Source organism: Flavobacterium sp. MFBS3-15, from assembly GCF_026107645.2.
GTDB lineage: Bacteria > Bacteroidota > Bacteroidia > Flavobacteriales > Flavobacteriaceae > Flavobacterium.
Genome location: NZ_JAPCHV010000006.1, coordinates 173,015 through 225,141 on the forward strand (window position 1 = coordinate 173,015; position 52,127 = coordinate 225,141).

Annotated in this window: 49 protein-coding genes (1 of these 49 cut by a window edge); 14 read left to right on the forward strand and 35 right to left on the reverse strand. The window is 44.3% G+C overall.

Annotation, left to right across the window (positions count from 1 at the left end; all coding sequences use genetic code 11):
- Together OGH69_RS07010 and OGH69_RS07015 are read left to right on the forward strand one after the other, a co-directional pair.
- Positions 1-5 carry the final stretch of a peptide MFS transporter gene (locus OGH69_RS07010; protein ID WP_265173737.1) on the forward strand. 1,696 nt of this gene lie to the left of the window's left edge, so the window shows 5 of its 1,701 coding nt (coding positions 1,697-1,701); the start codon falls outside the window, past its left edge; the stop codon is at positions 3-5.
- Between the two features lie 219 nt (positions 6-224).
- A complete protein-coding gene (locus tag OGH69_RS07015; protein WP_265173738.1) occupies positions 225-689 on the forward strand; it encodes a thioredoxin family protein in 465 nt (154 codons plus the stop codon).
- Between the two features lie 505 nt (positions 690-1,194).
- Here OGH69_RS07015 and OGH69_RS07020 read toward each other — a convergent pair.
- The 8 genes from OGH69_RS07020 to surE form a co-directional block, all read right to left on the reverse strand.
- Positions 1,195-3,219: a ComEC/Rec2 family competence protein gene (locus OGH69_RS07020; RefSeq protein WP_265173739.1), complete on the reverse strand. Its 2,025-nt coding sequence runs from the start codon at positions 3,217-3,219 to the stop codon at positions 1,195-1,197.
- 203 nt (positions 3,220-3,422) lie between these two features.
- Positions 3,423-4,166, reverse strand: a complete 744-nt coding sequence (locus OGH69_RS07025; RefSeq protein WP_265173740.1) for a C40 family peptidase — start codon at positions 4,164-4,166, stop codon at positions 3,423-3,425.
- A gap of 72 nt (positions 4,167-4,238) precedes the next feature.
- Positions 4,239-5,351 (reverse strand): lipid-A-disaccharide synthase, encoded by a 1,113-nt coding sequence (gene lpxB, locus OGH69_RS07030; protein ID WP_265173741.1) that lies wholly within the window; start codon positions 5,349-5,351, stop codon positions 4,239-4,241.
- Between the two features lie 208 nt (positions 5,352-5,559).
- A complete protein-coding gene (locus tag OGH69_RS07035; protein ID WP_265173742.1) occupies positions 5,560-6,048 on the reverse strand; it encodes a lipocalin family protein in 489 nt (162 codons plus the stop codon).
- 384 nt (positions 6,049-6,432) lie between these two features.
- Complete coding sequence (locus OGH69_RS07040; protein WP_265173743.1) at positions 6,433-6,711, reverse strand: hypothetical protein; 279 nt, start codon at positions 6,709-6,711, stop codon at positions 6,433-6,435.
- A gap of 17 nt (positions 6,712-6,728) precedes the next feature.
- A complete protein-coding gene (locus tag OGH69_RS07045; protein WP_265173744.1) occupies positions 6,729-7,226 on the reverse strand; it encodes a hypothetical protein in 498 nt (165 codons plus the stop codon).
- 210 nt (positions 7,227-7,436) lie between these two features.
- Positions 7,437-7,916, reverse strand: a complete 480-nt coding sequence (locus OGH69_RS07050) for a DUF5004 domain-containing protein (protein ID WP_265173745.1) — start codon at positions 7,914-7,916, stop codon at positions 7,437-7,439.
- A 216-nt stretch (positions 7,917-8,132) separates the two neighbouring features.
- Positions 8,133-8,924, reverse strand: coding sequence for a 5'/3'-nucleotidase SurE (gene surE / locus OGH69_RS07055; RefSeq protein WP_265173746.1), 792 nt, complete (start codon positions 8,922-8,924; stop codon positions 8,133-8,135).
- 141 nt (positions 8,925-9,065) lie between these two features.
- Here surE and OGH69_RS07060 point away from each other — a divergent pair, with 141 nt between their 5' ends.
- Positions 9,066-11,252, forward strand: a complete 2,187-nt coding sequence (locus tag OGH69_RS07060; protein WP_265173747.1) for a carboxy terminal-processing peptidase — start codon at positions 9,066-9,068, stop codon at positions 11,250-11,252.
- Positions 11,253-11,258: 6 nt separating this feature from the next.
- The gene (locus OGH69_RS07065; RefSeq protein ID WP_265173748.1) at positions 11,259-12,359 is read left to right on the forward strand and encodes an ABC transporter permease; all 1,101 of its coding nucleotides are present in this window, start codon (positions 11,259-11,261) and stop codon (positions 12,357-12,359) included.
- Positions 12,360-12,597: 238 nt separating this feature from the next.
- Here the strand turns inward: OGH69_RS07065 and rodA are convergent, their stop codons facing one another.
- The 6 genes from rodA to purH all read right to left on the reverse strand — a co-directional run bounded on the left by rodA (position 12,598) and on the right by purH (position 19,671).
- A complete protein-coding gene (gene rodA, locus OGH69_RS07070; RefSeq protein WP_265173749.1) occupies positions 12,598-13,854 on the reverse strand; it encodes a rod shape-determining protein RodA in 1,257 nt (418 codons plus the stop codon).
- Entirely contained in the window at positions 13,855-15,720 is a 1,866-nt protein-coding gene (gene mrdA, locus OGH69_RS07075; RefSeq protein WP_265173750.1) for a penicillin-binding protein 2, read from the reverse strand. It lies immediately after the preceding gene.
- Positions 15,717-16,223, reverse strand: a complete 507-nt coding sequence (locus tag OGH69_RS07080) for a rod shape-determining protein MreD (RefSeq protein WP_265173751.1) — start codon at positions 16,221-16,223, stop codon at positions 15,717-15,719. Before OGH69_RS07080 ends, mrdA begins: the two co-directional genes overlap by 4 nt.
- Positions 16,216-17,043 carry a rod shape-determining protein MreC gene (gene mreC / locus OGH69_RS07085; protein ID WP_265173752.1) on the reverse strand — a complete coding sequence of 276 codons (828 nt, stop codon included), beginning with the start codon at positions 17,041-17,043 and terminating at the stop codon, positions 16,216-16,218. The genes OGH69_RS07080 and mreC overlap by 8 nt, the downstream gene beginning before the upstream one ends.
- Positions 17,044-17,055: 12 nt before the next feature.
- A complete protein-coding gene (locus OGH69_RS07090) occupies positions 17,056-18,084 on the reverse strand; it encodes a rod shape-determining protein (RefSeq protein WP_265173753.1) in 1,029 nt (342 codons plus the stop codon).
- A 63-nt stretch (positions 18,085-18,147) separates the two neighbouring features.
- On the reverse strand, positions 18,148-19,671 hold the full coding sequence (gene purH / locus OGH69_RS07095; protein WP_265173754.1) for a bifunctional phosphoribosylaminoimidazolecarboxamide formyltransferase/IMP cyclohydrolase: 1,524 nt from the start codon (positions 19,669-19,671) through the stop codon (positions 18,148-18,150).
- Between the two features lie 156 nt (positions 19,672-19,827).
- Between purH and OGH69_RS07100 the strand changes: the two genes are divergently transcribed.
- Complete coding sequence (locus tag OGH69_RS07100) at positions 19,828-21,081, forward strand: ABC transporter permease (protein WP_265173755.1); 1,254 nt, start codon at positions 19,828-19,830, stop codon at positions 21,079-21,081.
- Positions 21,082-21,384: 303 nt separating this feature from the next.
- On the opposite strand, the gene accD is transcribed toward OGH69_RS07100, so the two are convergent.
- The 3 genes from accD to OGH69_RS07115 all read right to left on the reverse strand — a co-directional run bounded on the left by accD (position 21,385) and on the right by OGH69_RS07115 (position 26,181).
- A complete protein-coding gene (accD, locus tag OGH69_RS07105) occupies positions 21,385-22,239 on the reverse strand; it encodes an acetyl-CoA carboxylase, carboxyltransferase subunit beta (RefSeq protein WP_265173756.1) in 855 nt (284 codons plus the stop codon).
- A gap of 76 nt (positions 22,240-22,315) precedes the next feature.
- Positions 22,316-23,383 (reverse strand): class II fructose-bisphosphate aldolase, encoded by a 1,068-nt coding sequence (gene fbaA / locus OGH69_RS07110; protein WP_265173757.1) that lies wholly within the window; start codon positions 23,381-23,383, stop codon positions 22,316-22,318.
- 218 nt (positions 23,384-23,601) lie between these two features.
- Positions 23,602-26,181 (reverse strand): translocation and assembly module lipoprotein TamL, encoded by a 2,580-nt coding sequence (locus tag OGH69_RS07115; protein ID WP_265173758.1) that lies wholly within the window; start codon positions 26,179-26,181, stop codon positions 23,602-23,604.
- A gap of 39 nt (positions 26,182-26,220) precedes the next feature.
- On the opposite strand from OGH69_RS07115, the gene OGH69_RS07120 reads away from it, so the two are divergent.
- The gene (locus OGH69_RS07120; RefSeq protein ID WP_265173759.1) at positions 26,221-26,946 is read left to right on the forward strand and encodes a TrmH family RNA methyltransferase; all 726 of its coding nucleotides are present in this window, start codon (positions 26,221-26,223) and stop codon (positions 26,944-26,946) included.
- 57 nt (positions 26,947-27,003) lie between these two features.
- Here OGH69_RS07120 and OGH69_RS07125 read toward each other — a convergent pair whose 3' ends face one another.
- The 10 genes from OGH69_RS07125 to OGH69_RS07170 form a co-directional block, all read right to left on the reverse strand.
- Positions 27,004-27,711 (reverse strand): type IX secretion/gliding motility protein PorT/SprT, encoded by a 708-nt coding sequence (locus OGH69_RS07125; protein WP_265173760.1) that lies wholly within the window; start codon positions 27,709-27,711, stop codon positions 27,004-27,006.
- A gap of 1 nt (position 27,712) precedes the next feature.
- Positions 27,713-28,444, reverse strand: a complete 732-nt coding sequence (ubiE, locus tag OGH69_RS07130) for a bifunctional demethylmenaquinone methyltransferase/2-methoxy-6-polyprenyl-1,4-benzoquinol methylase UbiE (protein ID WP_265173761.1) — start codon at positions 28,442-28,444, stop codon at positions 27,713-27,715.
- A 246-nt stretch (positions 28,445-28,690) separates the two neighbouring features.
- Complete coding sequence (locus tag OGH69_RS07135; RefSeq protein WP_265173762.1) at positions 28,691-29,122, reverse strand: GNAT family N-acetyltransferase; 432 nt, start codon at positions 29,120-29,122, stop codon at positions 28,691-28,693.
- On the reverse strand, positions 29,119-29,562 hold the full coding sequence (locus OGH69_RS07140; protein ID WP_265173763.1) for a hypothetical protein: 444 nt from the start codon (positions 29,560-29,562) through the stop codon (positions 29,119-29,121). The genes OGH69_RS07135 and OGH69_RS07140 overlap by 4 nt, the downstream gene beginning before the upstream one ends.
- 8 nt (positions 29,563-29,570) lie before the next feature.
- The gene (locus tag OGH69_RS07145) at positions 29,571-30,062 is read right to left on the reverse strand and encodes a dihydrofolate reductase (protein ID WP_265173764.1); all 492 of its coding nucleotides are present in this window, start codon (positions 30,060-30,062) and stop codon (positions 29,571-29,573) included.
- Entirely contained in the window at positions 30,062-30,400 is a 339-nt protein-coding gene (locus OGH69_RS07150; protein ID WP_265173765.1) for a 2TM domain-containing protein, read from the reverse strand. The genes OGH69_RS07145 and OGH69_RS07150 overlap by 1 nt, the downstream gene beginning before the upstream one ends.
- A 37-nt stretch (positions 30,401-30,437) precedes the next feature.
- Positions 30,438-31,262, reverse strand: a complete 825-nt coding sequence (locus tag OGH69_RS07155; protein ID WP_265173766.1) for a thymidylate synthase — start codon at positions 31,260-31,262, stop codon at positions 30,438-30,440.
- Between the two features lie 87 nt (positions 31,263-31,349).
- Complete coding sequence (locus OGH69_RS07160; RefSeq protein WP_265173767.1) at positions 31,350-31,970, reverse strand: bifunctional nuclease family protein; 621 nt, start codon at positions 31,968-31,970, stop codon at positions 31,350-31,352.
- Positions 31,971-32,063: 93 nt separating this feature from the next.
- Positions 32,064-33,032 carry an electron transfer flavoprotein subunit alpha/FixB family protein gene (locus OGH69_RS07165; RefSeq protein WP_265173768.1) on the reverse strand — a complete coding sequence of 323 codons (969 nt, stop codon included), beginning with the start codon at positions 33,030-33,032 and terminating at the stop codon, positions 32,064-32,066.
- Between the two features lie 90 nt (positions 33,033-33,122).
- A complete protein-coding gene (locus OGH69_RS07170; protein WP_265173769.1) occupies positions 33,123-33,869 on the reverse strand; it encodes an electron transfer flavoprotein subunit beta/FixA family protein in 747 nt (248 codons plus the stop codon).
- A gap of 267 nt (positions 33,870-34,136) precedes the next feature.
- On the opposite strand from OGH69_RS07170, the gene OGH69_RS07175 reads away from it, so the two are divergent.
- The 6 genes from OGH69_RS07175 (at position 34,137) to OGH69_RS07200 (ending at position 42,254) form a co-directional block, all read left to right on the forward strand.
- Positions 34,137-35,120, forward strand: a complete 984-nt coding sequence (locus tag OGH69_RS07175; RefSeq protein WP_265173791.1) for a pyruvate dehydrogenase complex E1 component subunit beta — start codon at positions 34,137-34,139, stop codon at positions 35,118-35,120.
- A gap of 66 nt (positions 35,121-35,186) precedes the next feature.
- Positions 35,187-37,679 (forward strand): DUF5686 and carboxypeptidase-like regulatory domain-containing protein, encoded by a 2,493-nt coding sequence (locus tag OGH69_RS07180; RefSeq protein ID WP_265173770.1) that lies wholly within the window; start codon positions 35,187-35,189, stop codon positions 37,677-37,679.
- A 66-nt stretch (positions 37,680-37,745) separates the two neighbouring features.
- On the forward strand, positions 37,746-38,225 hold the full coding sequence (locus tag OGH69_RS07185) for a hypothetical protein (RefSeq protein ID WP_265173771.1): 480 nt from the start codon (positions 37,746-37,748) through the stop codon (positions 38,223-38,225).
- 105 nt (positions 38,226-38,330) lie between these two features.
- Positions 38,331-38,894, forward strand: coding sequence for a hypothetical protein (locus tag OGH69_RS07190; protein WP_265173772.1), 564 nt, complete (start codon positions 38,331-38,333; stop codon positions 38,892-38,894).
- Between the two features lie 259 nt (positions 38,895-39,153).
- Positions 39,154-39,684, forward strand: a complete 531-nt coding sequence (locus tag OGH69_RS07195) for an inorganic diphosphatase (RefSeq protein WP_265173773.1) — start codon at positions 39,154-39,156, stop codon at positions 39,682-39,684.
- Between the two features lie 125 nt (positions 39,685-39,809).
- Positions 39,810-42,254: a sodium-translocating pyrophosphatase gene (locus OGH69_RS07200; RefSeq protein WP_265173774.1), complete on the forward strand. Its 2,445-nt coding sequence runs from the start codon at positions 39,810-39,812 to the stop codon at positions 42,252-42,254.
- A gap of 202 nt (positions 42,255-42,456) precedes the next feature.
- Here the strand turns inward: OGH69_RS07200 and OGH69_RS07205 are convergent, their stop codons facing one another.
- From OGH69_RS07205 to OGH69_RS07240, 8 genes are all read right to left on the reverse strand, one after another.
- Positions 42,457-42,648: a cold-shock protein gene (locus OGH69_RS07205; protein WP_265173775.1), complete on the reverse strand. Its 192-nt coding sequence runs from the start codon at positions 42,646-42,648 to the stop codon at positions 42,457-42,459.
- A gap of 75 nt (positions 42,649-42,723) precedes the next feature.
- On the reverse strand, positions 42,724-42,951 hold the full coding sequence (locus OGH69_RS07210) for a hypothetical protein (RefSeq protein ID WP_265173776.1): 228 nt from the start codon (positions 42,949-42,951) through the stop codon (positions 42,724-42,726).
- 212 nt (positions 42,952-43,163) lie between these two features.
- Positions 43,164-43,382: a hypothetical protein gene (locus OGH69_RS07215; RefSeq protein ID WP_265173777.1), complete on the reverse strand. Its 219-nt coding sequence runs from the start codon at positions 43,380-43,382 to the stop codon at positions 43,164-43,166.
- Between the two features lie 97 nt (positions 43,383-43,479).
- On the reverse strand, positions 43,480-46,233 hold the full coding sequence (locus OGH69_RS07220) for a TonB-dependent receptor (protein WP_265173778.1): 2,754 nt from the start codon (positions 46,231-46,233) through the stop codon (positions 43,480-43,482).
- 30 nt (positions 46,234-46,263) lie between these two features.
- Positions 46,264-47,100 (reverse strand): GLPGLI family protein, encoded by an 837-nt coding sequence (locus OGH69_RS07225; RefSeq protein WP_265173779.1) that lies wholly within the window; start codon positions 47,098-47,100, stop codon positions 46,264-46,266.
- A gap of 90 nt (positions 47,101-47,190) precedes the next feature.
- Complete coding sequence (locus OGH69_RS07230) at positions 47,191-47,997, reverse strand: GLPGLI family protein (protein WP_265173780.1); 807 nt, start codon at positions 47,995-47,997, stop codon at positions 47,191-47,193.
- A gap of 50 nt (positions 47,998-48,047) precedes the next feature.
- Positions 48,048-48,836, reverse strand: a complete 789-nt coding sequence (locus OGH69_RS07235) for a GLPGLI family protein (protein WP_265173781.1) — start codon at positions 48,834-48,836, stop codon at positions 48,048-48,050.
- An 86-nt stretch (positions 48,837-48,922) separates the two neighbouring features.
- A complete protein-coding gene (locus OGH69_RS07240; protein WP_265173782.1) occupies positions 48,923-49,816 on the reverse strand; it encodes a GLPGLI family protein in 894 nt (297 codons plus the stop codon).
- A gap of 139 nt (positions 49,817-49,955) precedes the next feature.
- Here OGH69_RS07240 and OGH69_RS07245 point away from each other — a divergent pair, with 139 nt between their 5' ends.
- Together OGH69_RS07245 and OGH69_RS07250 are read left to right on the forward strand one after the other, a co-directional pair.
- A complete protein-coding gene (locus OGH69_RS07245; RefSeq protein ID WP_265173783.1) occupies positions 49,956-50,741 on the forward strand; it encodes a hypothetical protein in 786 nt (261 codons plus the stop codon).
- Positions 50,741-51,355, forward strand: a complete 615-nt coding sequence (locus tag OGH69_RS07250) for a deoxynucleoside kinase (RefSeq protein ID WP_265173784.1) — start codon at positions 50,741-50,743, stop codon at positions 51,353-51,355. Before OGH69_RS07245 ends, OGH69_RS07250 begins: the two co-directional genes overlap by 1 nt.
- Positions 51,356-52,127 lie beyond the last annotated feature (772 nt).

A 52,127-nucleotide genomic window follows, 5' to 3' on the forward strand; every position in this document is an offset into this window, starting at 1 on the left:
CATAACGTTTTTTTTAACCACATAGGCACATAGCCCGTGGCTGGTAATTTCAGGAGGCATATTTACACAGAGTTTCAAGCGTAGCTTCCTCTATGTGGCCATATGTTTTGTTAGCGGGTTGTAAAACACTATGAAGCCTATGTATCTATGTGGTTAATGCAAATTCATAAGTTTAATAACTTCGGCATTGTTTTTGCCTAACGATAAAAAACGAATTTACAATTATGAAAAAAATACTTTTAGCATTGTTCATCGGCCTTGGTACAATGGCGGTGCAGGCACAGGAAATAAAATGGATGACCATGGACGAGGCGCTTGCCGCGCAAAAGAAAAAGGCCAAGCCTATTTTCATGGACGTGTATACCGACTGGTGCGGGCCGTGCAAGATGCTCGACAAGAATACCTTTAGCGACCCGGCCGTGGCCAAATACATTTCCGATAACTTTTATGCGGTAAAGTTTAACGCCGAAGGCAAGGGCGATATCAACTTCAAAGGTAAAAAGTACAGCAACCCCGGCTTTGTAGAAGGCCGCAAGGGCAGGAATGCGCAGCATGAGTTTGCTTCGTTCCTTCAGGTGCAGGGCTATCCCTCGATGATCGTTTTCAATGCCAAGGGCGCTATACTGAACACCCTCGTAGGATATTATACGCCGGAATTATTGCTGGACACACTTAAAAAGAATTACTAAGCTTCACGGCTGCACCCTAAACGGGAGCTGCGGGAGTAAATGCATACGTTAATTATTCAATTCTGGAAGATCCCTTTTCTGCGGTAGCGTGAAAAGGGATTTTTTGCTTTTTGATAGGATTTTAACCACATAGATACATAGGCTTCATAGTGGCAGGCGGCACGATTAAAGGAAACATACCCGCACATAGCTGAAGCGTCGCTTCCCTTTGTGTAGCTCAATTGAACTTATAACCACCCTAAAGGCTATGTATCTATGTGGTTAAAATAAGAGGTTATTTATTCTATACTGAACGATCCCCTTTCTGCGGTAGCGTGAAAAGGGATTTTTTGCTTTTTGAGAGAATTTTAACCACATAGATACATAGGCTTCATAGTGGCAGGCGGCACGAGTAAAGCAAACATACCCGCACATAGCGGAAGCGTCGCTTCCCTTAGTATAGCTCAATTGAACTTATAACCACCCCTAAGGGCTATGTATCTGTGTGGTTAAAATAAGAAGTTAATTATTCAATCCTGAAAGATCCCTTTTCTGCGGTAGCGTGAAAAGGGATTTTTTGCTTTTGGCAGGTTGCTTCCCAGCGCGCAATGTACGATTTGTAATTGCTGGCATCGGCTACGACCTGTTTCGGTTTGAGTTCCGACAGTAGCCTTTCCAAATTGACTTTTGGCGAATGGGTGAGCACCAGCACGTCGGGCTTCATTTGCGGGCTGTAGGTGGCCGCACTGTCGACAACCAGCACCTTGCTCCCGTTGTGCCATAAAAGGCTGCGCAGGGGCTTAATGCTGACTTCACCCGCAAAGCTGCCCTTGCGGTACGATTTTACAACGGGGCTTTGCAGGGCGAGGCTGTCGTTGCTGTAAACGGTAATGCGGCTGTCCTCCTTTACGGCAAGCAACGGTCCGTCCCAATTGTTGAATACCACGAGTTCGTCATGGGTTTTGCTGTCCTGGACAGTCAGCGTATAAATGCCCTGAAAGGCAAGTATGGCAACCAATACTGCTGCCGTTCGTGCATAGCTTTTACGGAACAGCCAAAGCACCATCAGGATAAGGATGGTGTAGAGCGAAATGTTAAGCAGCAGCGTAAAAGGGATGTCTTTCAAAACCAGTTTGTCGAATGAGGCCACCCGGGCGATGAACGCGTTCATGCCCATGATGAGCCACTCCAGGGCATGGCCAAGGAAAATGGCTACGGGCGGCGCGATGAAATTGAGCAGTAGCACAATGAGGCCAAGGACCAGTATAACATTCGATAGTGGGATCACGACGAGGTTCGCCGCCATGAACAGCAACGGGAACTGGTTGAAGTAGTAGAGGCTGAGCGGCAGTACGCCAATCTGCGCCGCAAGGGAGATGAGTACCGTGTCGATGGCATAGTTGACAGCGGCGTATTTCGAAACCCTTGCCTTTTTATACAGTGGCTGGAGCCAGACGATGGAAAACACGGCAATGTAGCTGAGCTGGAAACCGACATCAAACAGGAACATCGGCCTGGCCAAAAGCAGCACCAGCATGGACAGGGCCAGCGAATTATAGATGTTGGTAGTGCGGTTGGCATATTGCCCGATGAGGATGATGCTGAACATGACCACCGACCTTACCACCGATGCCGACAGGCCCGTAATGAACGCAAAGCCCCACAGTAATGCCAGTATGAGGAACAGTTGAAGCAATTCGCCCCTGCGGCGGAAGCGGTTGAGGGGCCGGAGCAGCAGCGTAAGGATATAGAACAGCATGGAGAAATGCAGCCCCGAGATGGCGAGTATGTGCAGTACGCCGGCGTTGGCATAGCTCTCGGTGGTTTCCTTGTCCATGTCCTGCCGCTGGCCCAGCAGTAACGCATTGATGACATTCCGGGTCTTCGCGTCAAAATCATGGATATCGAAACTGCGGATGAGCTTTTCGCGCAGGCTGCCTACATAGGAGTCGAAGGTATTGATGTGCCCGGCCTTTGCGAAATTATCCTTCAGCCGCACCTGGTGGAACACGCCCTGCTTTTCCATATAACCGGAATAGTCAAACTGGTAGGGGTTGAGTGCGCCTTGTATGGGTTTCAGGCCGCCGGCGATGTAGTAGGCATCTCCGGGTGTGAGCAGTTTGTGCAGGCTGTCCCTGGGTACGGTTACCAGCAGCTTGCCCGAGGCCGGTTTACCATCGGCGGCAAGCATCTCAAAATAGTATTTTTCGGAGAATTCGTTGGGCTTGAGGCGTTCGGATACTACGGTTTTCAGGACAGGGGTTTCGCCGTTTTTCAGTTGATGGGTGTAATGCAATTGCTGGTTGGGCGGGTAGTGGAGGTGCTGTACGAGCATGCCCACGGCAAAGGCAAACAGCCAGGTTGCCATCCCGAACCAGGGTTTTGGGAGGAGCTGTTTTTTTGCGATGGCGTAGGCTGTAATAAGTCCTGTTAATGCAATCGCCAAAAATGGATAAATAAATTCTATGGAGATAGAAAGCCCGTAACCCGCCAGGATGCCCGCCGCAAAAAAGAGTGTGATGCTGATGATTGGAAACCGCAATGCCTTCATAAACCGCAGATTGAAACAAACATACGGAAAAATGCTTCATGTTACCCAAATATCCTATTGGGTATACCCTAAAATCATCATGTAGTTACCTTAAAATACCCCCGGAAGGGTCATAAATTTCCCTTTTATATCCTTAAATACCCTAAAATACCCCTGTCAGGTTAAGCGGTAAAAGATCCGGAATGTGTTTTGGAGGAAAAAGATTAATCTTCGATGACCCTGTTGGCCTGCACAAAAGTACGTGCATGGTAAGCCTCATTCATCGATGAAACGATGACACCCGAGCTTGTAGACGAGTGCACGAAAAGCACTTCGCCTTCTTCGGTCACTTCGGTTACGATGCCTACGTGATTGATGCTGCGCCTGTTATGGCTGTTCTTGAAAAGGAGCAGGTCGCCCTTTTTCACTTCAGAAAGTTTCACTTCGCGGCCTGCACCGGCCATTCCGGCTGAGCTTCGCGGCAGCGTGATGTCGAATATTTTGAAGGTGCTGAATACCATGCCCGAGCAGTCCATGCCGTCGCGGGTAGTTCCGCCGGCCCTGTAGCGTACGCCCACAAAATCGAGGGCGTTGTTTACGATCTGTAATGCCAGGTAGTTATCAGTTTCAGGAACGAAATCAGGATCAGGCGAGTCGGTAAGTAGTTTTTTGAAGTCTTTTTTTGAAGATTTTTTCTTCGGCAGTTCGTTTGCAGATTTGTTCGGCCCTTTTACTATTTGCTTTTTCTGAACCGGTTCATAGGCAATAAGGTCTTTATTGTCCAGTGCGGCTGTTTCCTTTACGACAGGCTTTTTAGCAGTCGGTGCCTGAGTAGGGGTGGCGGCGGTTTCAGTGTAGGAATAGATACCCTTTTTTTGGGCTTCTTTTTTGGAAGTTACAATTTGTGCCTTTGCGCTGAATGCTGCAATAAGGAACAAAGCCAGGGTTATGGGGCGGAGGTTCTTCAAATCTTCTTATCTTATAATTCTACTTCGTTTTTGACAAATATAGAAAAATAATTTTAAGGTCAATTTAAGAACTTATGTTAAATGTTTGATTATGAGGTTTGCTGTTTTCTCGCTGGCACCTTCGCCGCCAAGCTTTTCCTCCAGTAAATCGTACTGTTTCAGCAGGTTTTCACGATAGGCAGGTGTTAATAACTTTTGCAGTTCTTCCCTTATGTTTTTTTTGTTAAAGTCATTTTGGATGAGTTCTTTAACCACCTCCTTGTCCATGATCAGGTTTACCAGCGAGATGTATTTCAGGGTGATGATGCGCTTCGCGATCTGGTAGGAAATCCATCCGCCTTTGTAGCAAACTACTTCGGGAACTTTAAACAGCGCAGTTTCCAGCGTAGCGGTTCCTGAAGTTACCAGCGCCGCATGGGCTATGCTGAGCAGGTCGTAGGTCTTGTTGGAAATGAACTTTACGTTGCTGCTGCCCAAAAACCGCTGGTAAAACGCATATTCCTGTGACGGCGCACCGGCAATGACAAACTGGTAATCCGGGAAATCATTCACTACCGAAAGCATTACTTCGAGCATTTTGGATATTTCCTGTTTCCTGCTTCCGGGAAGCAGGGCAATAACCGGCCTGTCATCCAGGCCATGCTCTTTTTTAAAGTTGTCAGGGTCCGCTTTCTTGCGGTTATGTATGGCATCGATAAGCGGGTGCCCCACAAACTCCACCGGGAAGTTGTGCTTTGTTTCGTAAAAATCCTTTTCAAAAGGCAGTATGATGTACATCCTGTCTACATCACGCCGTATGGCTTTGATGCGGCTTTCCTTCCATGCCCATATCTGCGGCGATATGTAGTAATGCGTCGGGATGCCGCGCTCCTTCGCCCATTTGGCAATGCGCATGTTAAAGCCGGGATAGTCTATGAAAATGATGACATCGGGCTGAAAGGCCAGGATGTCCTGCTTGCAGAACTTTATGTTACTCAGGATGGTGCCCAGATTCTGGACCACTTCGGCAAAACCCATAAAAGCCAGGTCACAGTAATGCTTTACCAATGTGCCGCCTGCACCCTGCATCAGGTCGCCGCCCCAAAAGCGGATGTCTGCCTGTGGGTCCTTTTTATAAAGTTCCTTCATCAGGTTCGAACCATGCAGGTCACCCGACGCTTCGCCGGCTATAATGTAGTATTTCATTTGCCTTAGTTTGGTTGTCCAAAAATACAATTTTTTATTTGGGGGAAAGTTCCAAATAAATGTCCCGTTATTGTCAGGGTACAATTCAATAATGGATGTGTTGGTTTTTGTTTCAGATATGTAACAATTTATTGCAAATGCCCGGCCTGAGCCAAATAAAAAGCCCCTGCAATTGCAGGGGCACAGTCCAAAATAATGTGTGTGGCAATTATTCTTTTGTGAATTCCAGTGTGGCAGCAACAGAAACTGTTTGCGTTTCGCCGCCCACGGTCACTTCCACCTCATAAAAATCAGGCACATACGATTTCAGCTTGTTCCCTGTTTTAGTTAATTCAAAATCGCTGCTCTCGCCCTCTTCATCAGTTGATGATACAACTACAGAATTTCCGTCAACTGCATAGGTGCCTTCGGTTTCTGCTGTATAGCATTCATTGCCCAGCCATGGTGTGCTCAGGAAATTTATAGCCTCATTGTTGGCTAAAAATTCCAAATACGTAGCCGTCCAGCACTGCCCTGTCTCAGCAATAAGGTCTTTGCTGGCAGTACCGTCATCGTTACCGTCAAAAGCCTGGTCGGTCGTGATTTTGGTAAGTTTCCATTTTCCGCTAAGGGCTACGCTGTTTGAGCTGTCGTCGTCTGAACATGACATTGCCATAAGGGCTGTTGCTGCGAAAGCAACCATTGAAATTTTTTTCATTTTGTGATTGATTTGATTGATGATTAAAAATTTATGTTAACGGCGAAGCATTTTGCAATAGCCGTGCCAAAAATTAATTTTTTAACCGTAAAATTTAAAATTATTTTTCCTGTTAATTTTAACAAAATGATTTTCAATGATTTGAGGGTTGGTTAAAAATTTTTATTTTTAATATCCTATTGCTTCGTGTATACGAAGGTCGCTTGAGAGATGGTTGTTATGTCTCCGAATTGCCCCAGGCCCGGTATGTAGGGGTAATAATCGCCATCAAAATCAAAAGTAGCGGTAAGGTATTCCCTTGCCTGCGATAGGTAGTTTTTCCCACTACCCCCAATTCTGTTAAAGTATAGGTGAAAGTGACGTTGTTCCCTGAGGCTTCAAAGGTTACCTGCTCATCTTCATACGGGTCTTCCGAAAAGCAATGCACGGGGGAAAACTGCTGTATTGCCAGTTCCAAAAACGATCTTTGAAACGGTAGTGCAGACAATTTCGTCGATAATTTTCAGAGCCTGTGCCGTCACCGTTAATATCCTGCGGAGGATGGTTGAGGTCTATGTAGGTAAGTTTCCATGTGCCGTCAGGCGGGGCATTGTTTGAACTATCATCATCGGAGCATGCAAACGCCGTCATGGCCGCGAGTGCAAGGAGTGTAATTTTTTTCATTTTAAAATGGTTGGTAATTATTGTTTTGTGTAAATAAAAGTAGTTTGCCTGAAAATGGCTGACGGGTCACCATACTCTCCGGTGCCGGGTGTATAGGGGTAAGACTCAACAGCAGATGGATTATATGATGTCGTTAAGCGGTTGCCCTCCCTTATGAAAAAACAGTTGGTAATTCGGCCTGTTTCCAGGTGAGTGTAGAAAAAAGTTATAGTGTCTCCCGATGTTTCATATTCAGTTATATCCGGTATTGAACTGCCGTATATGCAACATGCCGAAAAAATCGCGGTAGCATTTTCATCAAACGTAATAGACGAGTTTTCAAGGCAGCTATACTCTTCAAAAAAGTTTTCTGAAAAAATACCATCAGAGTTTATGTCTTTTGGCCCATCAAAACTGTTCAGGGAGGTGAGCTTCCATGTAGTCCCTTCAAGTGAAGTATTCGTGGTTGAGCTGTCATCATCGAAGCATGCAAACGCGGTCATGGCCGCAAGTGCAAGGAGTGTAATTTTTTTCATGGGATTTATATTGGTTTTATAAAATCCCTACAAAAGTTGCGCCAGTATTTTCTTACCTAATCTTCAATGTATGTAAGTCCTGCCTTTGATGTTGCCATGGTATTAAATGACAGCCGTGTTTTATGGCCGATTTTTGCAGTCATGAATCAAAATAATAGTCAAAAAAAATGCCCTTGCATTTGCAGGGGCATCTGATTGAGTCTTATGGATTTACTGTTTTGTAAAGATCATTTTTGCGTTCAGTTTTACAGGGTTTCCGTCTATTTCCGCCTGATAAAATTCAGGAATATTAATGCGTAGCAGGTTGCCCGACTTTTGGTAAGTGATGCGCTCTGTTTCGCCTTCGATCTCTACTTCGGTCTTAACAGAAAGGTATTCCAGTTCGTAAGAGCCTTCTTTTGTAGTGGCTTCGCAGGTAGCGCCTTCTTCAGGGGCCACATTCATAAAAGAAGTAAAGCTTCCGTCGCTGCCAAATTCAAGATATGAATCCGGTAAGCAGTTGCCGGCTTCTGTAAGGAGGTCTGTAGATTCTGTGCCATCACCATTACCGTCAAAAGGTTCGTTAGTAGTTACAGAAGTAAGTTTCCATTTTCCGGCTACGGCAGAAGTAGTAGTGTCATTGTCGTCGCTTGAACAGGATAGCGCCAATAGCGCGGTTGCTGCGAAAGCAACCATAGTCATTTTTTTCATTTTGATTGATTTGATTGATGATTAATAATTTTATTGCGAACAATTAGCTATATGACTACTATAAACGGGTTTTGTTACATATTTCTTATAAAAAAAACACCTGTTGCTGATTTTTTTTCAGGCAACAGGCGTTTTGAATTCTTTTTATTTGCGGTAGGTGTCTGACTACAAGTTTTTTATATTACTGAAAGTAGTTTCGTACAAATGTATTTTTTTTTAATTTTTTCTATCCTGTTTATGCAACTCCCACCCATTCAACGTCTGTATCGCATGGTGCGCGGTTAGGTCAAATTGTACCGGCACCATCGAGATATAGCCGTTGGCGAGGGCCCATTCGTCGGTATCTTCGCCATTGTCGAGGTTCACGAACTTGCCGCCCAGCCAGTAGTATTCGCGGCCCATCGGGTTGGTGCGCTTGTCGAAGCTCTCCACCCACATGGCCTTTGCCTGCCTGCACACTTTTATGCCTTTGATATCTTTTTCATTAAGTTTCGGGAAGTTGACATTAAGGATCACGCCTTCAGGCAATCCATTGTCAAGGACCTGTTGCGCGATTTTTTTGATGAATGGCTTTACAGGCTCAAAATCGGCATTCCAGTTGTAATCAAGGAGTGAGAAACCGATTGCCGGGATGCCTTCAATTCCGGCCTCTACTGCGGCACTCATAGTGCCCGAGTAAATTACATTTATAGAAGAGTTCGAGCCGTGGTTCACCCCGCTTACGCACAGGTCGGGCTTGCGTTTCAGTATTTCGTTTACGGCAAACTTCACGCAGTCTACGGGCGTTCCGCTGCAGGCGTATTCCTGTTCCACATCGGGGTCTATGTCTATTTTGTTGATGAAAAGCGTGCTGTTGATGGTTATGGCATGTCCGGTTGCCGACTGCGGGCTGTCGGGAGCTACCACGACAACTTCGCCCAATTCCTTCATTACGGCAATGAGTGCGCGTATGCCCGGTGCGGAAATACCATCGTCATTCGTAACTAATATCAGCGGTTTTTTCTTCATTGTTTGGCAGAATTAAAAATAAGTATCGTACTTTTACGTTTGCTAAATTACACAATTTCACAAAGCACCCCTAATGAAGTTTTTTGGCGATGATGGAGGTTTGGCACGCTTTTTATTGTAAATTGTAATTAAGATAAACTAATGAATGCCGTTATAAAATTTATGAAGAGAAATTATAAAATACTGTTGTTTGTAGCGATACTATCGGTAGCGCTATGGAGTTTCATGCCCGGAACGCAGAAAAAATCGGGCGATCCCGACAGGGACATGGTGCTGTTGGAGCTTTTGACCTATGTAATTGAAAAAGGCCACTACGACCCCGCCGCCATTGACGATACGTTTTCCAAAGGAGTATACAAAAGCTACCTGGAGCAGATAGACCCTTCCAAGAGGTTCTTTACACAATCGGATATCGATGAATTCTCAAAATATGAAGACAAGATCGATGATATGATCCTGGCCAAGGATCTTACTTTTTTCGACCTGACCAACACCCGTTTGCTGGAAAGGATCAAGGAGGCGGAAGGTTTTTATAAGGAAATCCTTGCCGAACCGTTCGACTTTAAAAAGGACGAGCAGTTTAGCGTGGATTACGAGAAAATGCCGTATGTTAAGAATGATAGCGAACTCAGGGAGCGCTGGGAAAAACAGCTTAAACTGTCAGTGCTTTCTACGGTTACCGATAAAGAGAAGCTACAGGACGAGATTGCGGCTAAAAATACAGATAAAGGGAAAGCATTCGAACCTAAGAAGACCTTTGCCGAGCTTGAAAAAGAAGCACGTGAGTCGACATTGAAGTCGCTTAACGATTACTTCTCTTTCATAAAAGATTTTAAACGCGATGAATGGTTCAGCATTTACCTGAATGCCATTGCCGAGCGTTTCGACCCGCATACCTACTATTTTGCACCTGACGACAAAGAGAAATTCGATACCAGCATGAGGGGTTCCCTTGAGGGTATTGGCGCCAGGCTGCAAAAGAAAGGCGACTACATTGAAATTTCGGAACTCATTCCCGGCGGGCCTGCCTGGAGGGGCAAAGATCTTGAGCAGGGCGACCTTATCATGAAAGTAGCCCAGGGCACAGGCGATCCGGTTGACATTGCCGGTATACGCCTTGACGATGTGGTGAAGAAAATTAAGGGTAAAAAGGGTACCGAAGTGCGCCTTACCGTTAAAAAAGTTGACGGCTCGATTAAAGTGATTTCCATCATCAGGGAAGTTGTGGAGATTGAGGAAACGTACGCCAAATCGAGCATCGTAAACAAAGACGGCAAACTATACGGCATCATTAACCTGCCGAAATTCTATATCGACTTTGAAAACAAAGACAGCCGCGATGCTGCCAAAGACGTTGCACTTGAAGTGGAAAGGCTGAAGCAGCAGGGTGTGGAAGGCATCATCATGGACCTCCGCGATAACGGCGGTGGTGCCCTGAGGACTGTCGTAGACATGGCCGGGCTATTCATCGAGGATGGGCCGATGGTACAGGTGAAATCAAGCGGCAAGAAAAAAGAAGTGCTTAATGATAAGGATTCAAGGGTGCAATGGGATGGCCCGCTGGTGGTACTGGTAAACAACTTCTCGGCTTCGGCTTCGGAGATATTCGCGGCAGCCATACAGGATTACAACCGCGGACTTATCCTTGGCAGCAAGCATACCTATGGTAAAGGTACGGTGCAGAACATCATCGACCTGAACCAATTTGTTCGCGATGACAGCTTTGGCGACCTCGGAGCACTGAAAACAACCACCCAGAAATATTACAGGGTGAATGGCGGATCGGTACAAAGGGAAGGCGTTTACAGCGACATCATCATGCCGGACAGGTTCACGTACATCGACATGGGTGAGCGCGATACCGACAATGCCATGCCGTATGACAAGATCGATCCTGCAAGCTACAAGCCGGTAAGGAACAACTTTGCAGGTGTTATCGCAGCCAGCAAAAAAAGGATTGCGGCCAACCCGCAGTTTAAGCTGATGGATGAGAATGCGAAATGGGTAAATGCCAAGAAAGACGACAACATATTTAGCCTTAATGCTGAGAAATTTAAAGCAGAAGTAGCTAAAAATGAAGTAGCGACCAAGAAATTTAAGGCACTGAATGATTATAAGAACAGCCTGAAGTTTGAATCCCTTCCGTATGAAAAGGAGATCTTCAAGAAAGACCCTTCGCTGGCTGAGAAAAAAGAGAGGTGGTATGAAAGCCTTTCAAAAGATATCTACGTAGAAGAAGCGCTGAACATACTCAACGACATGCAGCCCAAATCATCAGGGAAAGCTGCTGCCAACGTACAAAAAGCACCGCTTCAAAAAACTAAGTAACGGTTGATGGATAAAGCAAATCAATCGCTTACAGGCTTGGCGCTCCAAAAGTTCAAACGGAACTTTTGGGGCGTTTTAAGTTTAGGGTTCATAGCGGTTTTGCTTTTCATTTCTATTTTTGCCTATGTCCTGGCACCCGATAAAACAAGGAATGCCAACTGGGGCGATCTTTCCATCCACTCCCAGTCGCCGGGGTTTACGGTAACGATGCTGCACTTCCCGTCGGAACCTACAACTTTTTCCGAATATTTTACCGGCAGGGAAACCCCCGGACAAAAGATTCCTATCCTAAAGTATGAGGTAAAGGGCGACAGCCTGACCTACTACGAATACACGGACGACCCGTCGCTGGCCGTTTCCAAAACTATCCCGCTTTCGTCATTTGGCAAAAATGCTAAAGCTCAAACCATATCTAATGACTATATAAAAGAGCAAAAGTTCATATTGGGTACCGACAGCCAGGGACGCGACCTGCTGAGCCGGCTTATCATCGGTTCAAGGGTATCCATTGCCATAGGATTTGTGGCGGTGTTCATTTCGCTGGTGGTGGGCATATTTTTCGGGGCGATTGCCGGCTATTATGGCGGCAGGGTCGATGCTTTCGTAATGTGGCTGGTCAACATCATCTGGTCCATCCCAACATTGCTCCTTGTCATTGCCATTACGCTGGCGTTAGGTAAAGGCTTCTGGCAGGTATTCGTTGCCGTAGGGCTTACCATGTGGGTAGAAGTTGCGCGTGTAGTGCGCGGGCAGGTCATGAGCATCAAGCAGATGCAGTTCGTTACTGCCGCACGGGCACTGGGCTATCGCAATTCGAGGATCATCTTTAACCACATACTGCCCAACAGCATGGCGCCGGTTATCGTAATATCGGCAGCCAACTTCGCGTCTGCCATATTAGTAGAAAGCGGCCTGAGCTTCCTCGGGCTTGGCGCACAGCCACCCATCCCAAGCTGGGGAGGCATGATAAAAGATCATTACAATTACATTATCCTCGGCAAACCCTATCTGGCACTCGCACCGGGTATTGCCATGCTGCTATTGGTGCTTGCCTTTATGATGGTGGGGAATGCACTGAGGGACGCGCTGGATGTGAAGAGTGAGTAGTTTTTAGTCGCAGTCGCAGTTTTCAGTGGGTTTACGAAAACACCTTTGTGATATATTTGTAGAGACACAATGCTTGTGTCTCACGTATCCAATATTGTAAGAGTCGCAGGGACTGCACCTCTACGAAATGTTGATCAAGGGGATTTACGATATCCATAAGAAATCTGCGTCAAATCCGCCCAATCAGCGTCATCCGCGTTCCAAACTGAAAACTGCGACTGTGACTCTCAACTAAAACCTACCACTCATTCACCTTGTTGGCGTCCATTTTGATGAAAACGAACAGCAATATGGTAAACGCCCAAAGGCTCGACCCACCATACGAAAAGAACGGCAGCGGTACACCAATCGTAGGGAACAGCTTGATGAGCATGGTGATGTTCACGAAAAAGTGCATGAACAATATGGCCGCGACACAATACCCATACGTACGGCTAAATTTAGATTTTTGGCGCTCTGCGAGGTAGAGGATGCGGAGCAGCAGCGTTATGAATACGGCAATAACGACAAGTGCGCCAACAAAGCCCCATTCTTCACCTACTGTGGTGAAAATGTAGTCGGTATGTTGTTCGGGCACGAAGCCGCCCTTGGTTTGTGTGCCTTCCAGCCAGCCCTTGCCAAACCATCCCCCGGAGCCGATGGCAATCATCGACTGGTTAAGGTTGTAGCCTTCTGCCTGCTGGTTGACATCCTTGTCGAAAAGCACGTTGATACGGTCTTTCTGGTGGTCTTCCAGTACGTTTTCGTATACATAATCCACAGAAAATACAAAGCCGGCTATGGCCACAAATATGAGCGTCGATAATATAGGGTTACGGAAAGCACGCCGGGTCAGGAAATATTGGATAATAATGATTATCGCCGCAGCACCCACCAGTATGTAAGGTTTTACCAATAGTGCTAATATGAACAGGGCAATGGCAACAGCCCCTGTAAACAGGTACCATCCGGGCAATCCTTCGCGGTAAAGTACAAGGAAAAAGGCCCCGAATATCATGGCGCTCCCCGCATCAGGCTGCATCATGATGAGCATTACAGGGAAAATGATGATGGCAAAGGCCACCAATTGATGGTTAACTTTGCTTAGGTTAATCTGTACGTCACTGAGGTATTTGGAGAGTATGAGCGCTGTGCCTATCTTGGCAAATTCCGAAGGCTGCATGCTGAATCCGCCAAAGGCATACCAGTTGGTTTGGCCCTTTATAGTCTTACCTGCTACAAAAAGCCCTGCCAGCAATACTATGCCCAATCCGTAGAAAATCAGTGAGAATTTCTCGTATATCTTGGCGTCCATTGTCATGACGACTATAATCAGCGGGATGCAAGACAGCAGGAAAATGGATTGCTTGCCATATATCTGCGATATGTCAAATATAGACGTAGTCTCCTTAGGCAGTGATGCCGAATAGATCGTCATCCAGCCCATGACAACCAATGCTGCGTAAAGCAGTATGGTTATCCAGTCCATATTAGTTGTTACGCCCTGGTTCTTCATTTACTTGTTGATGGTAAAAGGCTTGCCGCTTATTACTTTGGCATATTCGTCTTTTAATCCCTGGGTAAGCATCTTAGTTTCAAGATCGGTCCTAGATATTGTGCCTTTCAGGTACTTTTCAATCATAAGGCTGGCAATAGGGCCTGCCCAGCGTGCGCCCCAGTATCCGTTTTCTACAAACACCGCTATGGCAATTTTTGGGTCATGCCGTGGTGCAAAAGCCACAAATATCGAGTGGTCCTGAAGCTGTGTGCGTACGCCGTTGATTTTTGTGAAGTTTTCAGCCGTACCCGTTTTTCCGCATATCTCTATGCCCTCAACACGAACACCGCGGGCGGTACCAAGGTTATACACATCAAACAGCCCGTCGATAACCGGCTTGAAGTATTGCTTATCGATGGTGGTCTGGTGCCTTATTTTGAACTTTTTATCGATCTCCGCACCTTCAATCTTCTTGATGATATGGGGTGTGTAGTAATAGCCTTCATTGGCAACCGTAGCCATCATGTTGGCCAGCTGTATAGGCGTCATGGAAATTTCACCCTGCCCAATCGAGTTGGAAATGATGGTCGAACTCCTCCAGCCGCCATTGGGATAAAAACGTTTGTAGAACTTGGCGGTGGGAACATGCCCTTTACGTCCGGGGGGCAGGTCATATCCAAGGAAATCACCCAGGCCAAAGCTCTTCAGGTGGTTGCTCCAGGCATCCACACCGTATTCGGGCTTGGGATATTTGTCGATTGACAACTTGAAAACATTGGCAAAATAGGCATTGCATGATTTGTAGATGCCGTTATGCAGCTGTATAGCTCCACCGGGGCAGTGGCATTTCATGAAGGCACCGCGCCCATACGAAAATCCGTGGTGGCACATAAAAGTGCTGTTTTCGTCTACCACTTCCTCCTGCAGGCCTATAAGCCCCGAAAGTATCTTGAATGGCGATCCCGGAGGGTATTCGGCCAAAAGCCCCCGGTCAAATAATGGCATGGCTATCGTATCATTGTACATGGCCGTGTAGTTCTTTGATCGGTCGCGGCCTACAAGGATGGCGGGGTCGTAGGATGGTGCGGTTACGAGCGCTAGTATCTCGCCGGTTTTGGGTTCGATGGCTACAATGCCGCCACGCTTTTCGAACATCAACGCCTCGCCATACTTTTGCAGCTCCATGTCAAGGGTAAGCGTAATGTCTTTGCCCTGTACGGCTATGGTATCATAAATCCCGTCCTTGAATGAGCCTATTTCACGGTTGTAGCGGTCTTTTTGGATGTATTTTACGCCCTTAACGCCACGAAGGTATTCTTCGTACATCTCTTCAACGCCCTGCTTGCCGATGAGGTCGCCGCTCTTATAATACGGATTGCTTTTGATGATGGGGTCATTTACCTGGGCGATATATCCGAAGACGTTAGCGCCCACACTCACCTGGTAATCGCGAAGGGAACGCTTAACAATGTCGAAGCCTTTGAATTTGCGGAGCTTTTCCTGGAAGGCCGCAAATTCCTTCTTGCTCAGCTGCGGCAGGAATACCGAAGGCAGTTTGTAGCTGTATACCTTGGCCTTGGAAACCCTCTCATTGAAATATTCTTTGGAAATGTTGAGGAGCCTGCATATTTCGAGCGTATCGGTACCGGTTTCGGGCATTTCGCCGGGGGTCACCATGATGTCATACGACGGCTGGTTGGCAACCAAAAGCTTGCCGTTACGGTCGTAGATGTAACCACGTTCGGGGTAGTCGTATTTTATCTTTATCGCGTTGTTCTCCGACTTCTTGATGTAGGAGTCGTCGAGTATCTGCAAATAAAAAAGCCTTGCCACGATCAGTAATGTTGCGGCAATTATCAGGATGGGCAGTAATATCTTTCTCATTGTTTGCCGGGCTTAATGAGGTAAATTATGATGATGGAAATGAGCAGTGTAAAAATGGTTGTCACCAAAACCCGGATAAGTATGTCCAGGGCAAGGCTGAACCTGAATACCTCCAAAAGGTATAAAATTAAATGATGCGTTACAACTGAAATCAACAAAAATGAGAACCTTTCCGGCGAAAGGCGGTCATTTATCTTTACCGTTTGGTATTCGTAGCTGATTCCGAAGGAGAATTTAAAGAACACCGGCCTGAAGTAGGCAAGCGTTACACAGGCTGCCGCATGGGCTCCGCCAGAGTTCATGAACATATCCAGTATAAGCCCTAAAAAGAAAGATGAAACCAGCAATCCGGCCTTGTTGCCGTTTACCGGATACAGCAGTATGAAAAGGATGTACGGGAACGGGTCGTACTGCCCAAACAGGTTGATGTTATTAAACACCACTACCTGCAGGGCAAGCAGCAGCACAAACCTGATGATATTTATGATAACCGTACTATTCATTTGGCTTTGTGGCCTCCTCCAGCTGTTTTATCTCGTTGCGGTCCTTGTTCTCTATCACGTATATGTGGCCCAGGCTGGTCATGTCGTTAAACAGGCGTATTTCCAGCGTGTAGTAGTTCGTCTTTTTGTCTACATATACTTTTTCGATCTTTCCTACCGGGATGTTCTCCGGAAAAATGGTCGATTCGGCACCGGTGACAATGGTATCGCCTTTTACCACCGTGGCCAGCCTCGGTACATCGGTAAGCTGGGCAAAACCGGCGTTCCTGCCGTTCCAGGTAAGCGTGCCTATGTGGTTGTTCTTTTTTACTTTTACAGCCAGCCTGAACTTGCGGTTCAATACGCTGATGACGGTCGAATAGCCTTTGGAGGTATTTTCTACCACACCGATAACGCCGCGGCTGCTTACTACGCCCATATCAGGCGCTACGCCATCCCTGCGGCCGCTGTTGATGGTAAGGTAGTTTTCCTGTTCGTTGTAGGAATTCTTTATGACTTTGGACTGTATTACCCTGTAGTTTCCGGATCCCTGTGGCAATTGTACAGGAGGAATGTTGGCGGTGTCCTGTGTGTTGTACAGCAGTCTTTTCAGCTCGGCATTCTCAGCGGCAAGCGCTTCGTTCTGCGATTTCAGGTTAAGGTATTCCTCTACTTTGTTTATTTGCTCATACACATAGCCGGTCATGGCATTCGCCGAAGAGACCGCACGGCTCCTGTGGTAGGAATGCGATTGTATGGTGAGCGTTAACGATATGCCCAAAAGCAGCAAAAACAGTAGTAAAATACTGTTTTTAAATATAAAGTTAAATATTTGCTGCATGTATTACTACCGTTATTTTATGAGTATGCTCCTGAATTTTTGAATGTTTTTTAGCGCCATTCCCGTTCCTCTTACAACGGCCCTCAGCGGGTCTTCTGCAATGTAAACCGGGAGGTCTGTTTTTTGTGAAATCCTTTTGTCAAGACCCCTTAGCATCGACCCTCCGCCTGCCAGGTAAATACCCGTGTTGTAAATGTCGGCGGCGAGTTCCGGTGGTGTTTGCGAGAGGGTTTCCATTACTGCGTCCTCAATCCTTTGTATCGATTTGTCAAGGGCTTTGGCTATCTCGCGGTAGGAAACGTCTACCTGCTTAGGTTTGCCCGTAAGCAGGTCACGCCCCTGTACCGACATTTCCTCAGGAGGCGAGTCAAGGTCTTCAATGGCCGCCCCAATGGAAATCTTTATTTTTTCTGCAGTGCTTTCCCCAACAAAAAGGTTGTGCTGGGTCCTCATGTAATATACGATGTCATTGGTAAACACGTCGCCGGCGATTTTAACCGACTTGTCGCACACAATACCGCCCAATGCGATAACGGCAATCTCTGTAGTACCGCCGCCTATGTCTACGATCATGTTTCCTTTTGGCTGCATAATGTCTACGCCGATACCTATTGCCGCTGCCATCGGCTCATGGATAAGATATACCTCTTTGCCGTTTACCCTTTCGGCAGATTCCTTAACTGCGCGCATCTCCACCTCGGTAATGCCCGAAGGGATGCAGATAACCATGCGAAGGGCAGGTGTAAACAGTTTTTTCTTCAGTGCCGGTATGCTCTTGATGAACATGCTGATCATCTTTTCGGAAGCATCAAAGTCGGCAATAACACCATCCTTTAACGGACGTATGGTCTTTATGTTTTCATGTGTCTTACCCTGCATCATGTTGGCTTCCTTGCCCACGGCAATTATTTTGCCGCTAACGCGGTCTCGAGCTACGATAGAGGGGCTGTCTATCACTACTTTATCGTTGTGGATGATGAGGGTATTTGCGGTACCAAGGTCAATGGCAATGTCCTCGGTCATGAAATCAAAAAATCCCATAGTTGGTATACTGTATTAAGCGTTTAGGTATCTAATTAGTTTAAGCCTGTAAAAGTAATAAAATTAATGTTTAAAATGACGGATGCCGGTAAATACCATCGCAACATTATTTTCGTTGCAGTAGCTGATGCTCAGTTCGTCTTTTATCGATCCTCCGGGCTGTATAACTGCTGTAATCCCTGCCTGTTTGGCGAGTTCCACGCAATCCGGGAACGGGAAGAATGCATCGCTTGCCATAACGGCGCCGTTAAGGTCAAAACCGAAAGAATGTGCTTTTTCAACAGCCTGTTTCAGGGCATCCACGCGCGATGTCTGGCCGGTGCCTGAGGCGATAAGCTGCCCGTTCTTTGCAAACACGATTGTGTTCGACTTGGTGTTCTTGCATATTTTCGATGCAAAAAGAAGATCTTCGGTCTCTTGTGTAGTAGGTGAAGTTATGGTAACGGTAGTTAAGTGCTCTTTATTGTCTGTGACATTGTCTTTATCCTGCACCAATAAACCATTCAGGCAGGTACGTACATTTTTGTGCGGAAGCTCCACATCATGCTGTACAAGTATGATCCTGTTTTTCTTTTCCTGGAGGATGGCTGTTGCATCATCATCATACGCCGGGGCGATCACCACCTCGCAGAAGAGCTTGGTGATTTCTTCGGCAGCAGCCTTGTCAATTTTGGCATTCGATATGAGTACCCCGCCAAAAGCCGAAGTAGGGTCGGCTGCCAGTGCATCAAGGTAAGCCTCTTTAACTGTTGGCCTCGTAGCCAGTCCGCAGGCGTTGTTGTGTTTCAGGATGGCAAAAGTTGGGCCGTCGTTTTTAAATTCGTTCACAAGGTTCACGGCAGCGTCAACGTCAAGCAGGTTGTTATAGGACAGTTCCTTGCCATGCAGCTTGGTGAACATTTTATCAAATTCGCCAAAGAACCACCCTTTCTGGTGGGGGTTTTCACCGTAGCGAAGGGTTTGCCCATTGGCCACACTTTGCTTATAGATGGCTTCGTCGGTATTGAAGTAACTGAAGATGGCGGTATCATAATGCGACGAGGTGTGGAATGCTTTTGTAGCAAACATCCTGCGCTCTTCAAGTGTTGTTCCACCGTTATTATTGTTGAATGTGTCAAGGAAAAGGGAATAATCTTCAACCGATGACACAATCACTGTATCTTTAAAGTTCTTGGCTGCCGCACGGATAAGCGATATGCCGCCGATGTCGATTTTCTCAATGATGTCGGTTTCCGATGCGCCCGAAGCCACGGTTTTTTCGAAAGGGTAGAGGTCAACGATCACCAGGTCGATCTGCGGAATGGCATATTCTTTCATTTCCTGCACATCGCTTTCATTGTCCTGGCGGTTCAGTATGCCGCCGAATACTTTCGGGTGGAGCGTTTTTACCCTGCCTCCCAAGATTGACGGGTAAGAAGTAATGTCTTCAACAGGTACTACAGGTATGCCCAGATCCCTGATGAACGATTCTGTGCCACCGGTGGAATATAGGGTTACGCCATATTCATTTAGCTGTTTTACAATAGGTTCAAGCCCTTCCTTATCAAATACTGATACCAGTGCCGATGAAATTTTTTTTACGCTCATGTTGTTGTGTTGTTTAAAAGTGCAAAAGTAGTTATTGTAGGCCGTACATTAAATGTGTAATTGTTCAAAATTTCATGATTTTTTAAAAATTTATTACCGTTGGGGTATGCGGTTTTTAAAAAATTGCGGAATTTTACACGAGACAATAGTTTAAGTATGCTTCTTTACCTCCGTTTGCTCAAAGAAAGCTTTGCTTTCGCCATGAATGCGTTGCGCAACAACATGCTACGTACCTTCCTTTCGCTGTTGGGAGTAACCGTAGGTATATTTTCTATCATTGCGGTCTTGGCAGCTGTCGACTCGCTTGACAGGAAGATCAAGGAAGACATGAGTACCGTGGACAAGAATACCATGTACCTGAAAAGGTTCTCCTTTGGCCCTTCTGATGTCCCGCGTTGGAAACGGGAACAGTTCCCCGATGTTACGTATGATGAATACCAGTACCTGAAAGGGGCAGTACCTTCAGCACAGGCAATGGCGTTCCAGATATTCACCAAAACCGAAACCATTCGATATAACGACCAGCCGGTAAGCAATATCAATATGGTGCCAGTTTCCTATGAGTTTACCGATATCCAGAGCGTTAAGATAGGTGAGGGGCGTTTTTATACGGAATCGGAATCCAATGCCGGCAGCGGTGTGGTAGTAATTGGTTATGAAATCGCACAAAAGCTTTTCGGTAGCGAAAATCCGCTTGACAAACAGATAAGGGCATATGGGCGCAAGATGACTGTTATCGGAGTGTTGCAAAAACAGGGTTCAGGCTCATTGGGTATGCCCAGTAATGACACCACCATATTTTTTCCGGTAAACTTTCTGCGTAAAATGTATGGCGATCACAATGACTTCATGACACCGGTTATTATCATAAAGCCTTTGCCCGGAGAGGAAGCAGAAGCTGTTAAGGCCGATGTAGGACAAAAACTGCGCAATTATCGCGGGGTAAAGAGCGGTGAGATCGATAATTTCAGTATCGACATACTGGCGGGCTTTACCGAGATGATCGACCAGATGATAGGCATGATGAACAAAGTGGGATGGGGCATTAGTTTTTTCTCGCTTCTTGTGGGCGGCTTTGGTATTGCCAATATCATGTTCGTATCCGTTAAAGAACGCACCAACCTCATAGGTATTCAAAAAGCACTTGGGGCGAAAAACAAATTCATATTGTTCCAGTTCCTGTTTGAGGCCGTAATACTATCGGTTATCGGCGGAATATTTGGGATGCTATTGGTTTGGGGCATTACAGTGCTGCTAACAAAAGCTTTCGAATTTGAGTTTGTTCTTGGCTTGGGCAACATCATAATAGGTACATCGCTCGCTACGGCTATAGGATTGGTTTCGGGTATACTTCCTGCAATATCCGCATCCAGGCTGGATCCTGTAGAAGCCATCAGGAGCGGGATGTAAAAATGGCGATACGGTATTGCCCCCTCTACCGTATCGCCGGAAAATTAAAAACAATTACTCGGTAATTGTATAAAAGAATATACCTATTGCATCATATATTCATGTACAAATGAACTTCTTTTGCAGATTAAGACCGCAAATAAAAGCATAGACAAAGCATGGACAAAAATACAGTTCACGTTGTTTTTTCCGCATTTCACGACACGGACTTTAAGAGAGGGCATAATTTTCTTCCTGACCGGGCTGCTTTCTGTCGAATAGTTTAAGCAAAAAAAATCCCCCTTGGATAAGGGGGATCAGTTATTATCGTACCGGCTCGTTCTGTATCAGGTCAAGGTAAAGGTTGATTTTTTCCTTCAGCTCTTTTCTGTGGGTAATAAAGTCCAAAAAGCCATGCTCGAGTACAAACTCCGCCGTCTGGAAACCTTCCGGGAGGTCCTTTCCTGTGGTGTCTTTGACAACCCTTGGTCCTGCAAAGCCTATCAGGGCTCCCGGCTCAGAGATGTTCACGTCGCCAAGCATTGCGTAGGAGGCTGTAGTACCACCCGTTGTAGGGTCGGTGCATAGCGAAATGTACGGTATGCCTGCATCTGCCAGCTGTGCCAGCTTAGCCGATGTTTTGGCCAGTTGCATCAGGGAGTAAGCGGCTTCCATCATCCTGGCGCCCCCTGATTTGGAGATCATCAGGAACGGTATTTTATTCTTTATTGAGTAGTCGATGGCACGTGCGATCTTCTCGCCTACTACAGCTCCCATCGATCCGCCGATGAAGGCAAAGTCCATACAGGCAATCACAAGGTCTTTGCCTTTCGATTTGCCCACTGCTGTCCTTACGGCATCCTTCAGTTTTGTTTTTTCCATGGCATCCTTCAGGCGGTCACCATATTTTTTGGTGTCAACAAATTTTAGGGTGTCTTTAGACGTGATGTCCTTATCCAGTTCCTTAAACTCGTTGTTGTCAAACAGGATGTTGAAATATTCCTTGCTGCCGATCCTTACATGGTAACCGTCTTCAGGGCTAACATAAAAGTTGCGGGCAAGCTCTTCTGCATCTACAATTTTGCCCGTAGGCGATTTGTACCATAATCCTTTGGGAACGTCCTTCTTATCCTCGGTCGCTGTCGTAATCCCTTTTTCCGTTCTTTTAAACCAGGCCATATAATTTGGATTTATGGGTTGCCGGTTGTCGGTTGCCGGACATCAAAGCCGTCAACCGTCAACCGACAACCATCAACTATAATGTATTAACGTTGTTCAGGTCGGCAAAAGCCTGCTCCAGCCTTTTGTTGAAGGTCACCTCGCCCTCGCGTACCCATTTCCTTGGGTCGTAGTGCTTTTTGTTTGGTGATTCAGGGCCGTCAGGGCTGCCTATCTGTGTTTTAAGGTAGTCTATTTTTGAAGTCATATAGTCACGGATACCTTCAGTAAATGCAAATTGCAGGTCGGTATCAATGTTCATCTTGATAACGCCGTATGAAATCGCTTCCCTGATCTCTTCAAGCGTTGAGCCCGATCCTCCGTGGAATACAAAGTCAACCGGGTTTGGCCCTGTGCCGAATTTTTGCTGCACATACTCCTGGGAGTTTTTAAGGATTTTCGGGGTAAGCTTCACGTTGCCCGGCTTGTATACGCCGTGTACGTTACCAAAAGCGGCTGCAATGGTAAACTTGTCAGAAACTTTGCTAAGTTCTTCGTATGTATGTGCCACCTCTTCCGGCTGGGTGTAAAGTTTCGAGCTGTCAACGTCAGAGTTGTCCACGCCGTCTTCCTCGCCACCGGTGATGCCAAGCTCTATTTCTAGGGTCATGCCCATTTTGCTCATTCTCTTCAGGTACTCCACGCATATCTCAATGTTCTCCTCAAGCGGCTCTTCCGAAAGGTCAAGCATGTGTGAGCTGAACAGCGGCTTACCGGTTTCGGCAAAGTGCTTTTCGCTGGCATTAAGAAGGCCGTCTACCCACGGAAGCAGGTTTTTGGCACAGTGGTCAGTATGGAGGATTACGGTTGCGCCGTAAGCTTCTGCTAATGTATGTATGTGTTTTGCACCTGCAATCGCACCAAGAATGGCAGCCTGCTGACCGTCATTGCTAAGGCCTTTACCCGCGTTGAACTGAGCGCCGCCGTTAGAGAACTGGATGATTACAGGGGCTTTCAGTTTTGCCGCTGTTTCAAGAACGCCGTTGATGGTGTTCGATCCGGTAACGTTTACTGCCGGAAGGGCAAAACCTTTTTCCTTGGCATATTTGAATATCTCCTGAACCTGGTCTCCGGTAGCTACGCCGGGCTTAATGTTATGGGCCATTGTTTTTTGGGTTTTAAAAAATTGATTTACAAAAATAGTATTTTTATTTTGAGACGGTTGAAATTTTAATTATTTATATATCCATCCAAAACAAAGGAATATAAATCATACGGAATTTAATTATTCGTGAACGATATGCAGGTCAGCTTCTAAGCATAAACAGGTAAAGTCTGTTTAGTGTGTCAGGTACGGCCATGAAAACTTTAAGTTTATCTTAATTAAAAAGGATAATTTATCCCCACATTGTACACGCACTTGCTGAAATTATATTCCTTAAACCAGCGTTCGCCTTCCTCTTTGCCCGGGTTGTAGGTCTTGAAGCCTACGTCAAAACGCAGAACGAAGAAGTTAAAATCATAACGGAAACCCATACCTGTACCCAATGCCAGGTCCTCAAAAGATTTTAGTCCGTTGAAGGTAAAATCAGTATCGTCCACCTCATCCCATATATTCCAGATGTTGCCTACATCGCCAAAAATCGCGCCGTTTAGCTTCCCGAAAATATTGAAACGCAGTTCCGCGCTATAGGCCATCTTCAGGTTGGCCTCGTTAAAGTCGTTGAGTCCGCCGCTACGGCCCGGGCCAAGGCTGTACGACTGCCAGGCACGGTTGTCGTTAGAGCCGCCTGCAAAGTAGCTTCGAGCAAAAGGTATTGAGGTCGAATTGCCATAAGGCACCGCCAACCCAAAGAAGGCACGCATTGCCAATACTTTGCCGCGGCGCAGGTCGAAATGCTTGATGAAATCGAGTTCACCTTTTATGTATTGCGAATATTGCACATCAAAAACAGTCCTGTTGCCCACGGGTACATCTTTGTTTTCCGTCATTAGCGGAGCAAGCAGTGACAGCACCCCTCCGGCGCTTTCGGCCTTTGTTTTGAATATGAAAAAAGTGTTGTCGGTAAGGCCCTCTCTTGTACTTGTGGTATAGGTAAAGTTCGTCGAGAAGATAAGGTTATTTTCAGTGAGCCTTTCACGGCGTTCTTCGATACGGCTGATGTTGCGTTCATCTTCCGGTGATACGGTAACTATAGCGGGTGTTGCCAATACATCGTTTATGAATCCGTTGGTTCCTTCTTCAATTTTTAGTTCCAGGTCTTCGGCTGTGGGGTCCTTAAAATAATCAGGCGATACCGCAGTTGCATATTCATTGGCATAATCGTTCAGCCTGTTATAAGACGATTGGTATACGTTAAAATAGTTCTCGGCATTTACGTTCCGTATGTACTGAATGTTAAAAAGGTCCAGCTTGGCCGAACGTGTCCTGGCCCTGTCTGTACGCCTTGGCGTCCAGTTGTAAGTCAATACCCCCGTAAAATTCTCCTTATCAAGGCCAATGTTTCGCTGCCTGCTGATACCAAAACTCATGAGTGTTGAAGGTATCATTTCCTTAGGTATGATTTTTTCAGTATTGAATGGGAAGAAGATACGTGGGAAGGTAAGCTTGGCATCGGCTCCATATTCCAGTATATTAAAAAACGAGCGGTCGCGTATCGCCTGGTCGCGTGATGAACCGATATTGCCTCGGGTAGAGAGCTCAAGTATTTCTGCTCCTTTAAAGATGTTTCTGATAGTTAGCCCAAGGCTTCCCTGTATGCCAAAATCCTGTATATTGGAATGAGTGAAGTCGGCACTGGGTGTAAAGCGGAATTTTTTCCTTGGGTTCAGGAAGATGTTGGTAATTAGCTTATTCGGATCGTTCGGGTCTTCAACATATTGTATGGTTGGATAGTTGAATACTCTCAGGTTGCTCAAATAGCGTGAAGTAAACACCCTTCTGTAATCGGCAAAAGTACTTCCGGGCGTAATGAATATGGCGTCCGTTATTGCTTTGGGACGATAGTTGAGCTTGCCGGAACTGTAAAGGTTAAAGCCGTTATAGCTTACACTGTCTATCGTCTGGTCCTCTCTGGTTGGATTTTTAGTATAAATGTTTACCTGGCTTATCTCATACAATTTGAAAGGCCTTACAAAAGTTGAGTCGCCACGCCTTACAGTTTCATTGTCTATGATGAGGTCTACATTGGCCTTGTAGTTATTGCCTACAGTATCGAGTACATACGAAATGTTGTTCTGCTGGAAAGTATAGGCTCCATTGTTACGAAAATATGAGGTTATCCTTTCACGTTCTGCGGTAAAGTTAGCTTCGTTATATTGTTGCCCTTTTTTAATCGCTGCTTCATTGCGTTTTTTATTGTACAGGCTTTCAAGTGCAGGTGTTTCGATAAATGTTGCAATCGAATCGAGCATATAAGGCTTCCCTGTAATAACACTGTAATTTACCTCTGCACGCTTATTTTCAAGTGTATCAATGCTGAAATCGACCTTAGAGCGAAAGTAACCCTGCCTGTAATAATAGGCATGCAGCCTGTTGCGCGATTTCTTTACGCGGTTAAGGTCAACTATTACCGGAGGCTCGCCGGTTTTTTTTGCAAAATTGCTGAATCCCGAAACAAAAAACGAGTTTCCCAGTCGTTGTACCTGCTTTTCAGAAAGGGTTTTGGTTAGGAAATTATGCCATCCGGGATTTTTTACGAGCCATGCCTGGTAAGACGAATCAGCATCCTTATTGGCAAGGTTATAGATGCCCAGCCTTATGTGCCATCCCAATACATTAGTGTTGGGCAACTGGTACATCTGGGCTTTGTGGTCGTCGTCGTTCTTTTCGTCACCGTTTACGGTAATGTCATTCTTTTTCAAAAGGTACTTGCCATCGGGTACGTTCTTTACGAGCGAACACGAATACAAAAACCAACCCGATAAGATAATTAGTGCTATTTTTGTTGTTATATTTCTCAAGGCTCTTGCGGCAAATGGTAATTCAAAAATACATTTTTTATGGTTAGCAAAAACCAAATTAAAACAATAACGGGCTTACAGCAAAAAAAATACAGGAAGCTGCACAAATTGTTCTTTGCCGAAGGCATAAAGGTAGTGCAGGAATTGCTGAATTCCAATTTTGAATTGCAACAGCTGTTTACTACAGAAGATGTTTTTAAAAACATTCACGAAAGTAAAATTGAATTTATTACCGAAGCAGAACTCAAAAAAATAAGTGCCCTCACAACCCCCAACACTTGTTTAGCCTTATTTTCAATACCCGAAGAAAAAACCATTTTAGGAGAAGGATTGATTGTTGCACTCGATGACATCCGAGATCCGGGCAATCTTGGCACCATTATCAGGCTGTGCGACTGGTTTGGGATTTCTGATTTGGTGTGCTCCGAAAACTGCGTAGATGCCTATAACCCGAAAGTGGTTCAGGCTACCATGGGGTCCTTAAGCCGTGTAAATGTGGTTTATACAGATTTGGCCGATTATTTAAAAAACACAAAATTACCTGTTTTCGGCACCTTCATGGATGGTGAAAACATTTATGCCGAAAGCCTCCCGAAAAATGGGATAATAGTAATGGGCAACGAAGCGAATGGCATATCGGCGGAAATTGAGAAAAAAGTAACCCATAAAATTGCGATTCCCCGCTTCGGTAATCTACAATTAACCGAAAGCCTTAATGTTGCTACAGCTGCAGCCATTACATTGAGTGAGTTTAGGAGAAGCTAGCGTTTGGTTTTCATGAGGCAGGTAATCTTTGAATTTCGCCTAAATTTATGGTTCTTCTTAATGGAAAGTGAAATTCACGAAAATACCCCTGGTTTTCATCGAGCCTACATTTCCCGTGTAAGGGCTGTTTGGGTCGGTATCGCGGATGATTTCGTCGTCAAGGCTGAACACCCCGCGAATGGATGGTGAGAATTTGAAGTATTCAAAGTACAGGTCAACACCCACGCCGAGTTCGTAGTTGTTGGTCCAGGTTTTCATCCTGAAGTTACCCCCGGTCATATTATCGTCCCTCGCATCTTCATTACTTCCCAGGTTCCAGGAGCGCGAAAAGCCACCTACAAGATAGGGCCTTACATTGCCGGTCCTTTTTGAAGAGAATTTCAGCAGCAGCGGAAAATGGATGTAAGTCGATTTTACCTCCCTCTCATTGTCTACAAGCCCTTCCTGATGATAGATCAGGTTGCGCTGTGTGTAATATAATCCCGGTTCAAACCTCAGGTCAAGGTATTCAAACAAACGCAGGTTGCCCACCAGCCCGACATTAAATCCGGTTGTCTGCTTCACCTGGATATCTATTCCCGGATTGGCTTTATAATCAAATTTAAAATCGTAGCTGTTAAAGCCCAGGAAGTAACCCCAGTGCACACGCTGCTTGTCAAAGTTTTCCAGGTTGATGATCGGGTCGCGGCCAAATACATTGGTGCCAAACTGGGCGTGGCCCGCGAGGCCCGATAGGAGAAGTATGTATAAAAAAAGTTTCTTCATCTTATTGTTTTGAAGCCGAATATATAGTTGCCACACCCATGGTTTGCGGCAAATCCTTAACCTCTATAAACCCAACTTTTCTCAAAATATTGTTCAGTGCCTCGCCATGTGGAAAAACTGATGCCGATTCGCTAAGGTAGGCATAGGCCGAACGGTCTTTTGAAAACAGCCTTCCTATGGTAGGGAGTATGAACCTGGTGTAAAATTTATAGCCCTGCTTAAAAGGGAATTTCGTTGGTACTGAAGTTTCCAGTATTACGAATATGCCACCGGGTTTCAATACGCGCAGTATTTCGGCAAGGCCTTTTTCGAGGGTCTCAAAGTTACGCACGCCAAAGGCTACGGTTATCGCGTCGAAATGGTTATCGGCAAAGGGTAGGTTCTCGCTGTCGCCGTATACCAGCTTTATCCTGCCGTCAAGGTTTTTTTCGGTCACTTTCTTACGGCCCACCTCCATCATCCCTTCAGATATGTCGGCACCTATAATCTCGGTAGCATTGGTTTGTGCCATGAGTAGGGCAAGGTCGCCTGTACCGGTAGCAATGTCCAGTATGCGCTGCGGGTTTTTGGCAGCAACCATTTTCAGGACCTTCTTCCTCCATTTCACATCGATGCCAAAGGAAATCACGCGGTTCAGGCCGTCGTAATTGCCCGATATGGTATCAAACATCTGTGCGACCTGCTCCTTCTTCCCGAGGCCTGAATCTTTGTATGGCGTAACTTCTTGTGACATTGCTATTATTTACGGCGCAAAGATAGAATAAGTTTTGTTAATGGGGAGTTAGAGGGGGATAAGTATAGCGGTTATTTCTTCAGGTTCCCTTTCCTGAAAAATACGTTCCCGAATTTTTCGCTGTAAAACACAAGGTAAAAATCATGCGGGCCTCTAAAAGTTGTAGGTTATCGGCATATACTTACGATTAAAACAAAAGGAATTGTTTTCATTAATTGAAAATGGCAGGTAGGATGGCTGAGTGTTTTACAGCTCCATCTCATACAAATCAAATCCCTCCGCCCAATAATCTTTTACAATCTCCTTCAGCCTAAACCCCATTTTCTCATAAAATTGGTACACGTGCTGTGAAGTACGCACGCCAATTTCCGTCATGCCCAGTTTTTGCATTTCCGCAATGCGGAATTTTGCCAAAGTACTGCCGATGCCCTTGCCCTGCGCATCGGGGTGGATGATGTCCCAAGACAGCACGCCGTGTTTGCCGTCGGGTGTACGGTTAAAGCCGCCGCAACCCATGATAGTGCCATAGACTTCCACTACATAATAATGGTCAATATGGTGGGCAAGATAATCGATGAGGTCGGCCTTTTCGCTTTCCGCGAAATATTGGGGAGTGTTGAAGCGCAGGAGCTCCTGTAATGCTGGCTGGTCGGTAGGGGAGTAGGGGCGGATGGTCATGGTTCTTCAACTTCGTCAGGAGGACTTTCAAGTTGGTTGAATTTTTTTATGAATTCTTTCAGCTTTTCATTGTCAAGCTCAAAATCTTTCGTAATAACGTTGTTCTCACACAGTGCAAAAATCAAATCGTTGCGTCCGACAATTTTTTCATTGTAGAATTGTTGTTCGATGTTGTCCTTTATTGTAAGAAAACGTATCCAACTACTAAAACCTCCGTCAGTTGAAGATGTAATTTCACCGTAAATTAAATTATTTCCTTTGCGATCCTGTATAACAAACTTATTTTCTTTTCGTATGTAATTAAAGGCATGCTCATTGTTCAGGATTATCTCGTTGGCTTCAAATTTTACTTCAGTTATGGTTTTCTTTTCCTGTGCTTTTGCAGAATTAATCACCGCAGTAAGAAATAACACGGGGATAATAAATCGTATAATTTTCATAATAATTGTTATAGATGTTTTATGTACGTCAAAAACGCCATATCATATTTATGCTTCTCATCTTTCGGGTGGAATGTTTCTTCAGTCAGTTTCCATTTCCCGGTATCAATCTCCGGAAAAAAAGCATCTGCTTCAGGGGAGGTGCCGTACACACGGGTCAACTCTATTTTATCAGCCTTGTCAATGGACTGCCTGTAGATCTCCCCGCCGCCTATCACAAAAACCTCTTCATCCTGTGGGCAGGCAGCAATGGCTTCGTCAAGGCTGTTAACGATAATACAGCCTTCGGCGGTAAAATCCTTTTGGCGAGTAATGATGACGTGCATACGGTTGGGCAGCAGTCCCGGCAGGCTGTCAAAGGTCCTGCGGCCCATAATCATGTAATGGCCGGTAGTAAGCTGCTTAAAGCGCTTAAAATCGTAGGGCAGGTGCCATATCATTTGGTTGTCTTTGCCCAGGGCATTGTTCTCTGCAGCAGCGGCAATAAGGGTAAGGGTCATTATTGGGGTGTGTTGTTTTCTTTTTCTACCTTCTTTTCCAGTTGGGCTATGCGGCGTTCCTGGCGTGCTACCAGTTTGGCGATCTGTTCCTGCTCCCATTTTTTATTGATGAAGCTCTCGGTTACGAAAACCTTAATGAAATGCATCACGAAAATAAAAGCCCAGGCGGTTATCGCCCAAAGGTACCAGTCGTCCTGCGGGTCAACATCCAGGCACTTGTTGATGATGTAAAAGAAGATGCTGCATACAAAAAACAGTATGAAGTGGAAGTAAACGCGTTTTTTGTCCCTTACACGCTTCCGCGCATATTCATAGAGTTCCTGCTGGCTTGGTTCCATAAATCCTGTTTTTGGAAACTAAAGATAGCAAAATATTTTAAACTGCCACAGCTCCTTTGATGTGCGGGTGCGGGTCGTAGTTCTCCAATGTGAAATCTTCGAATTTAAAATCGAAGATGTTCTTTACTTCAGGGTTCAGCTTCATGATTGGCAGCGGCCTCGGGTCACGGCTCAGCTGGAGTTCCAACTGTTCAATGTGGTTGTTGTAAATATGCGCATCGCCAAAGGTGTGGATGAAATCACCCGGCTGCAAATCGCAAACCTGTGCGATCATTAGTGTAAGCAATGCATACGAAGCAATGTTGAACGGAACGCCCAAAAAGATATCAGCGCTGCGTTGGTACAGCTGGCACGACAGTTTTCCATCGGCAACATAGAATTGGAAGAACGCATGGCACGGCGGAAGCGCTACTTTGCCGTTCGCTACATTATCTGCAAAAGATTTGGAAGTGTCCGGCAGCACGCTTGGGTTCCAGGCCGAAATGAGCATCCTTCGGCTGTTGGGATTGGTTTTTAGCGTTTCGATGAGTTCTGTTATCTGGTCAATTTCCCTGTCGTCCCAGTTACGCCATTGGTGGCCATATACTGGGCCCAGGTTGCCGTGCTCATCGGCCCATTCATCCCATATCTTTACGCCGTTCTCGTTGAGGTAGCCAATGTTGGTTTCGCCTTTCAGGAACCAAAGCAGTTCGTAAATGATTGACTTAAGGTGCAGTTTTTTGGTAGTAACCAGCGGGAAACCCTCGCTGAGGTCAAATCGCATCTGGTAGCCGAACACGCTTACAGTGCCTGTACCTGTGCGGTCACCCTTTTGGTTGCCATTCTCCAGAACGTGCTTTACTAAGTCTAAATACTGCTTCATTTTTTGGTAATTTGGTTATTCGGGGATTTGTTTATTTGGAGTTACAAATAACCGAATTAACAAATCCACAAATCGACATTCAATAAATTAACTTTCCCTCTTAGATATTTCATCGCGGATGCTTGCCGCTTTCTCATAATCTTCATTCTGAACAGCATTCTCAAGCTGTTCATGCAGTTCCTGCAGGCTGTATTGCGAATAGCCTCCTCCTGTTGATACATTTTCAGCACCAAAGGTTTGCGGCGGTGTCAGTACATCGTCGTTTTCTTGTTCGCTGTCTTCAGATTCCGGGTTTATCTTCAGGTAGATGCCTGCCTTGTCAAGGATGTTCTTATACGTAAATATAGGAGCGTTAAAGCGAAGGGCCAGCGCAATGGCATCGGAAGTGCGGGCATCGATGATCTCTTCGATTCGGTCGCGTTCGCAGATGATGCTCGAAAAGAATACCCCGTCAACCAATTTGTGGATGATCACCTGTTTTACAACAATGTCAAAACGGTCGGCAAAGTTCTTGAACAGGTCGTGGGTAAGCGGCCTTGGCGGCTTTATTTCCTTCTCCAGGGCTATGGCAATGGACTGTGCTTCGAAAGCTCCAATCACTATAGGTAATTTCCTTTCGCCATCCACTTCATTGAGTATAAGGGCATAAGCACCGTTTTGCGTCTGGCTGTACGAAATCCCTTTAATGGTAAGTTTAACTAAGCTCATATATCTCTTGCGTGTAACAAAAAAAGGCTATCCGGCAAAGATAAAACTATCATGCACCGGATAGCCCTTTGGAGGGCACAATTTAAAATAAAATTATGAGTTTTGAGCCTTGAAAGCTTTAATTTTTTCAGTCAGTTTCGGAACGATCTCAAACGCGTCACCTACAACACCGTAGTCGGCTACCTTAAAGAAAGGCGCATCGGGGTCGGAGTTGATAACCACCTTTACCTTCGAGGAGTTGATGCCCGCAATGTGCTGTATCGCACCCGAAATACCTACAGCAATGTACAGGTTAGAGGCTACCGGCTTGCCTGTCTGGCCTACGTGCTCGCTATGAGGCCTCCAGCCAAGGTCAGATACCGGCTTAGAGCATGCAGTAGCTGCTCCGAAAGCAGCGGCAAGGTCTTCGATAATGTTCCAGTTCTCAGGGCCTTTAAGTCCGCGCCCGCCGGATACTACCACTTCGGCATCAGCTATGGTTACTTTTCCGGTAACTTTTTCAGATGACTCTACTTTTACAGAGAAATCATTGTCATTAAGTGACGGTGAGAATTCTTCAGATGCCGCAGCACCGTTAGATTCTGTTAATCCGTATGAGTTTTTGCCGATGGCGATCACTTTTACGTCAGTATTGATTTCTGTAAAGTTGAACGCTTTGTTTGAAAAGGCATTCCTTTTCACGCGGAAAGGTGACATGCTTTCAGGAAGCGCCACCACATTAGAGGCATAGCCTGCCTCAAGTGCTACGGCTACAAGCGGTGCAATGTAAAGGCTGTCGGTTGTAGAGGAAAATACCACAATTTTAGCGTCTTCCTTTTGTGCGGCCTGCTTTATCGCATCGGCATATGCCTTAGCGTTGAAAGCGGTAAGCTTGTCTGATTTTACGTTAAGCACCTTGTCTACACCGTATTGTCCCAGTGCCGAAGCTTCAGGGCCGTTGATGGTGATTGCGGTAACCGTGGTCCCGGACTCGCCGGCTATTTTTTTTGCGTAAGAAGCAAGCTCAAAAGCTGTTTTCTTGAATTTGCCCTCCGCTGATTCAGCATATATTAAGATTGACATTTTTCTATTTTTTTAATTTGTTAATGTATCAATGTAGCAATTCTTCGCGCTGCAATCTATTGCTACATTAAAGATTGATTCATTGTTACATTAAATAACCTTTGCTTCGTTATGCAGCAGGTTCACAAGCTCATCAAGGTTGTCAGGGCTAATCAGTTTTACTGCTGATTTAGGTGCAGGCTTCTCGAACTTAACCGCTTTTGTTGCCGGTGCGGCGTCTGTTGGCTCTACAACAGCCAGGGCTTTCTGCCTCGCCATCATGATGCCGCGCATATTTGGTATCCTCAGGTCTTTTTCTTCAACAAGGCCTTTTTGCCCGCCAATTACCAATGGAAGTTTAGCGCTGAGTGTTTCTTTTCCGCCGTCTATCTCGCGAACGGCTTTTGCCTCGCTGCCGGTAACCTCAAGTTTCAGGCACGAGTTAACGAAGTCGAAGCCAAGAAGGCCTGCGAGCATCCCGGGAACCATTCCGCCGTTGTAATCGAGTGACTCTTTACCTGCGATAACAAGGTCGTAGCCGCCCTGCTTTACCACTTCGGCCAGCTGTTTGGCAACAAAAAAGCCGTCGGTCGGGTTAGCGTTCACGCGGATGGCCTCATCGGCACCAATGGCAAGGGCTTTGCGCAGTGTCGCTTCGGCATCGGGTCCGCCAACGTTTACTACTGTAACGTTTGCGCCCTGTTGTTCTTTAAACCATATCGCTCTTGTTAATCCGAATTCATCGTTAGGGTTTATTACGAACTGTACACCGTTGGCGTCAAACTCACTGTCGCCATTGGTGAAATTGATTTTTGACGTAGTATCAGGCACGTGGCTGATGCAAACTAGTATTTTCATATTTATAGTGTATGAAGTTGATTGTTTTTCCGTTACGAAAATAACACTTTTATCTAAATAAAAAACTATGCGCGCATAATAAATAACATTTTTGTAAAAAAGATAAGCTTAAAATCTGATTATCATAAAAAAATACTGAATAAATCCGGATTATTGTGAATATTACTGGATTTAAAGTTAAGTTCGGGAAGAAGTATTAATTTGGGGAAAGTCACCCTGTAAATAATTTAAAATTTTTATTTTTGCCATTCATTTAATCCGAAAAACATTTACATGAGAACGATACAATTCAGGGAGGCCGTTTGCGAAGCCATGAGCGAAGAGATGCGCCGTGATGAAACCGTATATTTAATGGGTGAAGAGGTAGCCGAATACAACGGCGCCTACAAAGCCTCAAAAGGAATGCTTGATGAGTTTGGCCCGAAAAGGGTAATTGATACACCGATTGCCGAACTTGGCTTTGCAGGTATTGCGGTAGGAAGCGCCATGAACGGATGCAGGCCTATCGTAGAATTCATGACATTCAACTTCTCATTGGTAGGTATCGACCAGATCATAAACAACGCAGCCAAGATGCGCCAGATGTCTGCCGGACAGTTCAGCATGCCGATGGTATTTCGTGGGCCAACGGCTTCTGCAGGGCAGCTTGCGGCTACGCACTCCCAGGCTTTTGAGAACTGGTTTGCCAATACCCCGGGACTTAAAGTGGTTGTCCCATCCAACCCTTATGATTGTAAAGGGCTATTGAAATCGGCTATCCGCGACAACGATCCGGTTATCTTCATGGAGTCGGAACAAATGTATGGCGATAAAGGAGAAGTGCCTGATGGGGAGTACACCATTCCTCTTGGTGTTGCTGATGTAAAGCGTGAAGGTAAGGATGTGACTATAGTATCTTTCGGTAAAATATTAAAAGAGGCTTTCATCGCTGCTGACGAACTTGAAAAAGACGGTATCAGCTGCGAGATCATCGACCTTAGGACTATCCGTCCAATGGATCATGATGCGATCCTGAATTCGGTAAAGAAAACCAACCGCCTTGTAGTGCTTGAGGAGGCCTGGCCTTTCGGAAGCGTAGCTTCGGAAATTACTTATATCGTCCAGGAACGTGCATTCGATTATCTTGATGCCCCGATACAGCGCATCACTACTGCCGATACCCCGGCGCCGTACTCTCCGGCCCTGCTGAAAGAGTGGCTTCCGAACGCAACCGATGTAGTGAAAGCAGTTAAAAAAGTTATGTACAAATAATCCAATAATTCGATTATATTTGAAACTTCATCATACTATTTGATGAAGTTTTTTGTTTAAGCCTATATGAAAAGAAAAATACTGTTTTTACTGGGGGCATTTCTGCTCATTTCAACATCGATTTTTGCGCAAACCAAGGTTGGCGGTGTGGTGGTAGACGATAATAACGAACCGCTTCCGTTTGCCAACGTTTCCTTTAAGGGCACCAGCAAAGGAACAATTACCGATGAGAACGGTAAATTTTACCTGGAGTCGCCCGAAACCCATACGGAACTGATGGTTACATCAATGGGGTATGGAAATAAGGAGGTGTTTTTGGATAAGGCGGTTAACTACGATATGACAATTGTACTCAATGATGTACAAGAGCTTAAAGAGGTGGTTCTCTATACAGGTAAAACCTCTAAAAAGAATAATCCCGCCATTGATATTTTACGCAAGATATGGGAGCGCCGCCGCAAAAACGGGCTCAAAATGTTCAAGCAATACGAATACGATAAGTATGAAAAGGTAGAGTTCGACATGAACAGCATAGACAGCGCTTTTATGAAAAGCAAGCTGTTCCGCGGCATGGAGTTCATCTTCGACCATGTAGATACTTCGAGTGTTACCGGTAAAACCTACCTCCCGATATTTATTAATGAGGCACTGAGCAATGTGTATGGCGATAATACCCGTAACAGGAAAAAAGAGATTGTTCGTGCGAACAAGAATTCGGGCTTTAGCAACAACCAGCAAATCATAGCCTTTATTAAGGACCTGTATGCAGACTATGATATTTACGACAATTACCTTAAATTTTTTGACAAGGACTTTGTGAGCCCGTTGTCGCGCACGGGCATCAATGTGTATAATTATGTGCTGGCAGACAGCACATATATCGACAAAAAATGGTGTTACAACATCGTTTTTTATCCAAGGCGAAAAGGGGAGCTAACCTTTAAAGGAAATTTTTGGGTAAATGATACAACGTTTGCCATTAAGCAGATTGCGATGGCTGCCAGTAAAAGCGCCAACATCAACTGGGTAAAGGATATTTATATCGAACAGGAGTTTGAAGTGCTCAATGATTCGGTATTCCTGCTGAAGCGCGACCACATGATGAGCGACTTTGCGCTTAACAAAAAGGAGAAATCCAAAGGGGTTTATGGAAAGCGCACAACGCTTTTTCGGGATTATGTGTTTGATAAAAAGAAACCGGACGATTTTTATGCTGCCGAAGTAAATTATTACGATGATGAGATACACCGGCGATCTGACGAATATTGGGAGGAAAACCGTTTTGAGTCGCTTAATAATGACGAGCGGGGCGTATACAAAATGCTGGATACCCTTAAGACGGTCCCCAAATTCAAGCGATTGTACAGCCTGGTAGCCACGTTAGGGAGTGGGTATTATCAAATGGGCAACTTTGATTACGGACCTATATTTTCCACATTTGGCTATAATGATGTCGAAGGAATCCGGCTCCGTACGGGGGGGCGCACCTATTTTGGGCAAAACGACCCGTGGCGCCTGGAAGGATATACAGCGTATGGCTTTAAGGACAACCAGTTTAAATACGGCGTGTCCGGAAAGTGGATGGTTAACAAGAGGAACCGTTTTATAATTTCAGGGGGTACACGTCGGGATATTGAACAGATTGGAGTAAGCCTCACGGCATCCAATGACGTTTTGGGCAGGAGCTTTGCCTCATCATCACTTTTTTCAAGCGGCAATAATAACAAGCTTACGTCTATCAATTTCAGTACTGTAGGTTTCGAGATAGAGCCGGTAAAAAACCTGACCTTCAGGTCGAATATTAATTACCGGACATTAAAATCGGCATCGGACGCTTTTAGCCTGGATTATTATATAGACCCATGGGACCATTCAAAGGGAACAGAGGGATTTGTTAAGCAATATGAATTAGGCCTCCAGGTTGATTATACACCTAAACGAAGGACTATAGGGTACGGGGTCGAACGGTCTGATGTGGACCTTAACTATACCAGGGTTTACCTCAATTTCTCGCAGGGTGTCAAAGGGGTATTCGATAGTGATTTTGACTACCAAAAGCTTCAGTTTTACTGCAGGCAGCCTGTCTTGGTTGGAGGTTTCGGGCGCTTATTTACCACCCTCGAAGCTGGCAAGATATTTGGCGAAGTGCCACTGGGACTCATGGGGGTGGTTCCGGGTAACCAATCGTGGTTCATTATTGAGAACACCTATAACCTGATGAACTATTATGAATTTGTAGCAGACGAATATGTATCGCTGCACTTTGAGCATAATTTCAATGGCAGGCTGTTTTCGAGGATTCCGGGTCTTCGTGATCTTAACTTGCGGGAGATAATAGGCATAAAGGGTGTGTACGGAACGGTGAGCGATGACAATATCAGGCTGAATGCCTCAAACATTCAGTACCGTGCGCCCGAAGATGTTTACTGGGAATACCACGCAGGGGTGGGCAACATATTTAAAGTTTTCAGGCTCGACTTTGCATGGAGGGGAAGTTATCTCAACCTTCCCGATGCAAATAAATTTGCCATTAAAGGCTCATTTGGCTTCTATTTTTAATTTGTACGGGTTTAACATTTTTTTTGTAAATTCGTTATTATACTACAATCTGTTATTGCCTGAATTATGAAGCATTTATTTATCATGTTTTTTGTTTTCTTTTTGTTTTCATGCAAAAATGAGGATAAGGCTACCGTGGGGAGCATTTATCCTGAAGAAGCTGCTGCCATTGCAAAACATGGAGAAATCCGGCTTTTGGACGAGGCAGAGCTGCAAAAATCATGGGAGAAAAGGCTGGAAGGGATGAAACTAACCGCTTTTGAAGTGATTAAAGGTAAGACAGAAGGTGAGAATGGGGAAGATTATTATATGGTGCTTGCCCGTACGGAAGATGGTATAAAGGTGGCAGCGCTGTTGGAAATGAGGGGTGATAAGTTTTATTTTGATGCCTCAGGACAAAAAGATTCAGAATCTTACCTGCTGGTTGTTTGCAAAGGAGAATGCGATCAAGGCTGTCTTCCTGCTGTAAAGCTTGCAGAGGGCGCCAAGCGGATTATATGCTCATCCTGTGCAGATTGCTCTAAAAATGAAGTGGAAGTTTTTTAAATTGCTATTGTGAACAATTAACATTTCATTGGGCGGTCGTATTGCAGGGATGTTTTATTTTTGATATGAAACTAAAAGCTTACTGAAACTCAAAAACTTACTCCCATGAAACGATCATTACTTAAAACCTTAGCCTGTATTTCGCTTTTTGCAGGATTTACATCCTGCAGTCCGGAATCGGCTGTAGACCTTACCACAGATGCAGGTGCCATAGATCCAAACGCGACAGAACCCGACAGACAAGGAAGATCTTCTTTGTGGGATGGCGAAATTGGTATTGACAGAGATACATTATTTGAAATTACTGCTGATAAAGGTTTTCTTTTGGCAGACCTGCAAATTGTAGCCGATAAAGAGGGCGCATCGGAACTCATAGCCCTTGAGATTGTAAAAAAAGAGGCACTGAATGACAGTAACGATACGGGTTACATGCTCGTGGCAAGTGACAGCGGCGCGTTTTCTGTAGGTGTTATGCTTAAACGCACACAAAGCGGCATGTTTATGGTAGATGACGGGTTTGGGAATCCGAACCCTGTAGCAGTTAGCTGTAAGGGATGCTCATCAGGATGTAATCTGCAATACCTTTATATTGATGGCAAAAAAGTGCCAATCTGCAATGAAAACGGGTGCGGCTCTGATTGTAAAAAGTCAGAGGTTGAAATTGATTAAAGAAAACTTTATATAAAAAAAGCTCCAAATCTGGGGCTTTTTTGGTTTTTTATCTCAGCTACAGTAAACCTAGTTGGTTAGAGTTGATTTTCTTGTTATGCATTACAATAAGTCGATTAAGAGTTTCAAGCCAGGTATTTCTTATTTTATTTTTTTGTAAAGTATTGATTTCGCTGGTTTTTTAGAATTAAAAATCTTGTCAATGATTTTTTTTTGATGTACTTTCGCAGCCGCTAAATACAGAAAATACAGTTAGAATATGACCGCTGCAAAATTAAAATCCTTTGACGTACTCATCGAAATCCCAAAAGGGAGCAGGAACAAATATGAATACGATTTCAAATTAAAGAAAATACGCTATGACAGGATGCTTTTCTCATCGATGATGTACCCTGCCGATTACGGTTTCATCCCTGAAACGCTTGCCCTTGACGGCGATCCGCTTGATGTGTTGGTATTAGTACACGAGCCTACGTTTCCTGGCTGTGTAATAGAGGTGAAGCCAATTGGAGTATTCCACATGGCTGATGAAAAAGGGCCAGATGAAAAAGTAGTGTGTGTGCCGGTATCTGATCCTATTTGGAACAAATACAATGACCTTAGCGATCTAAACCCGCACAGGCTTAAAGAGATTGAGCACTTCTTCCAGGTTTACAAAGACCTTGAAAACAAGAAAGTTGATGTTGAAGGGTGGGGAGACGTTAATGAGGCATACGAAATCATTGATGCATGCCTTGAGCGTTTCGCAACAATTGAAAACAGGCCTGAAGAGCTTTTCAGCATAAAATAAAGTATTGCATTAAAAATACTCCATTAAAAAGCAACATTCTGTAAAAGAGTGTTGCTTCTTTTGTTTTGCTTTTGTTACATTTACAAGATATTAACAAAATCAAAACCAAATAAACCTTTTAATTTATGGAGTCAATTATGATTTACGTGCCGATTATTATGGCCGTTGTAGGGCTGCTCTTTATGGCAGTTAAAAGATCATGGGTGCTTAAACAGGATGCTGGAGATGGCAAGATGAAAGAAATCTCCGATTACATCTATGAAGGTGCTCTTGCCTTTTTGAAGGCAGAATATAAATTGCTTACTATTTTTGTAATTGTGGCGAGCATTGCACTGGCTGCCATAGCTTATATAGTGCCTACTACCGATATGCTAATCGTGGTAGCTTTTATCTTCGGTGCTATTTTCTCAGCTTTGGCAGGGAACATGGGCATGAAGATAGCAACCAAATCAAACGTTCGTACTACACAGGCCGCACGTAGCAGCCTTCCGCAGGCATTAAAAGTGTCGTTTGGAGGCGGTACGGTTATGGGGCTTGGCGTTGCCGGGCTTGCCGTACTCGGGCTTACAGGCTTCTTTATTTTTTTCTTCCACTATTTTATGGGTGGTGTATGGACCAATACTATGGATATGACCATTGTTTTGGAAACTCTTGCAGGCTTTTCACTGGGAGCTGAGTCAATCGCATTGTTTGCACGTGTGGGGGGTGGTATTTATACTAAGGCTGCCGATGTAGGCGCCGATCTTGTAGGTAAAGTGGAGGCAGGTATTCCGGAGGATGATCCACGAAACCCTGCAACAATTGCGGACAATGTTGGTGACAATGTTGGAGATGTAGCGGGTATGGGAGCAGACCTTTTCGGGTCATATGTTGCTACGGTGCTTGCCGCAATGGTTTTGGGTAATTACGTACTCAGGGACATACTTGCAGCGAATCCTTCATGGACGGATGCATTCGGAGGTTTGGGGCCTATTCTCCTACCGATGGCAATTGCCGGTTTCGGTATCCTTTTCTCAATAATAGGAACACTGCTTGTACGCATTAAAGATAATGATGCCAGGGAAGCGCAGGTACAGGGTGCGCTCAATGTGGGTAATTGGGTGTCAATTATTTTAGTAGCCATATCGTGCTTCTTCCTGGTGCAATATATGCTTCCTGAAACCATGCAGATGGAGTTTTATGGCGAAGGCGCTAAAGACATTTCGTCCATGAGGGTATTTTATGCTACGCTTGTCGGGCTATTTGTAGGTGGTGTCATTTCATCGGTAACGGAGTATTATACCGGCCTGGGTAAAAAACCAATCCTTGCCATCGTACAAAAATCAAGTACCGGCGCGGGAACCAACATCATTGCAGGTTTAGCAACAGGTATGATATCGACATTCCCAACCGTATTGCTTTTTGCGGGCGCCATTTGGGCTTCATATGCTTTTGCAGGATTCTATGGAGTGGCGTTGGCAGCTTCGGCTATGATGGCTACAACAGCCATGCAGTTGGCAATCGATGCTTTCGGACCAATATCCGATAACGCTGGGGGTATTGCGGAAATGAGCGAGCTGCCTAAGGAAGTGCGCACACGTACCGATATCTTGGACTCGGTAGGTAATACAACGGCAGCTACAGGTAAAGGATTTGCAATTGCCTCGGCAGCACTGACATCGTTAGCGCTTTTTGCGGCCTATGTAACGTTTACAGGAATCGATGGCATCAACATCTTTAAAGCACCGGTACTGGCCATGCTTTTTGTAGGGGGAATGATTCCGGTAGTGTTCTCAGCTTTGGCCATGAATTCTGTGGGTAAAGCTGCGATGGACATGGTATATGAGGTAAGGAGGCAATTCCGCGAAATACCGGGAATTATGGAAGGTACAGGCAAACCGGAATATGGTAAGTGTGTGGAAATCTCTACCAAGGCCGCGCTTCGCGAAATGATGCTTCCGGGCATTCTTACAATAGGTTTCCCAATCGCCATAGCATTGGGCGGAATGGTCATTTATCCGGAAAATTACCAGCTTGTTGCCGAAATGCTTGGAGGCTATATGGCTGGTGTTACCGTATCAGGTGTGCTTTGGGCAGTGTTCCAAAACAATGCCGGCGGGGCATGGGATAATGCCAAGAAATCATTTGAAGCCGGCGTGATGATTAACGGTGAAATGACTTATAAAGGATCGGATGCACATAAAGCTGCTGTAACCGGTGATACGGTAGGTGATCCTTTCAAGGATACTTCAGGCCCATCAATGAACATCCTTATCAAGCTCACGTGTCTTATCGGCCTTGTTATAGCCCCTATATTAGGCGGGCACGCCACTACAGAGCTTACAACTACAACTGCCGCACAAAATACTGAGGTTATTGCAGACGATGAGCCTGCATTGGTTTCACAGACAAAAAGCGAGGAGATTTCCATTGAACGCCAAAAAGATGAGAATGGAAAAGTAACCGCTACTGTTGTCATTTCTACTTTAACAGATAATAACGAGATTAAAACCGAGGAAAAAACTTTTCAGGGTACTTCTGAGGAAGTTGATGCCCAAATTGATACCTTTAAAAAGGAACGAAGAGGATAATTGTTTCAATTCAAATAATAGCAAAATCCCACGTCGAAAGGCGTGGGATTTTTTATTTAAACTGCAAGATTCCGGGTACTGTCGAAGTTAGAATACCTGCATTTTTCCAAATTTGCCTGGATTTACTACAAAACTGCCCTCAATAGGAGAGCTATTGAGGGCAGTTAAAATGAGTTGCTCTGTAACGAACTGTTATAGTATCTTAAGCTACGACTACGTTTGTTGCATTTGGACCTTTACGGCCTTCTTCCACGTTATAACGGACCTGATCGTTCTCACGGATATTTTCTGTGAGGCCTGAAACATGGACAAAGATTTCTTTTCCACCGTCGTTCGGGGTAATAAATCCGAAACCTTTTTCTTCATTGAAGAATTTAACTGTACCTTCTTGCATTTTAAATGTATTAATTTTGTGCAAAGATAGTCTTTGAAATGGAACTTATTGATTAATAGTTTTTTATTTTTAAAATTACTTTGCCGGCCGTATCAAATTAGGATTATTCACGGGTTTCCCGGCCACAGTTTGGTCTGGAGGGGTAGAGGTAAGATGTCCATTTTGATCTACATAAGCAATCATGCTCTCAAATCCCTTCCCCTTATTGTTATTTGTTTTCCTTTCAAGCTTTTTTGAAGCTTTGAATTTCTTTTTTAAAGCGTTTTTTTTTATACTTTCTTTTTTTTGAAAAGAATCAGCCATATGTTTTTTTAAATAAGTTATTTATTGTTTTATAAATCGGTTTGGAAGTTATTGAAGGCTAAAAAATGGTGTAAACTGGAATTCTTATCCTGACCAGCAAGGAAATTGGATAAAAGAAATGAGCCCGCTAAATACCGGGCTCATTATATTTAAATTCAAATTTAATTCAAAATTTTACCTGACATTGTTCAGTATACTATGGTGTGTATCTACTAACCGAAAACAGACGTAAATGCTCCGTTTAACTTCTCTTTTATATCATCCGGCACATCATTCTTTGGGTATAGAAGCGCAGGTTTGTCATCAGCTGACTTCCCTATAATGAATACTTTTGATAGTGTTTTGCCTCTAAAGAAATCCATGTTATCTACCCTTATCTGAAATGCAAGGGAGCTGAATTTTTCTTTTTTAACCTGGAAATCTGTCGCCATTTTATTGATTTAAAAATTATTTGCTACAAATATAATGATTATTTATGGTAATAATAAGTTTTATAAAATTTATTTATAAATATGGGTTCCAAATAAATTATAAATCATATCGTATTGTCAGTAGCAAATATCTTGGTTGAACTCTATATCGTGATGTGTAGGTTGAGAATTGGTTAAAACTGTCGTCGTTCAGCGAGGTTGTATTAAGCAGATTAGTCCCGCCTACCTTGAATTCCCAATGACTGTCCTTTTTACGGTACATGATGTCAGCACTCAGGAAGTCATACTCATTGTCACTAGTCTTATCACTGTTATAGTAATGGTTGTATTCATATTCAGCCCTGATGGTAAAAGAATCCCAAAAATAATAATTCAGGCTGGCAAACGGCTTGTGGTTATAGAAATTACTGGTGCCATAATCGTTTACAGAGAAGGTATAACCTACTTCAACGTTAGGGATGGTTTTATAATTAGTCCCAAAAGTTCCATTGTAGCTTTGTGATAACTGTTCGTTCACCTGGCGTATCGAATTGTCAATGGATGGTTCACCGCTTGTTAATTCAGGGTCGAAACGGAAGTTATTGTACTTACTCCAATTTACAGATACATTTGTGCCTATTTTGTAAAAGCGGGCAAAGCTTCTGTTGTATCCTGCATTGGCCGAAAGCGATTCATCAGCATAAGGAGAGTTTTCAAGTGTACCTATCTGGTTGATACCGCTAAATGCCGAAAGGTTTTTCATGGCATCCATCATATGTGTATAATTAACTGCCCCGAATATCTGTGTAAAGTTGAACATGTTATATTTTGAATACATCAGCGAGTGGTTCTGGTAAATGCCATTGTCGAGGTACCTGTTGCCCCGAAAAAGCGATTTGTAGCTGTTCATCACCAGTCCGCGGGCGAAATCAGCCACATCTGTAAAATTGGTTGTCATGCTATAGTTGTAAATCAGCCTTTCCGATTTGCGGATGTTATATTGTGCAAATACATCAGGTAATATTCTCCTAAAGTTATTTTCTACTCTGGTCCCCAATTGCTCATTCCATACATTATATTGATGGACTGTAAATCCGGGATTAAATTCGAAGCTTCCTGTAAGCCAACGGTAGTGTACACCCAGGAACAGGTCGTTGAACACATAATCTACATTGTTCTTGGTATTCTCATTCAGGTCGTTTACCGAGCCATCATCCATAGTTTGGAATAACGCTGAATTGAAGTTTTGGAAGGAATAGGTATTGCCCAGGGTAAAATTGATATTACTCTTTGATGTTACCATATAATAGTAGTCAAGTTTGGCATCTGCTTTATTTGTCTTAATGAATCTTTCCTGCGAAATGTCGTAGCGGGTAGCAGGTTCAAGTCCTAAAGAAAGATCGGGATCTGAGCCAGGGGTGCTTGGGAACGGGTTCTCTGCCAGGTTGGCGTGGTACAACGGGTCTTCATCCTGGTAAATATGCTGTGCTTCAAAGGCAAAAATGTTCTTGTCGTTTAGCGTATAATATAGATTCAGGTTCTGGTTAAACGATAATGGTTTTTGTGCTTTATCGGTATAGATGTCCTGGCTTTGCGATGTTTCGGGAAATACTTGCGACAGCAATGCATTCCCTTCTTCCTGGTTGGATGTTTTCAGGAAAGCATCATAGTCAAAATGCAGGTTGGCGTTCGGCTTATAGCTCGAACTCAACTTGAACATGGCAAATTCGCTTTTTTGCTCGGAAGTCGACTCCGTATCCTGTGTCGTTTGGGGTTCGCCTGTAACAGGGTCAAGGAGTACGCTACGGCTCACGGTTTCCATTTCAGTACGGTTGGAGTTGATAATTGTAAAGCCGCTCAGGTTCCATTTGTCGGTCACATTGTAGCTAAAGTTGCCGGCACCGAACTTAGTTTCTATTTCCTTTGCCCTGTTATTCCGCATCAGCGAAAGCCCCAGGTCATTGGAGCCGATGTTGAATGACGTGCCACTCCTGCGCATCAGGTTACGGAATCCGCCAGAGAACTTAAAGTAGTCCGACATAGTGAGTGGGAGTTCACCCGTATTATTAAAGTTGCCAATAAAATTCAGGCTGTACTTCGGGTTATAATAAAATATCTTCGGATTTAGTATGTACCGCTCCCCTTCGCCAATGCTGGCCCCGGCAGCCATATCGCCAAACCAAAAATTCTTTTTGCCGTCCTTCAGTTTGATGTTCATGGCAACATTATCTTCATTGTTCTGTACACCGCGCAACTGGCTTACTTCATTGTAATTGCGCAATACCTCCACTTTACTCACCGCATCGGCAGGGATATTTTTTACGCCCAGTTTGGTATCGCCATCAAAAAAATCTTTGCCTTCTACCATTAGTTTCGAAACACTTTTACCTTCCACTTTTACATTACCGTCAGCATCTACCTCTACGCCGGGCAGCTTTTTGAGGACGTCCTCAAGCTTTCGTTCACTACCGTTGGTAAATGAGTCGGAATTATATACAATGGTGTCTCCTTTAATGGTAACAGGCATTTCGTGGACAATCTCGACTTCATCCAGCATGATTCCAGCTTTCATAGTAATGACCTTTACCATATTTTCGGTACCGGTAGTTATGGTCTCTTCATAAGCTGCAAAGCCGATATAGCTCGCCTTGATGATATATTGGGTATTGGCGCTCAATACCAATTGGAATTTCCCTTTATCGTTGGTAATGGCATAGGAGTCCATTGCATTGGTAGCCTTGTTCACGGCCATAACGTTCCCCATTTCGAGCGGCGCTCCAAGGGAATCGCGCAGCACGCCTTCGTAACGTATGTTTTGTGAATAGGAAAAGGCAGATAGTAATAAAGCGAAGGCAAACAGTAATTTTTTCATTGTGTGTTATTGGTTATTGGTGCATAGGGGTTACCCTCCTATGCGTATAGTGCGCGTTGTCCTTATGGTTCCGGGGTTCGATGGGCCATCATTCATTTCCATCATTTCCTGCGATTTTTTTTCCATTATTTCATTAAACTCTTTCCTTGTTACGCTAGTTCCCCTTTTGGGCATTTTTATTTCAAATTTTTCTTTTGGGTTGAGTATAATTTTGGAGCATAGTAAAATTGTATTGACATCATTCACTTCCAGTATTAGCCCGGGCAACCCCCAGTAATCACCGGGACCGTTGCTTATCGGGATGTCAGGTGTATACCATGCTATAATGTTCATATCTTTTGTCGGTGCCGACGTCAGGCTTACGGCTTTATCACCTTCCTCGGGCTGCTTGGCTTTTATGACAGCCGTTGCCTTGTAGCAGGTATAATTGCCAATTTTTTTTGTTTCACCGGTCATTTTCCACTCCCGTTTTTCCAGTTGTTCGGTAATGAGGAACTCCTTTCCAAAAATCTCGGTTTCTGTAAGCGCTGTCTGGTCTTTAAGGTTTTTGTACAGGGTGCCCCCACCGTTGAAGTTTATCGAGACCATAACACTTCCGTCGCCGGAGGGTTTATTAAGCTTCTCTTCCTCCTTATATAACGATGTTGTTTTGTCAAATTGCAGTGTAAAGGTTTTTTCAAAGGCTTTTTTAAGCTGTTCCTGTATCTGGGCGTCAATCTCAGGGGGAAGGGTGCCACCTTCGGTTTTTGTTTCAGTCTCGTCAAAGTTGAAGGTCGTTTTCGACTCATAAACAGCGGTCCCCTTGAAATTTTGGGCAGATACATAAAACGAAATGAGCGCAAAAAGATAAAGCAATTTGTTTTTCATGAGTATAGATTTTTAGTTTACTTACAAATAAACTAAATTATTAGTTGTAAAACTATTTTTGTAGTTAAAAAACTAAAATCATAGTTAATGTTAGCCTCCTATAGTTATTGTCATCGATTTTGATCCTGGCTTTGGGGCATACAGGTCTTTCATCTCTTCAGATTTTTTCCTTCCAATTTCATTAAATTTTTCCTGAGTTACCTTTTGACCTTTGCTTGGTGCCTTTACTTCAACCTTTTCTTTCGGGTTTAGGGTAAGTTTAGTACAGAGCATGGTCATATTGTCTGTCGATATGCCAAGTATTAGTCCCGGCAACCCCCAATATTCGCTTGGCCCATGGCTAACCGGTATTTCGGGAGCATACCATGCAGTAACCACAATCTCCCTGCGGGGCAATGATGCCATCAGGTCGATCGCTTTGTCCGCTCCGTCAGCTTTTGGCGGTTCTATAACAATTGTATAGGTGGCTTTGTAGCAGGTATAGTTGCCAATTTTTTTAGTTTCATTTTCCAGTTTCCAGTCCGGTTTTTCTAAAGAATCCTGCACAATGAACTCTTTATCATAAAGCTCCCTTTCATAAAGTACTATTCCTTCTTTAAGATTGTTATACCTTTTTCCCGGGGTGAATGGCCGCATGCCGGCTGGGGCATTGGGGTTGAGCTTTACCACCATTTCGTATACTGATGCTGTTTTATCGAAATATAGTATGTACGAATTCTCAATCGGTTTGGAAAGCGCTTCTTTCATTTGGGCTTCCATGGCAGGATCTACACCCGTCATCTTGATGGTAGCATTTTTGCGGGTTGTAACCGATTGGTATTCGGCAACACCTTTGAACTCCTGAGCAACGGCATTGGAGCCAATTAAAAACAGTAGTAGGTAAAAGTACTTCTTCATGAATCCATTTTTTAGTTATGAAAAATATCAGTACAATGTAAGGAATTTGATTAATGCCTGCGGGGTTTGGTGTTCCGCATTTCCCTCATTTCCTCAGCCTTTTTGGAAATTATATCCATAAATTCCTTTTTCGTTACTTTTTCACCTTTGTTAGGCACTTTCAAGTCAACACCTTCGGCTGGGTTAAGAACCAGTTTTGAGCATAAAATGTTCATATTGTCGGTGCTTATGCATAATATCATTCCCGGAAGTCCCCAATAATTATCAGGGCCATGGCTCACAGGTATTTCGGGAGCATACCATGCTGTTACTACCATTTCATCGGGCAATGACCCCAGCAGGTCTGTTGCCTTTTCGTTTTCGGGTCCTGTTCTCGATGGCCTCTTGATCGTGTAGGCGGCTTTGTAGCAGGTGTAGTTACCTATTTTCTTTGTCTCATTGACCAGTTGCCACTCTCGCATCTTCAGGGAATCGGTTACTAAAAATTCCTTTCCGAAAACCTCTTTTTCCTCGATGGTTACTTTAGCCTTCAGGTCACGATAGGTTTTTCCGGTCACTAAATTTGCTGTCGTTCTTCCGTAGCCTGCGGATTTTATGTCCAGTTTTTGATTTTCCTCATAAACAGAAACTGTTTTGTCAAAATAGAGCGTGAATTGTCTTTCAACAGGTTTTGATAGCGCCTCTTTCATCCGGGCCTGCATGGCCGGGTCAAGCTTCGATATCCTGGACTCCAAATTTTTCAGGGTGGATACAGATTCATAAACGGCAATGCCTTTAAAATCCTGTGCATATAAATAAACTGTAGCCATTATGGTACAGCAGAGCAGTAATTTTTTCATAAAATTGGTTTAGGTTGGAGCTAAGAGAACAGCAAACAACTCTGGTTTAGTATGTTTATGAAAGAAAAATCTGCAAACTACCTTATTTACCCGCCAAAACGCATCCTCCTGCCGCCGCCGCCCGGCGCGCCATACATGTCCTGCATCTCCTGGATTTTTTTGGACATGATTTCGGCAAACTCTGCCTGCGTAACCTTTTCACCCTTTTTAGGTGCCTTAATTTCAGATTTTTCTTTTGGATTTAAAACTACTTTAGAGCAAAGCAGCACCGTTTTATCATCAGAAACTTCTAATATGAGTCCCGGAAGCCCCCAGTAGTTGCCCGGGCCCTGGCTTACGGGTATCTCGGGGGTGTACCAAGCGGTGATAATTTTGGTGTCGGGCATTTCCACCATCTCCATGAAGTTGGTCTTTTTTAGTTCCTCTTCACTTTTCTTCTTCATCTCTTCTTCAGCACCTTTCTTTGGGCGGTAATTCATCATGTTCGACTTGTCCACCGGGATTTCGGCTGTAGCCTTGTAGCAGGTGTAGTTGCCTATTTTTTTCGACTCGTTTACCATGACCCATTTTATTCCCGGCAGCGAATCACTAACCAGAAACTCTTTTCCGAAAATATCTTTTTCCTGCAGCATGGTTTTTTCCTTCACATTTTTATAGTGCTTTCCGCCGCCGCCCATTATAGAGCCCATCATTTTGAATCCCTGCGCCATTGGATCGTTCGGGCTGTCCAGTTTTTCCTCTTCTTCATATGTAGATGCCGTTCGGTCAAACTTCAGGACAAAGGTTTTCTCGAACATTTTTTTAACGCGGTCCTCAATCATCTTCTGCATTTCGGGAGTGATTTCCTTGTTCTGCCCGCTAAATTTCTTCATGTCTTCCATGCTGGTTTTGGATTCATAGGTAGCCACACCCTGGAAATCCTGGGCTGCTGCATTCAGCATCGAAAGTAATGCTGCTGCTAAGTAAAAAAAATGCTTCATAGTTTTCTAGGTTTACAGTTAGACGAGTATGAATTGGTTTCGTTACATGAATTTCCGGTAAAATGTGATGCTTTTAGCTGTTTAGAATAATACTGTATATGGCAATGTTATTTTTTTGTACTTTGCCATGATGAAAGCAATGCTGTCAATCCTAACGCTATTTATCATTACTGCCACTATGGCGCAGGATGCTGTCATTCCTGTAAAGTTATTCAACAGTTCCAAAGCAGGGCCGGAGCAGTATTTGGGGGCCGATAGTTATGGCTGGCAGTATACGGTGCTTGATAATGAATTGCGAAAGGAAAAGGACGGACAGGTGCTCAAGTTCAAAGCGCTTTCACTGGGCAATATTTACAGGGCCGATTTGCAGAATCCCTTACAGATCGTATTGTTCTACCGGAAATTCAATACGGTTGTGCTGCTGGACAATCAAATGAACGAAACCTCACGCATCAATTTTTCCGATATTCCCCAGCCCATCATTGCCGAGGCTGTAGGTCTTGCCTCACAAAACCGCCTATGGGTATATGATGTGGCAATGCAGCAGGTAGGGCTGTATGATTTAGCTAAGGGTAATTTTCGTACGCTGGCACCGCCATTCAATGACGGGATAAAGTATTACCAAAACGATTACAACTACTTTTATTGGATAGATGCAAATAACAACTGGTATGCGGTAAACCTTTTTGGTAAAGTCAATTCGTTGGGTAAAGTGCCCGACTTTGACCAGTTGCAGATAGTGTCATCCAATACTTTATTATATAGCAGGGGAGGGATAATGTATCAATATAATCCGGCAAAGGAGACAAGTTCTTCAATTGATGCTGTGGAAAAAAGCTTCCGTAGTTTCTATTATGCAGGGGAAATTTTGTCTATTTTTACCGACTCCGTAATTATCCACTATAAAGTAACATTACTAAAATAATGCATATAGCAGTCGCAGGCAACATTGGCGCCGGTAAGACCACACTCACAGGCCTTTTGGCAAAACATTTCAAATGGGAACCCCACTACGAGGATGTGGTGGATAATCCCTACCTTGATGATTTTTACCACCAAATGGAGCGTTGGTCGTTTAACCTGCAAATCTATTTCCTAAACAGCCGCTTTAGCCAAATCATGCAGATTCGTGAAAGTGGGAAAAACATCATACAGGACCGTACTATATATGAAGACTCGCATATTTTTGCGCCTAATCTTCATGCTATGGGCCTGATGACCAATCGTGACTTTAATAATTACAAGTCGCTTTTTGAGCTGATGGAAAAATTTGTAGGTGCTCCGGATCTGCTCATTTACCTACGCAGTTCGATACCTAACCTCGTAAAACAGATACACAGTCGCGGCCGCGATTACGAAAATTCCATTTCCATCGATTACTTGAGCCGCCTTAACGAACGCTACGAAGCCTGGATACAAAGTTATGACAAGGGCAAGCTCCTTATTATAGATGTAGATAAGTTGGATTTTGTCAATAATCCGGAAGATCTTGGTCAGATCATCAACCGTATAAACGCCGAGGTGAATGGGTTGTTTTAAACCACATTATAATTTATAGTATAAAATGTACATCGCTGCACTATATTGATTACTTCTAAGTAATAAGGTCAGACGAAAAATATTTTATAATCGCTAATTATATATTATAAAGGTCGATACGTCATCGGTCGCCCTTGCCATTACCCGCAGTATCGACTGATCAGAAACATTGATCGGTAATACCTGCAATCAAAAATGCTTTATAGTAAATCACTCGAAAAAAACTTCCATTCCCAAAGTTCACCTTATCAGATAGTTAAGAAAAAGTTTAGGAAAAAAGATTAAAAAAGATGATTTAAAAGTTTGGAAAAGCGGAAAAGGTTACTACTTTTGCACCCGCAATAACGGCAATGTTCATAGGCAAATTGACACCGCAACAAGCCTTTTAAAAAGAGGATTTTTACTATTATGTAGTGAGATGAGGATTCGGAAAAAGGATTGAAAAAAAAGTAAAAAAAGATTTGGATTGTGTTGGAAAAAGAAATTATCTTTGCCCTCCCTAACCGACAGGAAAGGAAAGCAGGTTCACTTCAAGATTTACTGAAAACGGCGCGAGAAAATAATTTCAAAAAAAGTTTTCAAAACGCTTGCGGGTTTAAAAAGAAGTTGTACTTTTGCACCCGCTAACACAGGGAGCCGTTACGGCGAACGGGGTTAGTGAGAAAATAAAGAATGATACGTTCATAGACATATTGGATTGACAGCATAAGAGAGAGTAAGAAACTCTTAGCGATTATTGAAAAAGACCTGAATAAAGATCGTAAAAATATAA

Bases quoted from the DNA above. Each gene is read 5' to 3' on its own strand.
- OGH69_RS07200 (WP_265173774.1), top strand. From the start codon at position 39,810: ATGGAGTCAATTATGATTTACGTGCCGATTATTATGGCCGTTGTAGGG.
- OGH69_RS07250 (WP_265173784.1), top strand. From the start codon at position 50,741: ATGCATATAGCAGTCGCAGGCAACATTGGCGCCGGTAAGACCACACTC.
- OGH69_RS07240 (WP_265173782.1), bottom strand. From the start codon at position 49,816: ATGAAGCATTTTTTTTACTTAGCAGCAGCATTACTTTCGATGCTGAAT.
- OGH69_RS07140 (WP_265173763.1), bottom strand. From the start codon at position 29,562: ATGAAAATTATACGATTTATTATCCCCGTGTTATTTCTTACTGCGGTG.
- ubiE (WP_265173761.1), bottom strand. From the start codon at position 28,444: ATGTCACAAGAAGTTACGCCATACAAAGATTCAGGCCTCGGGAAGAAG.
- OGH69_RS07080 (WP_265173751.1), bottom strand. From the start codon at position 16,223: ATGAATAGTACGGTTATCATAAATATCATCAGGTTTGTGCTGCTGCTT.
- OGH69_RS07145 (WP_265173764.1), bottom strand. From the start codon at position 30,062: ATGACCCTTACCCTTATTGCCGCTGCTGCAGAGAACAATGCCCTGGGC.
- OGH69_RS07150 (WP_265173765.1), bottom strand. From the start codon at position 30,400: ATGGAACCAAGCCAGCAGGAACTCTATGAATATGCGCGGAAGCGTGTA.
- OGH69_RS07155 (WP_265173766.1), bottom strand. From the start codon at position 31,262: ATGAAGCAGTATTTAGACTTAGTAAAGCACGTTCTGGAGAATGGCAAC.
- purH (WP_265173754.1), bottom strand. From the start codon at position 19,671: ATGAGCGTAAAAAAAATTTCATCGGCACTGGTATCAGTATTTGATAAG.
- OGH69_RS07230 (WP_265173780.1), bottom strand. From the start codon at position 47,997: ATGAAGAAGTACTTTTACCTACTACTGTTTTTAATTGGCTCCAATGCC.
- OGH69_RS07065 (WP_265173748.1), top strand. From the start codon at position 11,259: ATGGATAAAGCAAATCAATCGCTTACAGGCTTGGCGCTCCAAAAGTTC.
- OGH69_RS07170 (WP_265173769.1), bottom strand. From the start codon at position 33,869: ATGAAAATACTAGTTTGCATCAGCCACGTGCCTGATACTACGTCAAAA.
- OGH69_RS07235 (WP_265173781.1), bottom strand. From the start codon at position 48,836: ATGAAAAAATTACTGCTCTGCTGTACCATAATGGCTACAGTTTATTTA.
- OGH69_RS07050 (WP_265173745.1), bottom strand. From the start codon at position 7,916: ATGAAAAAAATGACTATGGTTGCTTTCGCAGCAACCGCGCTATTGGCG.
- OGH69_RS07090 (WP_265173753.1), bottom strand. From the start codon at position 18,084: ATGGGATTTTTTGATTTCATGACCGAGGACATTGCCATTGACCTTGGT.
- mrdA (WP_265173750.1), bottom strand. From the start codon at position 15,720: ATGAGAAAGATATTACTGCCCATCCTGATAATTGCCGCAACATTACTG.
- OGH69_RS07040 (WP_265173743.1), bottom strand. From the start codon at position 6,711: ATGAAAAAAATTACACTCCTTGCACTCGCGGCCATGACGGCGTTTGCA.
- surE (WP_265173746.1), bottom strand. From the start codon at position 8,924: ATGAAGAAAAAACCGCTGATATTAGTTACGAATGACGATGGTATTTCC.
- OGH69_RS07120 (WP_265173759.1), top strand. From the start codon at position 26,221: ATGGTTAGCAAAAACCAAATTAAAACAATAACGGGCTTACAGCAAAAA.
- OGH69_RS07160 (WP_265173767.1), bottom strand. From the start codon at position 31,970: ATGAGCTTAGTTAAACTTACCATTAAAGGGATTTCGTACAGCCAGACG.
- OGH69_RS07035 (WP_265173742.1), bottom strand. From the start codon at position 6,048: ATGAAAAAAATTTCAATGGTTGCTTTCGCAGCAACAGCCCTTATGGCA.
- OGH69_RS07165 (WP_265173768.1), bottom strand. From the start codon at position 33,032: ATGTCAATCTTAATATATGCTGAATCAGCGGAGGGCAAATTCAAGAAA.
- OGH69_RS07015 (WP_265173738.1), top strand. From the start codon at position 225: ATGAAAAAAATACTTTTAGCATTGTTCATCGGCCTTGGTACAATGGCG.
- OGH69_RS07060 (WP_265173747.1), top strand. From the start codon at position 9,066: ATGAATGCCGTTATAAAATTTATGAAGAGAAATTATAAAATACTGTTG.
- accD (WP_265173756.1), bottom strand. From the start codon at position 22,239: ATGGCCTGGTTTAAAAGAACGGAAAAAGGGATTACGACAGCGACCGAG.
- OGH69_RS07190 (WP_265173772.1), top strand. From the start codon at position 38,331: ATGAAACGATCATTACTTAAAACCTTAGCCTGTATTTCGCTTTTTGCA.
- OGH69_RS07125 (WP_265173760.1), bottom strand. From the start codon at position 27,711: ATGAAGAAACTTTTTTTATACATACTTCTCCTATCGGGCCTCGCGGGC.
- OGH69_RS07180 (WP_265173770.1), top strand. From the start codon at position 35,187: ATGAAAAGAAAAATACTGTTTTTACTGGGGGCATTTCTGCTCATTTCA.
- OGH69_RS07205 (WP_265173775.1), bottom strand. From the start codon at position 42,648: ATGCAAGAAGGTACAGTTAAATTCTTCAATGAAGAAAAAGGTTTCGGA.
- rodA (WP_265173749.1), bottom strand. From the start codon at position 13,854: ATGAAGAACCAGGGCGTAACAACTAATATGGACTGGATAACCATACTG.
- OGH69_RS07225 (WP_265173779.1), bottom strand. From the start codon at position 47,100: ATGAAAAACAAATTGCTTTATCTTTTTGCGCTCATTTCGTTTTATGTA.
- OGH69_RS07245 (WP_265173783.1), top strand. From the start codon at position 49,956: ATGCTGTCAATCCTAACGCTATTTATCATTACTGCCACTATGGCGCAG.
- lpxB (WP_265173741.1), bottom strand. From the start codon at position 5,351: ATGAAATACTACATTATAGCCGGCGAAGCGTCGGGTGACCTGCATGGT.
- OGH69_RS07220 (WP_265173778.1), bottom strand. From the start codon at position 46,233: ATGAAAAAATTACTGTTTGCCTTCGCTTTATTACTATCTGCCTTTTCC.
- OGH69_RS07135 (WP_265173762.1), bottom strand. From the start codon at position 29,122: ATGACCATCCGCCCCTACTCCCCTACCGACCAGCCAGCATTACAGGAG.
- OGH69_RS07210 (WP_265173776.1), bottom strand. From the start codon at position 42,951: ATGGCTGATTCTTTTCAAAAAAAAGAAAGTATAAAAAAAAACGCTTTA.
- OGH69_RS07020 (WP_265173739.1), bottom strand. From the start codon at position 3,219: ATGAAGGCATTGCGGTTTCCAATCATCAGCATCACACTCTTTTTTGCG.
- OGH69_RS07100 (WP_265173755.1), top strand. From the start codon at position 19,828: ATGCTTCTTTACCTCCGTTTGCTCAAAGAAAGCTTTGCTTTCGCCATG.
- OGH69_RS07045 (WP_265173744.1), bottom strand. From the start codon at position 7,226: ATGAAAAAAATTACACTCCTTGCACTTGCGGCCATGACCGCGTTTGCA.
- OGH69_RS07215 (WP_265173777.1), bottom strand. From the start codon at position 43,382: ATGGCGACAGATTTCCAGGTTAAAAAAGAAAAATTCAGCTCCCTTGCA.
- fbaA (WP_265173757.1), bottom strand. From the start codon at position 23,383: ATGGCCCATAACATTAAGCCCGGCGTAGCTACCGGAGACCAGGTTCAG.
- mreC (WP_265173752.1), bottom strand. From the start codon at position 17,043: ATGCAGCAAATATTTAACTTTATATTTAAAAACAGTATTTTACTACTG.
- OGH69_RS07195 (WP_265173773.1), top strand. From the start codon at position 39,154: ATGACCGCTGCAAAATTAAAATCCTTTGACGTACTCATCGAAATCCCA.
- OGH69_RS07185 (WP_265173771.1), top strand. From the start codon at position 37,746: ATGAAGCATTTATTTATCATGTTTTTTGTTTTCTTTTTGTTTTCATGC.